Source organism: Nocardia sp. NPDC051756 (genome assembly GCF_040681495.1).
Lineage (GTDB): Bacteria > Actinomycetota > Actinomycetes > Mycobacteriales > Mycobacteriaceae > Nocardia.
In genome coordinates this window covers 344,285-401,955 of record NZ_JBFAYV010000006.1, presented here as the reverse complement: position 1 = coordinate 401,955, position 57,671 = coordinate 344,285, and the positions used below count along the sequence as shown (strand labels likewise).

The following is a 57,671-nucleotide window of genomic DNA, read 5'->3' as shown; positions in this document are numbered from 1 at the left end:
CGTCGAAGAGCTGTTCCCGGCGCTGAGTTGTGGTGCGGCGGTGGTGCTTCGGGACGAGGACATGATCAGTCGTCCCGATCTGTTCCTCGACCGGTGTGCGGCGCTCGAGGTGAGCGTGCTCGACCTGCCGACGGCCTACTGGCATGAGTTGGTCGCCGCGCTCGATCATGGCGAGGCCACGTTGCCCGCGACGGTTCGGCTGACCATCATCGGTGGCGAGGCGGCGCGGCCCGATGCGGTGCGCCGGTGGCAGGCCGTCGTCGGGACCGGGACGTGGCTGTTCAACACGTACGGCCCGACGGAAACCACGGTCGTCGCGACCGTCGCGGACCTGACCCGATGGGTCGGCGACGCGGTGCCGATCGGGACGCCGTTGGACGGGGTGACCTGTCGGGTGGTCGATGCCGACGGCGAACCGGCTTCGGTCGGTGAACTGCTGATCGGTGGGCGCATGGTCACCGACGGGTATCTGGATCGGCCCGAGCTGACCGCCGCACGCTTCCAGCCGGGACCCGAGGGGACCGAATACCGGACCGGTGATCGCGTTCGCTGGAACGACGGTCAGCTGGAATACCTCGGCAGGCTCGATGATCAGGTGAAGATTCGCGGATTCCGGGTCGAGCCGGGCGATATCGAGGCGGCGCTGCTGGAGGTCCCGGGGATCTCCGATGCCGTCGTCGCGGTCGTTGAGCGGGCTGGCTTGTCCGTGCTGATCGGCCATGTCGTGACCGACGGCGACGTCGACTTGGAGGCGACACGTCTGGCACTGCGTGCAACATTGCCCGCGTACCTGATACCCGCCGATCTCGTTCGGCACGTTCGGTTTCCGCTGACACCGCAGGGCAAGATCGACCGTGCCGCACTGGTATCGACGGTGGCGCACAGCACTGCTTCGTGGACGGGCACGGCCGATCAGACGGAGATCGCCGCGCTGTGGGAGTCGCTGCTCGGGGTTCCGGTCGGCGGTCCGGACGACGACTTCCTCACTCTCGGTGGCGATTCGCTCAGCGCCGTGCGGCTGTGCACTGCGCTCCGTCATGAGCATGGTGTAGAGCTCACGCTGCGTGAGTTGTACGCGGACCCAACGGTTGCGGCTGTGGCGGCCCGGCTGGCTCAGCGCGTCACCACGGGCGCGGCCCCAGCCACCACCTTGCCGGAAAACGTGCCACTGCCGTTGAATCCGCTGCAACGCGACTTCTGGGTCGCCGAGCAGGTGTGCGCCGAGCTGCCCGCGCACACGCTCGGTATCCGGTATCGCTGGCACGAGCGCATCGACCCGACCGCCCTCGCCCGCGCGCTGGCCGAACTCGCCCGCCGCCATCCGATGCTCAGATCCCGCTTCCCCGATGATGGTTCGGAACCGAGCATGGTGATCGATCCGGACGGGACCATCCCGCTGATCGAGTCCGCGCCGGACACCATCGATCTGCGGCACGGGCCGATCGCGCGAGCGTTCCTGGTGCGAGAGGACGAGGTGGTGCTCGTCGTGCACCACCTCGCGTTCGACGGTTGGTCGGCGGGCATCGTCGGTGCCGAACTCGCACAGCTGTATCGAACCCCCACCGGTGGTGACTCGCTGCCCGCACCGCTGCCGGACTTGGCCGCCCGCGCTGCCGCGGCGAAGTCCGATCCGTTGTTGACCGCCTATTGGCAGGCACGTTTCGACGACGCGGACCTCGACGTGGAACTACCTGCCGACCGTCCGCGTCCGACGGCTCGATCCTTCGCTGCGGCACGGGTTTCCACCGGCGTCGACCCAGATCTGCTCGATCGGTTGCGGACCTATGCGCAGAGCCGGCGAGCAACCCTCTTCATGGCACTGCTGGCAAGTTTGCAGACAGTGCTGTCCCGCTACACGCGCCGAACCGATCTCACCATCCTGTCCCCGGTCGCCTGCCGCACCGCGCACGGTTCGGAGTCCGTGGTCGGCCCGCTGCTGAACATCTTGCCGATGCGCGGCAACGTCTCCGGCGATCCGACGTTCGCCGAACTCCTCGACCGAGTCCGCGACGCGGTACTGCTCGACCTCGACCATCAAGACCTGGCCTTGCCGGATCTGGTTGATGCCCTTGCCCGTCCGGGCAGCGGGAACCGGAATCGGCTCAGCCCGGTCATGCTGACCGTGCACAACACCCCGGAGCCCGGCGACCACACCGTCAGATACGCGGGCGAACTGGCACCCGCGGCCACGATGGTGGATCTCGCTGTCGGGCTGGATTTCCCGGTCGACGGCGCGGTGCTGAGCATCGACTACGCGACCGAGCTCTTCGACGCCGCACGGATCGAGGCCATGCTCGGTCACCTGCTGACGGTGCTGACCGCCGCCATCACCGAGCCGCTCACCCCGGTGACTCGACTGCCGATGCTCACCGCAGTCGAGCGGCAGCGGATCGTGCACGAGTGGAACGACAGCGCGCGGCCCCAGATCGCGGCGACAACCATTCACGAGCTGTTCGAGCGTTGCGCCGCAACGACTCCGGACGCTCCGGCGCTCGCCTTCCGCGGCGACACGATCAGCTACGGCGAGCTGAACCAGCGGGCCAACCGGCTCGCCCGGCGACTGCGCGCCGAGGGTGTCGCGCCGCGCGAGCGGGTGGCGATCTGTCTCGATCGCGGTTTCGATCTGTTCACCGCGATGTGGGCGGTGCTCAAAGCCGGTGCGGCGTATGTGCCGCTCGATCCGGCGTATCCGCGGGACCGGCTCGACTACATGCTCGCCGACTGCGGCGCGCAGCTCGTCCTCGACGCCGACTATCTGGTCGGCGAAACCCCCTCTGACAGTTCCGATCTCCCGTCGCACAACACTCCGGACGATCCGGCCTACCTGATCTACACCTCCGGCTCCACCGGCAAACCCAAAGGCGTCGTGGTGAATCACGGCAACCTGGTGCATGCGGTCGGGATGTGGCGGCACGCCTACGAGCTGCGTCCGGAGTGGACGTATCAGCAGGCGGCGAGCTTCTCGTTCGACATGTTCGTCGGTGAGACGCTGCGCGCGTTGACCACCGGCGGACGGCTGGTGATCGTGCCGCGGGAGACGCTGCTCGATCCGGCCGATCTGTACGAGTTGATGCGGTCCGAAGGCGTGCAGTGCACCGAACTGGTGCCTGCCGTCCTGCGCACGCTGCTCACCCATGTCGAGCAGAGCGAGCAGCGGCTGGATTTCGTGCGCGTGCTGATCGGCGGCGGTGACGAGTGGCGGGTCCGGGAGTACGAATTGGCCCGGCGCTTGGTCGGGCCGGCGAACTCGGTGGTCAACGCGTACGGCGTCACCGAGGTCAGCGTCGACAATGTGTGGTTCGACGGGTCGGTGGAGCACCTGCCCGGCAATGCTCCGCTGCCGATCGGGATCCCGTTCGCGAACAACCGGGTCTACGTCCTCGACGAGTATCGCCAGCCGGTGCCCGCGGGCATCGTGGGCGAGCTGTATCTCGGTGGCGACGGCGTGACGCCGGGCTATCACGAGCGACCCGAACTGACCGCTGAGCGGTTCGTCACCGATCCGTTCGTGCCGGGTGCGCGGATGTATCGCACCGGCGATGCCGCGCGCCGGCGACTCGACGGGCTGGTCGATTTCCTCGGCCGGCTCGACGGGCAGGTGAAGGTCAACGGCTACCGGGTCGAGATAGGCGAGATCGAGGCGGCGCTCGGCGCATTGCCCGAGGTGGTCGCGTGTGCGGTCAGCCTGCACGCGCCGGCTTCCGGGTTGGCCCGGCTGATCGGTTACGTCGTCACCCGCGACGGTGCCGACGCCGACGAGGCCGCGATTCGCGAGGCCCTCGCCGCCGAACTGCCGACGCACATGGTGCCCGCCCGGCTGCTCACCCTGGACGCGCTGCCGCTGACGCCGAACGCGAAACTCGATCGTCCCCGGCTACCGGCGCCGCCCGAGGACCTCGGGTCGAACACCGGCCCCGCGCCGCGCACTCCGACCGAGAAGCACATCGCGGCCGCATGGCGCGAAGTGCTCGGCGTCGGCGAATTCGGTATCGACGATACGTTTTTCGCGCTCGGCGGTGACTCGTTCGCGGCGCTGAAGGTGATCCGGCGGATCGAGCCGACGCCGGCGTTGACCGAGCTGTATCAGTATCCGACCGTTCGACGGCTGGCCGCGTTGCTCGACGAGCGGTCCCCCGGTGTGGTCGCCGAACGTCGAATGTTGCACCGGCTCACCGAGTCCGACGCCACTGCCGACGGAATCACGGTCGTCGCGGTGCCCTACTCCGGCGGTAGCGCCGTTGCCTATCAGCCTCTGGCAGAGGCGCTTCCGGCGCACTGGGCGCTGTACGCGGTGGAGCTGCCCGGCCACGATCGCACCCGGCCGGACGAGGAGCTGCTGCCCGGCGCGGTGGTCGCCGAGCTGATCCTGGCCGAGCTGCCGGCGATCACCGGGCCGATTCTGTTGTACGGGCACTGTCTCGGCGTCGCGGCCACCGTCGAACTGGCTCGGCAGGCGGAGGCCGCCGGTATCGACCTGGTGGGTGTGGCGCTCGGTGCGGGATTCCCCACCGCGCGACTACCCGGACGGTTCTTCGACTGGTTCTACCGCCTGGTCCCGACCGACCGTTTCACCTCCGACCGCGAGTACCTGACGTATCTGCGTGGTCGCGGCGGTTTCGTCGATATCGATGACGCGGAGCAGCAGGCGTTCGTGCTGCGCAATGTCCGGCATGACGCCCGTGATGCCGAGGAGTACTTCACCGCCGCCTACACCGATCCGCAAACCCCGTTGCGCACACCGGTGCTGGCGGTCGTCGGCGCGAAAGACCGGGTCACCGAACACTATGCGGAACGTCATCACGAATGGCGGCACTTCAGCGACGGCCTGCTCGATCTAGCCGTGCTGCCGCGGGCCGGGCACTTCTTCGTGAAGAGCCATGCCAAGCCCCTGGCCGAGGCACTGGTCGAGTTCGCCGAGCTGGACGCCGAACCCGTTGAGCCGGAGGCAGTTCCGGATGCCGGTCCCCCGCCGAGCCTGTCCCGGTTCGCGCTGGTCGCGCTCGGTCAGTTCATCTCGATGGTCGGCAGCGGGCTCAGCGCGCTGGTACTCAGCATCTGGGTGTTCCAGCAGACCGGGTCGATCACCGACTTCGCGGTCGTCAACGCGATCGGGCTGCTGCCGGGCATTCTGGTCAGCCCGATCGCCGGCGCCGCCGCCGACCGCTGGGACCGCCGCCGGGTGATGCTGATCAGCGACGGTGCGGCCGCGCTGGCCATGAGCGTGCTTGCGGCGCTGGTGTTTACCGGTGGGCTTCAGCTATGGCAGATCTATCTGGCCGTCACGGTGACCTCGATCGCCGGGGCGTTCCAGCGGCCCGCCTATCTCGCCGCCGTCGCCCAACTCGTGCCCAAACGCTATCTCGGGCACGCGAACGGCATCAGCCAGCTCGGTGTCGGTGTGGGCCTGGTGTTCGCGCCGATGCTCGGGGCCGGGCTGATCGGGTTGATCGGCATCGCCGGCGTGATCCTGCTGGACACGCTGACTTTCACCGTCGGCGTGGTCACCCTGTTGCTGGTCCGGTTCCCGAATCTGATGTTCCACCGCCGGGAGGAGACGTTCCGCAGCGAGATCGTCAACGGCTGGCGCTACATCACCCGCCGTCCCGGAATGAAAGCCGCACTGCGCTTTTTCGTCATCGACCACGCGTTCTACACCCTCGGCTTCGCGGTGATCACCCCGATGCTGCTCATCGAACAATCGCCGACCGTGCTCGGAATCGCCTTGGGCGCCGGCGGATTCGGTGGGCTCGCGGGCAGCCTCGCGATGGGCCTGTGGGGCGGCACCGTCCGGCGCACCAACGGGCTGATCATCTTCATGGGCATCGGCAGCCTCGGCATGACCGTCGTCGGGCTGGGCAGCTCCCCGGCCTTCGTCATCGCGGGCATGTTCCTGCTGACCTTCGGCGAATCGCTGGCCGAGGGGCATTGGATCGCCGTGGTGCAGACCAAGGTCGGATTCGAACTCCAGGGCCGGGTGCTGTCCATCTTCATCACCGTGATGATGCTGACCATGCCGCTGGGCTATCTGCTGGTCGGCCCGCTCGCCGAACGCCACGTCCGACCGCTGCTGGAGCCCGGCGGGCCGCTCGCCTCGACCGTCGGGCACCTGATCGGCGTCGGTCCCGGCCGCGGGCTCGCGCTGCTCGTCGTCGCCAGCGGCCTGCTGCAACTCGCGTGGGCGGTGCGCGGCTGGCTCGACACCCGGCTGCGCCTGCTCGAAGACCACCTCCCCGACGCCCTCCCGCCCGCCGAGATCGACTCGCGGGACGACCTGCAACGCCTTGCCGACGCTCAACTTCTCCGCTGAAAGGCCGACCGTGCCCGCCTCACCCCTGACCTCCGCGCCGACCGACGCGTATGCCACGCCGCTCATCGACGCCGGTGCGCTCGTGCCAGGAACTCGGATCCTGATCAAGGACGAAACCCGTTACGCCTCCGGCAGTCACAAGGAGCCGGCCGCCCGCGCGGTCGTCGCCCGGGCGCGGGCCGAGGGGTATCAGCGGGTCGTCATCGCGACGTGCGGCAACTACGGCCGCGCCATGGCCATGGCGTGTGCCGCGGCCGAGATCGCCTGCACCGTCGTGCTGCCCACCGGGTGGAGCGACGGCGGCGCGTTCATGCGGGAGGCCGGCGCCGACGTGCATCTCGTCCCCGGTACCTACGAGGACGCCGTCGACGAATCCCGAACGCTCGCCCAGACCGCGGGTTCCATCGATGGGAATGTCGACGGCCCGTTCGTGGACGCGGTGTTCGACGGGCACGGTGTGGTCGTGCACGCCCTGCACGCCGCGCTGACGGAACCGCCTGCCGCGCTGTGGATTCCGGTCGGCAACGGCACCACCATCATCGCGGTGCACCGGCAGCTGCGCGCCCTCGGCTGGTCGGTGCCGATCAACGGCGTCGGTTCCGCCGCCAACAATCCCGTCGTCACCAGCTGGCCCGGCGAATATCAGATGCTGCCGGCCGACGGTGTCGTCACCACCGATCACAATCAGCCACTGGTGAATTGGCACGCGCTGCAAGGACCCGAGGCGATGGCGGCGGTGGCCGAGACCGGCGGCGCGGTGTTCGGCGCCGACGACGCCGAACTGCTGGCGGCGCGCGACCTGCTCGCCGAACACGGTGCCCAGCCGACGCCGTCCGGCGCGGTCGCCCTGGCCGGACTGCTCGGTCACGCCCGGAATACCACCCTCACCGGAACCCACGTAGTCCTGCTCAGCGGCCGCTGACCCGAGTCGAGAAGATCCAGATGAACCACCCTGCTCCGGGGCTACTGTTCGCCCGTGCCCGGACCACCGTCGCCGACGAGCGCGTCTTCCTCGGCAAACTCGCTGTGCTCGCCGTACTCACCACGCTCGGCGTCGTGCTCGCGCTGCGACCGGAACCGGTCGCGCTGGTCATCGGGGTGCTGCTGCTGGCGGCCATGTACACCCACGCGGTCGAACTACAGCATCAAGCGTTGCACCACTCCGCTTTTCGGACCGCATGGCCGCACCGGCTGGTCGGCATACCGCTCGGCCTGCCGCTGCTCGTCGTCTACACCAACTACCGCGTCCGGCACTTGCAGCACCACCGCTACCTCGGAACACACAGCGACACAGAGTTCTTCGGCTTCGATACCCGCAAACAACTGACCGTCGGCCTCCTGCTGCGCGGCATGTTCGACTATGCCCGGCTGGTAGTCGTTGTCCGCGACGTACTGCGCGCGGCAACCGGCCGCTGGCAGTACGAACACGGCGACATCAGCGCCACCATGCGCCGCCGAACCATCACCGAACATCTGATCCTCGGCGCCCTACTCCTCCTGGCCTCAGTCCTCGCGGTGAGCGGATACCACGACCTCGTCCTCCGACTCTGGTTGCTGCCCTTGCTCTTCGCCGTCCCGATGCACTTCCTCGTCGAACTTCCCGAACACATCCTCTGCGACCCCGACACCACCGACGTCCTGCGCAACACCCGCTCCATCCGCGGCAGCCGCCTGACCACCTGGTTCACCAACGGCAACAACCTGCACATCGAACACCACGCGGCAATGTCGGTGCCGCTCAACCAATTACCCGCCCGCCACGACGAAGTCCGCGAACGCGCGACCCACGTCGAACGCACCTACTTCGACTTCTACCGCACCCTCTGGCGAGCGGTCCGGCTCCCGCCTACGCCCGTCGGTTGATCCGCACCGTGACCGATGCGGCGCCGTTGCCTTCCACCGTGACCACCCGGGCGCCGGGTGCGGAGGTGACGGTGCCGCCGTCGACGCGGATGTCGTAGCCGTTCGGGTAGTGCAGGTCGGAGACGTAGATCTCGGTCGGGGCGGACAGGGCTCGTGGGGTATAGGTGTAGCTGAAATCGCCGGTGGCGGAATCGAAGACGAGACGGCCGGGGGTGCCCGCGGTGGCGCGGGGGTAGGTGCGGACGAGGTCGCGGCCGATGTCGCCGAGGAACGGGTCGGGTTTGGGGCCGCTCGGGGCGAAGCTGGACGCGTAATGCCAGTACTGCCAGCCGATGAAGCGTTCGTCGGCGCGGACCAGGGTGTTGCGCAGCACCGTGGCGTCGCCGTCGCCGAATTCGGTGACCAGCGTGGGAATTCCGGTTCGCCGGACGAACGCGTCGACATTGCCCCAGGTCTTGTCCTGCTGCACGGGGCACACTCCGCGCAGCTGTTCGGGCAAGCCGAGGTAGATGGCCAGCTGACTGGGGATGCAGTAGTCGTGTGGCGCGAAGACGATGTCGGGCGAGGTGATCGGCGGGTTCTTGCCGAGGTTGGTCGGCATGGTCTCGTTCCAGGTCACGTTGGGCTCCCAGAAGACCGGCAGGGTGGTGTTGCGGGCCCGCACCGCGTCCGTCAGCTTCTGCATGGCCGCTTGATATTTGGCGTCGAAGCCGGGGCAGCCGTTCGGGAAGCAGGTGTGGAAGGCCGAGCCGGGCCACGGTTCGTTCATCAGCTCGATCCCGAGCACGCCGGCGCGTCCGTTCGTCTTGGCGGCCAGCGCGCCCAAGGCCTGACCTAGATAGTCGAGCACCCCATTGCTGTTGTCCCACACTTCGTCCCAGCCGCGGTTCATGCTCGGCATCAGGTAGTACAGCGGGAAGCCGGGATTCGGTTCCCACACCGCCGGGCGAGCGCGCAACGACCACTCCGGAAAACCGTTGCCGCCCCAGATCTTCGACAATCCGTCCTGATGGTTGTCGAGCAGGGTGTAGATGCCCTGCGCCGCAAGCGTATCGATCACCGTGCCGATGCGATCGAGATAGGCGGTGTCGATGACGCCACGCGTGGGCATCAATCCGTCGAAACTCACGCCGAGCCGCACGGTGTTGAACCCGTGCTTCGCGAGCAACGCCGCGTCCGCGGCGGTCAGCGTGAATCCATCGCCGGGTTCCACGTACGGCGCCTGCTTGTCGACGTTGTTCACCCCGTGCAGCAATACCTTGCGGCCGACCGCGTCGACCAGATAGCTCCCCTCGGCCTGCACCCGGCTCGGCGAGGCGGCGGGAGCGGACTGCGCGGGCGCCGGCAGCGACACCACCGCCGAACATCCGATCGCCAGCACGGCCGCGCCGACCACCCCGCGCGTCCGCACCGCGGCCATCGTTCTCGCTAGGACTGTGCGCATCGGCATCTCCGCTCGTGTGACCAACAGGCCTAATGGTCACACGTCCAGTTCAACCGATCACGGCCGCGCCCGTCCGGGGATCCCCAGTTGTCAGGCCGACGATTGCAGGAAAAATGCTGTGCGGGCGTCTGATTCGTATAGCAAACGAAGGATTGATTCGCGCAGTCCGTCGATGTCGTCCTGAAAGATATCGAGATAGCCGGCCGGCCACTCGACGAATCGAAATGTGCCGCGGGTTGCCCGGTCGTCGGCCTTGAAGAACATCTCGGCGGCGAGCAGTTGCGGAACCAACTCATTCCCGATGCTGAACGCAATGTATCCGGGCCGCATCCTGGCGATGTACACATGCGCCCGGCCCGCGTGCGGCGCGGCCGGAAAATGATTCTGGACGGCCTGATTCAGCTCATCCGGTTCGGTGGCGGTCATGAACACGACCGACGCGGCCACGCCCGATCGAGTCGCCGGTTTGCCGAACCAGCCCAACAGGACTGCATTGAGCTTCAGGTAGACGGTGCGCAGCGGGCGCGTTCCGATCAAGTGATTCAACCTTTTGACTGAAGAGCCTTGCTGAAAACAGCGTTTCACGGGCGATGGATCTGCGGATATCGGTCGAACAACGGACATTTGACCTGGCCTTCGGCTCCGAGGCAGCGCCCCCCGCCACGTGGCGTGCTGCCGATTCGGTCCTGCGCATCGAAACCCGCGCGGTCGGCGAACCGAAATCAGGACGAACATACCGTGAATAACGATGGGACACGCCGGATCGCACGATTTCCCGGCGTGATTTACCAGAAGTTTGCCCTTGTGCTTATTGACAAACTCATGGGATGTTTGTTTGCCTTGCTGCACAATCGCTTCGGACCGCACTCGGGTGACGGCATGCATGCGCGACCACCTGCGGGTCAGGACGACTCGCGGAACAAAGATAGGACAAGATGCCAGCCCTGAGAAAGCGGTCCCGGCCGTCGGCACACGCCGATCCAGGGAGTAGCGGAGCCCGCTCGATACGCCTGGATGAATCGGCGTGCCACGAGGTTGCCCGCCGGGATCCGTTGTCCGCCGACGCATTGTTGGCGAACCTGCCCGCGATGAACGCGGCCGCCGACGTAAGCGAACTCGCCAAAGGTCTTCGGCAATTGGTGTGGCGGGCGCGCCGGGTAGAACTGCTGCAAGTCGCCGACCGGTTGGCGGCCATGCGCGATGTCGGAATGCTGCTCTCCTCGTTGCAGCGCCACGGCGTGGAACCGCTCGACGCCGTGCCCGAGACCACCGACGCGCTGCTGGCCTGGGGACTCTCGGTGGACATGGTCCCGCGCGACACCGCGCTGCACTACGGCCTCTGGAATCCACAGGACAAGCGGCAGCGGATGTTCCTCGGCGACCGGCAGGAGCACGTGCTGATCGATGCCGTCCGGGTCGGCACGCTGCTGATCGACGAGATGGCTCCGACGCTCGCCGGCTTGGCCGAACTGCATCCGGGCGACGGCGCGTTCGGCGAGATCTGCCACAAAGCGGCCGACCAGCTGGGAACGCTGCCGGAGGTGATGGACGCCGTCTATCGCAATGTGGATCCGGTCGAGTTCTATGCCGCCCGGTTGCGCCCGTTCATGGCGGACGTGACCGTGGCCGATCGCCAGTACTACGGACCCGCGCCCGTGCACGTCCCGCTCTATCTGATCGATCGCCTGGTGTGGTCCGCCGATCACCCCGACGCCGACCTGCGGTACTTCCACAACGACCTGGTGCGCTACGGCCTCCCCCAGTGGCGAAAACTGTTCGAACGCACCGAGGGCGCCACCTCCCTGGTCACCCGCCTCGGGTACGAATTCGACCGCCCCGCCCCGCCGGCGACGAGAGTCGCCTACGCGATGGACGGCGTGATCCGAATCATGAACGCGCTGGTCACATTCCGCGGCAAGCACAACCTCATGGCCGGCGGCGCGTACACCGACGCCTCCCGATTCCCCACGGGCACAGCGGGAGTCAGCCCCGGTCTGCTGGATCACGTGCTCACCCTCACCCGCGATTGCGCCCGGCACGCACGGTCCCGCCGCACCGGCGCCAGGTCCTGAGTTCTCAGTCGGCGTCCTGCTCGGCGGCCCATCGCTCGTGCTCCTGCTCGGCCCAGGTCTTCGTGACCTTCCCGGTGAGCATGCCGCGCATGGCTTCCGCGTCGCGCAGCGCGTACATGATGTGGCCGACGACGAGCAGGCCGAAGGCCAGCGCGAACCAGTCGTGCATCAGGGTCGCGCCGGTGCGCCAGGCGAGGCGGGTCCAGTCCGGGAAGAACATGATGACGCCGGTGCCGAGGAGCACGAGGATCGATCCGGTGCTCAGTGCCGCGTTGAGTTTCTGTCCGGCGTTGAACTTTCCGACGCCGTCACCGGACAGGCGGCGGCCCTTGTCGCGCAACCACAGCCAGTCGGATCGGGTGAAACGGTTCAGCCGGGACAGATCGACACGATAGGCGCGCGAGAGCAAGCCGGCGACGATCGGCACCGGTAATGCGAAACCGCAATAGACGTGGACGATTTCGACGATCTGACGGTTGCCGACGAGCACCGCGAGCGGCCCGAGATAGAGGATAGCCGCGGTGAGGACGCAGATCAGGACGAGCACACCGGTCAGCCAATGCACCCAGCGTTCGGCGCGGGTGAACCGGTGCAGGTCGCGGTCAGCCGGTCGGGTCATCGTCACGCCCGTTCGATCGGCCGACCCATCCGTCGATCGAGTAACCCCGGCGCTCCCAGTAACCGGGCACGACGTCCTTGGTCAGCTCGATACCGCCCAGCCACTTGATGCTCTTGTACCCGTACATCGGCGCGACATAGAGCCGGACCGGTCCCCCGTGATCGTGGGTGACCGGGCCGTCGAGCATCTCCAGCGCGACGAGCACGTCGGTCCGCCGCGCCTGCTCGAGCGTGAGGCTCTCCGAATACGTGCCGTCGAAGGAGGTGAAGCGCACGGCTCGCGCGGTCCTGCGCACGCCGGCGTCGCCCAGCAGGTCGGCCAGACGCACACCGCGCCAACGCACTTCGGGCACCCGCCACCCGGTGACGCACTGGAAGTCGCGCACCAGTTCCTGCTGCGGCATCGCCCGCAAGTCGCCGAGGGTGTGGCTGCGGGGCGCGTCGACCAGGCCGGTGATGTCGAGCCGATAGTCGCTCGCGTCGCGCTTCGGGACGCTGCTGGTGACGGAGTAGAAGCGAAAGGTGTTGCCCAGCGGCAAGAGTCCGACCAATCCGGTCGGATCACGGTTGCCGAGCGGCCCGAGCACCGCCGACAACCCCCGCTGAATCGACGCGCCGCCGAGCACACCCGCGGCACCGGCAGCGAGCAACCCCAGCACTACACGCCGCCCGACCGGCGCGCCCAAGCGCTCCGGATCGGCACTCTCGTCATCGGGCACGTCTCCACTATCCACCGAATTCGCTGGTGGAGCGTTATCGAATCGGCAGTCGTCGGCTTGCGGTTGACGTTCACCGAAGAGTGAGTGTACAGTCACTCACATGACAAAGCGCGGAGCGACACTCTCCACCTCGGAGGTTCGGCGGGACGCGGTTGTCGATGCGGCGATCACCGAATTCGCCCGCACCGGCTACCACGGCACGCCGATCAACAACGTGGCGGCGAAGGCGGAAATCTCCCCTGCCTACGTCTTCAAGCTGTTTCCCGGCAAGATCGCCCTGTTCGTGGCGGCGATCGACCGTTGCTTCGAGCTTGTCGAGCAGGCACTTTCGGCCGGCTCACCACACACCGAGGACGCGAGCCCGGACGAGATCCTCTACGCCATGGGCGGCGCGTACGCCCACCTCATCGCGGACAAGAGCCTGCTCATGTTGCAGGTGCACGCCCAGTCGGCCGCGGACATCCCGGAGATCGCGGACGCGATGCGCCGGGGCCTCGCCAAGGTGACCGACTTCGCCAAGACCCGGTCCGGCGCCGAGGACAGCGCGGTGCAGCGGTTCATGGCCTACGGCCAGCTGTGCCACCTGATCGTCACCCTGCAACTCGACCAACAGGACGGCGACTGGGCCGCGGTGCTCACCGACGGCATGCGCCACCCCGACGCCCACTAGACAAACCGAGCCCTACTTCGGGGCGCTTTTTCAGCCCACAGAGTGACTGACCAGTCACACACTAGGAGTCATCATGATCACCACGAAGCCCGTCACCGCAGTCGAGATCGTCCTCCCCGGCCTGGTCGAGCCGTCCGGCTTGCAGGTCACCGAGCGTCAGCTTCCGTCCCCGGGCGCCGACCAGGTCGTGGTCCAGGTGGACGCGTCCGGCGTCTCCTTCGCCGAGCAGCAGATGCGCCGCGGCAAGTACTACGACCAGCCGGCGTTCCCCTTCGTGCCGGGCTACGACCTGGTCGGCACGGTCATCGCGACCGGATCGTCGGTGGACGCGGCGCTGATCGGCCGACGAGTCGCCGCGCTCACCAAGATCGGCGGCTGGGCCAGCCACGTCGTGCTCGACGCCGCGGACCTCGTCCCGGTACCGGCGGCGCTCGACGCGGCCGAGGCGGAAACCTTTGTGGTGAACGGCATTACGGCCTGGCAGATGCTGTACCGCACGGCGAAGGTCAAGCGCGGCCAGACCATCCTGGTGCACGGCGCCAACGGCGGGGTCGGCTCGACCCTGGTCCAACTGGCCCGCGCCGCGGGCATCCGGGTGATCGGCACGGCGTCGGCCCGGCACGCGGCGGCGGTCGAGGCGCTGGGCGCCACCCCGGTCGACTACCGCGGCGATGTGGTGGCCCAGGTTCGGGCGCTGGCGCCGCAGGGCGTCGACGCGGTGTTCGATCACGTCGGCGGCCCCGGCATCGTCGATTCGTTCGGCCTGCTCGCCCCGCACGGCACGCTGGTCGCCTACGGGACGGCCTCGACCAAGGACGAGGAGGGCAACTCGCGGCTGCCCGTGCTGAAGCTGTTCGCCCAGCTGATGGCGTGGAACGCGCTGCCAAACAAGCGCAATGCGCACTTCTACAACCTGTGGGCCGGCAAGCGCAATCCGACCAAGTTCCGCAACCTCGTCCACGAAGACCTCAGCGCGGTCTTCGACCTCGCCGCCGAGGGCACGCTGCGCGCACAGGTGGCGGCCCGAATTCCGTTGAGCCAGGCGGCGAAGGCGCTCGAGCTCGCCGAATCGCGCACGGTCACCGGCAAAGTCGTCATCGTGCCGGACGCCTGATTCGAAACATCGCGTGACGGGTTATGCGGCCGGGCGGGTTTCCACTCGCCCGGCCGCACCCGTTTACCCCTTTCCCCAGTCGCTCGCCAGTCGAGTTGATCAGCGGGATGGGGTTCTACTTAGGCATGACTTCGACATTTCGAAGCGCGGCACAATTCGCCGGCACCGCCGTGATTGCCTTGGCGACAGCCTTTTTCGTCGCCCTGCCCAGTTCCGTCGCGCAGCCGGTCGTCCCGGCCGGCGTCCCGGATCTCAATGCCCCGGAGGAGCTGGCGCGCAACATCGCCGTGCCGTGGGGCCTGAGCTTCCTGCCGGGTGGTTCCGCGCTGGTCGCGCAGCGCAATACCGGGGTGATCACGCGGATCACGCCGGGCTCGGCACCGACCCAGGCCTATCGGGTCCCTAGCGTGGTGGCGCGCGGCGAGGGCGGACTGCTCGGCATCGCGGTGTCCCCGAAATACGCCGAAAATGGTTATGTCTACGCCTATTTCAGCAGCAGTACCGATAATCGCATCGTGCGCTTCCGCCTGGACGGTCAGCCGCAGGTGATCTTCCAAGGCATCGCGAAGAACACCATTCACAATGGCGGCCGAATCGCCTTCGGCCCGGACGGCATGCTCTATGTCGGCACCGGCGACGCCGGGCAATCGAGCCGGGCGCAGGACGCGGCGAGTCCGAACGGCAAGATTCTCCGCCTGGACCCCGACGGCAAACCGGCGCCCGGCAACCCGACGCCGAATTCACCGGTCTACAGCCTCGGTCACCGCAATGTGCAGGGTCTGGCCTGGGATGCGACGGGACGGCTCTACGCGACCGAGTTCGGCCAGGACACCTACGACGAGATCAACCTGATCCAGCCGAAGCGCAACTACGGCTGGCCGGTCGTCGAAGGCAAGGGCGACACCCAGGGCGGCCGCTACACCAATCCGCTGATCACCTGGGCGACCAGCGAGGCCTCGCCCTCGGGCCTCGCGATCACCGCGAACACGTTGTACGTCGCGGCCTTACGCGGCGAGCGTCTCTGGACGATTCCGCAGCTGGCCGACGGCACGCTCGGCAAGCCCGTGGCGCAGCTGCGTGACCGCTACGGCCGGCTGCGCACCCCGCAGGTGGCGCCGGACGGCTCGCTGTGGCTCACCACCTCCAACACCGACGGCCGCGGCGATGTCCGCACCGGCGACGACCGGATCATCCGCTTCCCCGCCCGTTGAGCTCAGCACTCGACGACGGCCACCGCCAGGCCGCCGCGCGAGGTCTCCTTGTACTTGTCGAGCATGTCGGCCCCGGTCGCGCGCATGGTCTGGATGACCTGATCCAGCGACACGTGATGCATGCCGTCGCCGCGTATTGCCATGCGGGCCGCGGTGATCGCCTTCACCGCGGCGATGCCGTTGCGCTCGATGCACGGGATCTGCACGAGCCCGCCGATCGGGTCGCAGGTCAGGCCGAGGTTGTGTTCCATGCCGATCTCGGCGGCGTTCTCGATCTGCGCGGGCGTACCGCCGAGCACGGCCGCCAGTCCGGCCGCGGCCATAGCGCAGGCCGAACCGACCTCGCCCTGGCAGCCGACCTCGGCGCCGGAGATCGACGCGTTCTCCTTCATCAGCTGACCGATCGCGCCCGCGGTGAGCAGGAATTCGACCACGCTGTCCTCGTCGGCGCCGCCGATGAATCGCTGAATGTAGTGCAGCACAGCGGGAATGATGCCCGCCGCGCCGTTGGTCGGCGCGGTGACGACCCGGCCGCCCGCGGCGTTCTCCTCGTTCACCGCCATCGCGTACAGGGTGACCCACTCCATCGCGCGCAGCGGGTCGTTGTCCTCGGCCTCGGTGCCGAGGCGCTCGAACAGGGTCGCCGCGCGTCGCCGCACCCGGAGCGAACCCGGCAGCACTCCCCCGGTCGACATCCCGCGGTCGACGCAGCCCTGCATCACCTTCCAGATGTCGAGCAGGTCCGTCCGTACCTGATCCGCGCTGCGCCAAGACATTTCGTTGGCCAGCACGACCGCGCTGATCGACTTGCCGGTGGCCGCGGTGATCGAGAGCAGCTCGTCGGCCGAGCGGAACGGATGCGCGACAGAGACCGGAGCCTCGACGGTCCGTCCGTCGATCTCGTCCTCGTCGAGCACGAAACCGCCACCCACCGAGAAGTACTGGCGTTCGAGCAGCACCGCTCCCGCCTCGTCGTACGCGCCGAACAGCATCCCGTTTGTGTGAAAGGCCAAGCGGGTCAACCCGAGCAGTTCGACATCGCGGTCGACGGCGAACTCGATCGACTGCACGCCACCGAGATACAACCGCCCCGTCGCACGCGCCGTGGCGACGGTGGCGACCATCGTGTCCGGGTCGATGCTCTCCGGCTGCGCGCCGGCTAACCCCGCCAAGATCGCCTCGACGCTGCCGTGCCCGCGCCCGGTCGCGCCGAGCGAACCGTAGAGCTGAACGCGCAGCGCGGATGTCCGGTGCAGCACGTCGGCGTCCTTGAGCCGCTCGACGAACGCCGCCGCGGCCCGCATCGGCCCGACGGTATGCGAACTCGACGGCCCGATACCGACCCGGAACAGGTCGAATACGCTGATCGTCACGCCGGGTTCCGCAACCCGAGGTACAGCGGGAACCGCTCCGCCAGCGCGTCCACCCGCGCGGTCAGCGACGCCGTGGGCGCACCACCACTCAGCGCCGTCGCGATGATGTCGGCGACCTCGGTGAACGCCGCGGCATCGAAACCGCGCGCGGCCAGGGCCGGCGTGCCGATCCGCAGTCCGGAACTGATCATCGGCGGTCGCGGGTCGAACGGAATCGCGTTGCGGTTCACCGTGATTCCCAGGGTTTGCAGGAGATCCTCGGCCTGTTTGCCGTCCAGTTCGGCATCGCGCAGGTCCACGAGCACCAGGTGCACGTCGGTGCCGCCGCTGACCACCCCGATGCCCGCCGCCCGGCAGTCCTCGGCCAGCAGGCGCTCGGCGAGGATGCGCGCACCCGCGAGGGTCCGCTCCTGCCGGTCCCGGAAGGCCGGCTCGGCCGCCATCTTGAACGCGACCGCCTTCGCCGCGATCACATGCTCGAGCGGTCCGCCCTGCTGGCCGGGGAACACCGCCGAGTCCAGCTTCTTGCCCAGATCCGCTGTGGCGAGGATGAATCCGCCGCGCGGCCCGCCGAGCGTCTTGTGCGTGGTCGAGGTGACGACGTGCGCGTGCGGCACCGGCGACGGATGCAGACCCGCCGCGACGAGTCCGGCGAAATGCGCCATGTCGACCATCAGGTAAGCGCCGACCTCGTCGGCGATGCGCCGGAATTCGGCGAAGTCGAGGTGCCGCGGATAGGCCGACCAGCCCGCCACGATCAGCTTCGGCTGATGCTCGTGCGCGAGCCGCTCCACCTCGGCCAGGTCGACCAGCTGATCCTCGGCCCGAACATGGTATGCCGCAACGTTGTACAGCCGGCCGGAGAAGTTGATCTTCATGCCGTGGGTCAGGTGACCACCGTGGTCGAGTGCCAGGCCGAGGATGCCGTCGCCGGGACGCAGCAGCGCGTGCATGACCGCCGCGTTCGCCTGCGCACCCGAATGCGGTTGCACGTTCACGTATTCCGCGCCGAACAGCGAACGCAGCCGCTCGATGGCGAGAGATTCGATCTGGTCGACGTACTCGCACCCGCCGTAGTAGCGGCGGCCCGGATAGCCTTCGGCGTACTTGTTGGTGAGCACCGTGCCCTGGGCCTGCATCACCGCGACCGGCGCGTAGTTCTCCGAGGCGATCATTTCCAGCCCGCGCTGCTGGCGGCTGGTCTCCTGGTCGACCAGTGCGGCGACGACCGGATCGAATTCGCGCAGCGAAACATCGAGTTCGGTGCGCAGGGCGGAGGCAGGATCAGCCATGGGGAGCCTTTCGCGGATGCGTGGGGGTGGCTCCTCCCGCTCTGTCCTATGGCCTGAGAGATTCACGCGGTGTGCGTTTGCCCCGTCGGCGAGTGCGTGGTGCACTACTTTTCAGAGTTGCCTTATGCGTAGCGGTACTGGGCCTGAGAGATTCCCGGGAGGTGTTGCTCCTTCGGCTCTCCATCGAACGGATGGAGATCTCCCGCTGCGTGTGCGGCGATATTCAGTTGGTGGATACCGACATATGTTGCATATAGCGCAACAACCGCGCGATATGCAACATAGTATTATCGTCGGCCGCGCGGCTTGTCAATGACGAACCGCACCCGGTTCGATCAGCCGAAGTAGCCGAGCCGGTGACTGATGTCCGCAGCACTCGCGATGGCCAGCGCGGCCGTCGGCGCGAACCGATCCGGAGCGAGCCGGTAGGCCGGTCCCGAAACGCTCAGCGCCGCAACGATAACCCCGTTGCTGTCGAAGACGGGGGCGGCGACGGCATTCAGCCCGATCTCCAGTTCCTCACGCACACTTGCCCATCCGTTCTCCCGCACCTCCACCAGCTGGGCGGCGAGGTCGGCGACCTTGGTCAGCGTGTTCCCGGTGAAGGACTCCAGCTTCGGCCCGACCTGCTTGCGCAGCGCCGCCGGTTCGAGACCGGACAGCAGCACCTTGCCGCTCGACGTGGCGTGCGCCGGACAGCTCTGCCCGACCCAGGAGCGCAGCGCGATCGACCCCGTGCCGGCCGCCTCCACGATATTGATGATCCGATTACCGTCCAGCACAGCGATATTCGTGGTCTCGCCGGTTTCGGCGGCGAGCGCGTTGCACGCGCCCTGGCTCTGCCCGACCAGATCGACCTGCGCACTGGTGGACCCGGCCAGCCGGACGATGGAGAAGCCGAGCCGGTACTTGCCGCGATCGGAGAGCTGCTCGACGTAACCGCGCGATTCCAGCACGGCGATCAGCCGGGAAACGGTAGATTTGTGCACACCGAGTTCGGCGGCGATCTCGGTGACACCCGCCTGGCCCAGCTTGGCGATGATCTCCAGCACGAGCAGTGCGCGGTCGACCGACTGCACCGCAGCGGCCCGGCCCGGGTCCTCACCATCCTGTTTCGCCATGACGCCGTCATTCTAAGCCGAGGGCATCGCGATTCCGCGGACGCGTCGCTGCACGGCCGCGATCTCGCGCAGCGCGTCGTTGAGCAAACTCCGGTTCAACGGCGACAACTCGGACATCACCACCACGTCCCCGGGGCGATGGCCTGCGGACAGTTGCTCGACCTGATGCACCATCCGCATGCGCTGCAACATGACGAACACCTCGGTCAGCACCGCGGCATCGCGATCGGCTATCACCCCGGCCGTCGCCGCGGCCGCCAGTCGCACCGGCGTCGCCGCGGCGGTCACGCCGGCCGCCAGCCCACCCCAGCGGGCGAGGTTGACGATCGGGACCAGCGCGTGACTCTTCAAGTCGAAGGTGCCGCCACGCCGGGACAGGACGTCTCGCAGGGACCGCGCCCGGACCCGTCCGGACAACGCGTCGAGCAGCTGGAGGCGCAAGGCATTCGGATAGTCGGCGCGCATCCGGCCGAACGCGGCGGGCACCGCGTGCAGCCCCGGATCGCCCCACACCACCCGCCCGTCGATCAGCAGCGACGACATGACCAGCCCGCGATCGACGAGCGGATCGTCCAACCAGCGGGCCGCTGCCTTCGTCCACTCCGACCGGGACCGCGCGAATTTCGGCTTCGCGGCGATCGCGCCGTTGCTGTCCGCGGGCAGCCCGCAGGCGTCCAGGATGGCGTGCGTGCGCTCGGCGATCGCGCGCAGTTGCCCACTGGCCGTGGACAATTCATCCGCCCAGGACAGCGCGCTGTCCACATCCGAGGACGGCATCGCCTCGCGCCGCGCGATGCTGCCCAGGGTCAGCCAGGCGAACCCGCCGTTCGGTGCGTCGTCGGCTTCGGCGATCGCGAGCTCGAGCGCCTTTCGCACCACCGAGTCGATGACGACGGAGAGGATGCCGCTCGTCGCGGACGCCTTGGTGCCGTTGCGGAACAGATCGACTGTGGTGCTGGGGATTTCGCGCGCGGCCTCTTGCAGTTGGGGCGCATCGGTAGCAGCGCCGATCGCGCGCCGCAGGGTGAAGCTCTGCCGTGCGGAGGCGGCGAGCAGGTCCGAGTCTTCGAGGACGCCGAGTACCTCGCCTCGCCGCGCGACCACCGGCAGATGCCGGAGCCCGCTCTCCAGCATCTCCATCAGCACGGTCTCGGCGGACAGGTCGGCGCTGACCCGCCGGGCCGGGGCGCTCATCACCCGCGCGATCGGCAGGTCGACCGGCAGCCCGGCAGCCACCACCTTGGCCCGCAGATCCTGATCGGTGAAGATGCCGAAATCCCCGTCCGGCAACCGGATCAGCACCGCCGAGACGTGCTGCTCGGTCATCCGGATCACCGCATCCCGGACGCTGGTATCCGGGGTGACGAAAATCGGTTCCGCCGAGACGAGTTCGCTCGCCGGACGCGTGCCGAGCACCTGCGCCATCGGGGTTCGGTTGCCGGACACCGTCTTCCACGCCGACGACGCCAGGAACGCCAGCCCGTCCGGCTGCGCGAACTGCGCGCGCACATGCTCGCCCGGCAACCGGATCAGCAGGCTGGTTTCGGTGGCCAGCGCGACGAATTCGGCGCTGCCGCCGGTGAGCAGCGGCACGTAGCCGAAGATCCCGCCGGCCTCGACGGTGTCGATCGTGCGGCTCTCGTCCGACAGCGACGAGGCCGCGGCATCGGGACCATTGCGCCGCAGGATCACCCGGCCCGTCCAGACCATCCAGATGTCGTCGGGCACCTGCGCCGAGTAGTCGCTGATCAGCGCGCCCGCCGCGAACTCGTGCAGCGACGACGCCGCGGCCAGCTCATCGAGATCGGTGGCCGTCATCGACTGGAACGGTGCGTGCCCGCCGAGGAATGCGGCTAGTTCGCCCTCCGCAGACATGTCCGGCTCACGTGGTCCGGACGAGATCCGCGCACTTCTCCGCCATGGCCATGACAGTAATGTTCGGGTTCACCGCGGGCAATTTCGGCATCGCCGACGCGTCGACCACCCGCAGCCGCGACACCCCCTTGACCCGCAGCTCCGGATCGAGCACCGCCAGCGGATCGTCCACCGCGCCCATCCTGGCCGTCGCGGCCGGGTGATACACCGTGTTGTGGGTGGCGCGGATGTAGCTCAGCAGCTCGTCGTCGGTCGTCGCGTCCGGTCCGGGCGCGAGTTCGGCGGCGATCCACTCGCGCAGCGGGGACTGCTCGGCGATCTTGCGGGCCAGCCGGACGCCGGCCAGCATCACCCGTTCGTCGTGGCCGTCCGCATCGGTGAAGTACCGGGGGTCGACCTTCGGCCGGTCGCGGAAGTCGCGGCTGCGCAACCGGATCGTGCCGCGCGAACGGCCCTGCGTGACATTGGGGGTCAGGCAGAAGCCGTTGTCGGTGGTCGGGTAGCCGCGGCGCAGCGTGTTCATGTCGAACGGCACGCTGCCGTAGTGCATCATCACGTCCGGCACCCGCAGCGTCTCGTCGAGGGTGGCGAAGATGCCGATCTCCCACCACTGCGTCGAGGTCGCGACCATCGGCCGGGCGGCGTCCCAGAACACCAGACCTTCGACGTGGTCGTCCAGGTTCGCGCCCACGCCGGGCGAGTCGACCAGCACCGGGATGCCGATCTCACGCAGGTGGTCGGCGGGCCCGATTCCGGACAGCATCAACAACTTCGGCGTATCGATGGCGCCGGCCGTGACGATCACCTCGCGTCGCGCCGAGACGGTGTCGTAGCCGATGCCGTCGGGACGTAGGTATCGCACGCCGGTCGCGACGCGCGCGTCGTCGAACAGGATCTCACTGACCCAGCAGTCGGTGCGCACCTCGAGATTCGGGCGTGAATCCAGCACCGGGTGCAGGTACGCGTGCGATGTCGACATGCGCGTGCCGTCTTCGGCGGCGTTGATCTGGAACCAGCCCGCGCCGTTGCGCACGGTGGCGCCGCGGTTGAACTGCACCGTCGGCAGCCCGACCGCCGCGGCCGCCGCGAGTACCGCGGTGCCGCACGGGTCGTCCGGCGGCACGTCGCGCAGCCGGACCGGGCCGCTGCGGCTGTGCTGGTCGCCGGGTGCGTCGTTGTTCTCCAGGCGGGTGACATACGGCAGCACGTCGGCCGCGCCCCAGCCCTTCGCCCCGAGCGCGGCCCACTCGTCGAGATTCTCCGCGGGCGGCCAGAACGCGATACACGAGTTGTGCGAGGAACATCCGCCGAGGACCTTCGCGCGGGCATGGCGCAGAAAGCTGTTCCCGCGTTCCTGCGGCTCGACCGGATAGTCCCAGTCGTACCCGGAATCGAGCAGATGCATCCACTGCGTGAGTTCGAGGACGGCGCGATCGCCGACGTCGGACGGGCCCGCCTCCAGCAGGCACACGGTTATGTCCGGATCCTCGCTGAGCCGGGCGGCGAGCACGCACCCGGCGGTCCCGCCACCCGCGATCACGTAGTCGAACACGGCGTCAGACATTGCGTACCTCCGCTGCGTGTGAAGCCAGGGTGCCGATTCGCTTGCGGCCCTTGAGGATGTACCAGAGCAGGCCGGCGCCGAGGATCGCGCCGATGTAGACGAACGCACCCCAGGTGTTGTACCACGGTGTGCCATAAACGGATTCGCGCGGCCAGGCCAGGTTCAAGGCCATCCCGACGCCCCACACCACGGCGATGATATTGACGATCATCCCCCAGCGACCCATGGTGAAATACCCGCCCGCGGCAAGCTCTTTCGGCGGCCACTGCCCGCGCAGCCGCTTCTTCAGCATCGGCCCGGTCACCATCAGGTAGGCCAGGTAGATCATGATGATCGCGATCGAGGTGAGCACCGTGAAGATCTTCGGCTGACCGATGTTGATCACCAGGATGAGCGCGGCGAGCACGCCGATGAGAATGGCCGGAATGACCGGCGTCTGAGTCTTCGGATGCACCCGGGCGAGCTTCTCGCCGAACGGCAGGGCGTTGTCCCTGGCCATGGCGAAGGTGAGCCGGATGGCGGCGGTGTGCACGGCGAGCGAACACACGGTCACCGCGATCACGATGCAGCACAGGAAGATCGTGCCGAGCGGGCCCCACATCACCTGTTCGACAATGTATTGCAGGCCGCCGCTGGAGCTGCCGATCTGCGGGTCGTCGAGGTCGGGAGCCGCCATCACCGCGAAGGCGAGGATCGCGCCGCCGATGACGAAGGACGCGAGCACGGCACGCAAGATGGCCTTGGGCGCGGTGCGCCGCGGCTCGACGGTCTCCTCACCGAGCGAACTGGCGGTGTCGAAGCCGTACATCACATAGCCGGAGGCCAGCGAGGCCACCAGGAACGCGCCGAGGTAACCGCCGGACTCCCCCGCGCCGTACCCGTGCGTCGAGAAGAACACCTGCGGACCGCGAGTCGCGTTGGCCGCCAAGATGATCGCGATCAACACCGCCGCGATGATCTCGATGAAGACGCCGGCGCTGTTGATCATCGACATCAGCCGGACGCCGAGCGCGTTGATCGTGGTGGTGAAGATGATCATGATCGTGCCGAGCACCACCGCGTTGGTGGCGTAGTCGTGCTCACCGCTGCCGTCCCCGATGATCTGGAAACCGCTCCACAACCGGGGCAGATTCAGCTGGAGCGCGAGCACCACGGCGGCCAGCGTCACGATCGACGCGGTCAGCATCAACCAGCCCGACGACCAGCCGACGATTCTGCTGCCGAGCTGTTTGGACCAGTTGTAGACCGACCCGGCAACCGGATAGCGCGCGGCGAGCTCCATGAAGCACAGTGCGACAGCCAGCTGTCCGACGAAAACGATCGGCCACGACCACAGATACGCGGGACCCGCGCTGCCGAAACCGAAATAGAACAGCTGAAACGTGCCGGTGAGGATCGAGATATAGCTGACCCCCGCCGCGAAGCTGGCGAATTTCCCGATACTTCGGTCCAGGGATTCCTTATAGCCGAAATCCTCCATTCCGCTGTCATCGGACACACCGTGCTCTTGGACCACCATTGCTTACCATGCCTTCCGCGGGCGGCCGTACGGGCTGTCCGGCCGAGATTTGTTGCTTACGATCAGACGCCCTTGAACCACTCCGCCGGCTTTGGTGCCGTGTTGTGCCAAATGTGTTTGATTTCCTGGTACTCGGCCAAGCCGGTCGGGCCGAGTTCACGTCCGTTGCCGGACTTCTTGAACCCGCCCCATTCCGCACCGGCGGTGTAATAGCCGAAGTCGTTGAGCCACACCGTGCCGTGCCGCAGCGCCCGCACCACCCGCTCTCCGCGCGCCGCATCCGAGGTGCGCACGCCAGCGGCGAGGCCGTATTCGGTGTCGTTGCCGAGCCGGATCGCCTCGGCCTCGGTGGTGAATCGCTCGACCGTGAGGATCGGGCCGAACGTCTCCTCCTGCACGATGCGCATCGATCGATCGCACCGATCGAAGATCGTCGGCAGGTAGTAGCTGCCGTCCTGCAATGCGGGGTCGGTCGGTCGCGCACCGCCGGTCACCAGCTTTGCGCCCTCCGAAATACCCAGCGCGACATAGGCTTCCACCTTGGCGCGATGTTCGACGGAGACCATCGGACCGGTTTCGCTGGCCGGGTCCAGGCCGGGACCGACCCGGATCCGCTCGGCCCGGCTCGCCAGTTCCGCGACGAAGTCCTCGGCGATGGATTCCTCGACGATCAGCCGGGTGCCCGCCGAGCAGACCTGCCCGGAATGCAGGAACACGCCGGTCAGGACGTGGTCGACGGCGCTTTCCCAGTCGGCGTCGGCGAACACGATATGCGGGTTCTTGCCGCCGAGTTCCACCGCCACCTTGGTGACGTGTTCGGCGGCGACCTTGCTGATCGTCCGGCCGGTCGCCAGGCCGCCGGTGAACGAGATGAAGTCGACGTCGGGGTTGTCGGTCAGCGCCGTGCCGAGCACCGCGCCGCTGCCCTGGACCAGGTTCAACACGCCGGCCGGTACGCCCGCCTCCTCGGCGAGCCGGGCGAATTCGATGGTGGTGAGCGGGGTGACCTCGCTCGGCTTGAGCACCATGGTGCAGCCGGCGGCCAGCGCGGGCGCGACCTTCCACGACATCTGCAACAACGGGTAGTTCCACGGCGCGATGAGCACGCACACGCCGATCGGCTCGCGGATCACCCGGCTGATCACCGCCGGGTCGCCCACGTCGATCAGCCGGTCGGCCTGCACCGCGACGGCGTTCGCGTAGTAGCGGAACACCGAGATGACATCGTCGATGTCGATCTCGCTCTCCACCAACGTCTTTCCGGTGTCCGCCGTCTCCAGCCGGGCCAGCCGGTCCTTGTCCCTGGCCAGCAGGTCGGCGATCCGCAGCAGCAGCGCGGACCGGTCGGCGACCGGGGTCGCGGCCCAACTGCCCTCGTCGAAGGTGCTGCGGGCGACCGCGACGGCGTCGCGCGCGTCGTCCGGCGTCGCCTCGTCCACGGTGGCCACCACGGTGCCGGTCGCCGGGTCGATGATCTGCCGCACGCCGCCGTCCGCGGCATGCGTCCATCGGCCGCCGATGAGCAGATCCGGATCACCATTCATTGCACGTCACCTCACGTCACCGATCCGACAGGACAACCACTCGTGGAACTCCGCGATGTGATGCTCGGCGGGCACCAACACCCCGCCCTTACGGTAGGCGCGCGACGACATTGCGGGTTGCGTTCGCTCACATGCCGCGAAATCCTGTTCGTTCACCCGATGGAACAATTCGACGGAGCGGGACACGTCGCGTCCCGCGGCAACCACATCCTTGGTATACAACCAATCACACTCGACGATAGTTCGGTCCGCCGACATGGGGAACATCCGGTGGAAAATGATGTGGTCCGGGACCAGATTGACGAAAACGGTCGGCCGGACGGTGATGGCGAAGTAACGACGGTCCTGTTCCGGGGTAACCCCGGGCAACCGTTCGAAACCCGGCGAGCCGTCGACGGTGAATCCGGCGATATCGGCGCCGAATTCCGCGCCGTGGCCGACGAACACCTGGGCGGCGAGTCCCTCGGCGAATTCGGGCAGCACCTCGGTGAGTTCGGGATGGATGGTCGCGCAGTGGTAGCACTCCATGAAGTTCTCCACGATGAGCTTCCAGTTGGCCGCGACGTCGTAGACCACCCGGCGGCCCACCGCGAGCGTGTCGATCTCGTAGGCGTCGATGGCGGCCGGGTCGCCGAGGCGCTCGGTCACCGCGCCCATCACCTCGTGTTCGAACGACGGAGGCTCGTCGGCCAGGCAGACCCAGGCGTAGCCGAGCCATTCGCGCAGGGCGACCGGGATCAGGCCGTAGGCGACGCGATCGATGTCCGCGCCGGTGGCGTCCTTCAGCGCGGCCATGTTCGGCGCGGCGATCAGTTTGCCGTCCAGGCCGTAGGTCCAGGCGTGGTAGGGGCATTGCAGGTTGCGGCGGACCTGGCCCTGGTCCTCGGTGCACAGCATCGCGCCGCGGTGGCGGCAGATGTTCAGGAACGCGCGGAGCGCACCGTCGCGGCCGCGCACGATCAGGGCGCTTTCGCGGCCCACCTGTACTCGTTTGAATTGTCCCGCGTGGGCGAGGTCGCCGGTTCGGATGGCGCAGAACCACATTCGTTCGAAGAGCTGTTCCTGCTCGGCCGCGAAGATGGTGTCGTCGACGTACCACTTGCCACCGAGGGTGGGGATCAGGGCCGGTGTGGTCACCGGCAAATCCGCCGTTGGCCCACCCGTCTCCCGACCGCCACCCCCCATGGAATCGCTATGCGATGCTATTTTCACTGGTCACCAGCCTCTGCGGGTCGAATAGCGCGATCGGGTGCTTGGTGGCGGCGTCGATGACCAGATCCGCCAGGATCTCGCCGACCACCGGGACGAACTTGAAGCCGTGGCCGGAGAAGCCGCAGGCGATGGTGATGCGGTCGCCGCCGGGATGACGGGCGATGACGAAGTGCTCGTCGGGCGTGGTGGAGTACATGCAGGTGGCCGTGTGCACGCACGGACCGGCCACGGCCGGGACCAGGGCGGCGGCGCGGTCGCGCATCGCGTCGATCTCGTCCGGGTGGACGACGCGATCGATGGTTTCCGGTGTGCACACGGTGCCCTTGCGGAAGAACGCGGTCTTGACCCCACCCGTCGGCCCGTCGATGGCGGGGAAGCCGTAGATCTGCATGCCGGAGTCGTCCTCGGCGATGTAGATCGGCTGGTCCTCGAAGGGCGCGGTGCCGCCGATCGGATCGAACCAGTACAGCACGTGACGTTCGATGGTAATCGGAATGCCGAACTCCGCCAGCAACTTCGGCGCCCAGGCGCCGGGGCAGATCAGCAGCTGATCCGCGTGATAGGTCGCCCTGCCGGTGGTCACGGTGACGCCGGAATCGGTTTCGGCCCAGCTGATCACCTCTTCGCCGAACGACAGGGTCGCGCCGGCCCGCAGGGCCAGGTCGATGTGCGCCTGCACGGTCAGCTCGGGGCGGGCGAATCCGCCGTTGGACTCGTAGATTCCGATGTCGCCGGCCGCCGGGGTGAAGTTCGGGAAGCGCCGCTTGATCTCGGCGGCGTCCAGCAGCTCGTGCGGCAGTGACCATTCCCGGCTCGCCCGCAGGCTGCCCGCGACCGTCAGGCTGTCCGGCGGGCCCAGGTACAGGCCGCCGGTGAGCCGGATGACCTCGCGGTCGGAGTCGGCGGCCAGCTTCGCCCAGAGTTCGTAGGAACGCAGCAGGAGCGGAACGTAGGCCGGGTCTTCGAAATAGGACTGCCGGACGATGCGCGAACCGCCGTGGCTCGAGCCGCGATTGTGCGCGGGAGTGAACTTCTCCAGTCCGAGCACCCGCTGGCCGCGGGCCGCGAGGTGATAGGCGGCGGCACTGCCCATGCCGCCGACGCCGATCACGATGACGTCGTAGACCGTTGTCGCCGTGGCCATTTCGCTACCTCCTGATCCTGGACATCTCGGGATCGACCACCGGCTCGGCGTGCACCGTCGCGATGTAGCGCCGACCGAGGTATTCGACCTCGACCGCATCGCCGACGACAACCGAGGCGGGCAGCCACGCGTAGGCGATGCTGCGGCCGATGGTGGCGGAATAGCCTGCGCTGGTGACATATCCGCCCAGCAGGCCGTAGACGTAGACCGGTTCCTTGCCGAGGACGACCGCCGTCGGACTCTCGAAGACGATGCTGCGCAGGATCTTCGCCGGTGGGTCCGCCTGCTCCAGCGCGGTCTTGCCGATGAAGTCGGGCTTGGCCAGCCGGACCGCGAAGTCGAGGCCTGCGGCGGCGGGCTGGTGTTCCGCGGTCATGTCGGTTCCCCAACTGCGGTAGCCCTTTTCGATACGCAGACTGTTGAACGCGATCCGGCCTGCCGCGATGACCTCGTGCGCTCGGCCCGCCGCCCACAGCAGATCCCAGAGCGCGTTGCCGTATTCGGCGGTCGCGTAGATCTCCCACCCGAGTTCGCCGACGTAGGAGACGCGCATCATGGTGACCGGGATGGCGCCGAGATGGGTTTGCCGCGCACGGAAGTACTTGAACGACTGATGCGACAGATCGTCGGAACACAAGGGCTGCACCAGGTCCCGCGCGTTCGGTCCCCAGACACCGATGCAGCAGGTGCCGCCGGTGATGTCGCGCAGCGTCACCGAGCCGTCGCCGGGCAGGTGCCGGGTGAACCAGTCGAAGTCCATCGGGCCGTTCACGCCGACCTGGAAGCGTTGCGGTTCGAGCCGGGCGACGGTGACATCGCTACGGATACCGCCGGTTTCGTCGAGGACGAGTGCGTAGGTGACCGAGCCGACGGTCTTGTCCAGATTGTTCGTGGTGAGTCGTTGCAGGAGTTCGAGCGCGCCGGGACCGGATACCTCGTAGCGGGTCAGCGGGGTCATGTCGAACATCGCGACCCGTTCGCGGGTCCAGCGCGCCTCGGCGATCGAGATGGGCGACCAGAAATTGCCGGACCATTCGTCGCGGTCCGGGAACGGCACCCCTTCGTCGCGAAGGCGTTGTGCCAGTTCCGCATTGGCTTCATACCAAGCGGGCCGTTCCCACCCGCCGCCTTCGAAGAAGAACGCACCCATTTCCTGTTGGCGCGCATAGAACGGACTGGTGCGCAGGCCGCGCAAGGCCGTTCGATACTGGTGCGGGTGGATGATGTCGTAGACCTCGACGAAGGCCTGCGAACTCGTCTGCATGATGAATTCCCCGCTGCGCGCGACGTCTTCGAATCGATAGAGATCGCACTCGTGCACGTCGGTACTCGGCGCGCCGTCGATGATCCATTCCGCGGTCGCTTTGGCCACGCCGGCCGAATGGGTGACCCACACGGCCTCGGCGACCCAGAAGCCGGCGAGGTCGCGGTGCTCACCCATGATCGAGAAGCCGTCGGGGGTGAACGAGAAGATCCCGTTGAATCCCTCTTCCGGCTTCGAATCACCGAGCGCGGGAAGCAGTTCCATGGATTCACGCCAGGCCGGGGCGAAGTCGGTATCAGTGAAGGGCAGCATCGAGGGCATCGCCTCGCCCGCGGTGGCCGCGGACAGGGTGGACATGTCCACCGGCATCGGCTGATGGCCGTAGTAGCCGATGCCGAGACGGTCGCCGTGCACGCGGTAGTAGAGGTCCTGATCCTGATGCCGCAGGATCGGCAGGCGCGCGGCGTCGCGCGGGCTGTCCGCCAGGGCGGCCAACGGCCCCGACTTCGCATATTGGTGCGCCATCGGCACCAGCGGCAGGACCAGTCCGGTCTGCTTCGCCAGCTCCGCGCCCCAGAAGCCGGCCGCGCAGACGACGATGTCCGCGGCGATGACGCCCTCGGCGGTCTGCACACCGGTCACCCGGCCGCCGCTTTCGGCGATCCCGAGGACTTCCTGATCGGGCAGGAAGCGCGCGCCGCGACCGATCGCCGCCCGAGCCTGCGCCTCCACCGCGCGCACCGCGTTCGCCAAACCGTCTGCCGGAGTGTGGAATCCGCCGATGACCTGGCTGGCGTCGAGTAGCGGATACATGGCCGCGCATTCGGACGCATCCAACAGACGCCCCTCGATCCCCCAGGACTGCGCCCAGCCGAACTTGCGGTGCAGATCCCGCCACCGTTGCGGCGTGGTCGCCACCTCCAGCCCGCCGACCGCGTCGAACGCCGGACCGGCCGGATGGCTGAGCGCGCCGAACTTCTCGGTGGTGTAGCGCGCGAACTCGGTCATGGTCTTGGACGGGTTGGTCTGGAACACCAAACCTGGTGCGTGCGAAGTGGATCCGCCGGTGGTGAACAGCGGCCCCCGGTCGAGCACGGTGATGTCGGCCCAACCGCGGGCGGTCATTTCGTCGGCCAGCGATGCCCCGACGATCCCGGCTCCGATGATGACGACTTTCGGGTGAGCCAAAGGGTGCCTCCGTTGTTGCTAGTAGCGCAACGAATTCGTATTACGCAACAAATAGTCCGCCTGTCACGGCACGCTGTCAACCGTTGGAAACCAGTTGTTTACCGGGGAATTCAGGGGGTTGACGGCGCCTCCGGGCTGTCGCACACTGTTGCGTATCGCGATATCTGTTGCGCTCTAAGCAACTCATGGAGGGTCTATGGAATCCCTTGCGAAGCACACGGCGACCTCCGGCACGGAACTGTTCGTCGCACGCCTCGAGGACCTGCCGGTCGGCGAAGTCGCCACCGTGCGGACCGGCGGCGGGCAGCCGATCTCGGTGTTCCACACCGACGAGGGTTTGTTCGCGATCGACGACACGTGCACCCACCAGGATGCGTCATTGGCCGACGGCTGGGTGGAGAACTGCACAGTCGAATGTCCGTTGCACGAGTCATGTTTCGACTTGCGCACCGGCCGGGTCTCCGGTCCGCCGGCCAAGGTCGCGGTGCGCACGTACCCGGTGCGGGTGCTCGACGGCGACATCGTGGTTACGGCGGAGCCGTCATGAGCGTGGTGGTCGTCGGCGCGTCGCTCGCCGGGTTCTCGCTCGTCCGGGATCTTCGCGAACGCGGCTACGGCGGTGAAGTGACGGTGGTCGGCGAGGAAGTTCACCCGCCTTACGATCGGCCACCGCTGTCGAAGGAATTCCTGCACGGCGATGTCGATATCACCTTGGGCGACGACCTGGGCGCACGCTGGCTGCTCGGACGTCGCGCTCTCGGAATCGCCACTACCGCAATGGGTCCCGGTGTCACGCTCGACGACGGCACAGTCGTCGCCGGCCGGTCGCTGGTGCTCGCCACCGGTGCCCGTGCCCGCACGCTGCCCGTCGCCCGAGGACTCGGCGGCGTCCATACTCTGCGCACGATCGACGATGCGCGGGCGATCCGGGCCGCGTTGCGCACCGCGCGCAACATCGTCATCATCGGCGCCGGCCTCATCGGTGCCGAAATCGCCTCGACCGCAGTCACGCTCGGCGCGCAGGTGTCCATTGTCGAACTGGCGACCGATCCCCTGTCCGGCGTCTTCGGCCCGCAACTCGGGGCGCTGTGCGCGGATCTGCACGCGGCCAACGGCGTTCAGTTGCGGACCGGCGTCGCGGTGACCGAATTCCTCGGCGACGAACGCGTCAACGCGGTGCGCCTCACCGACGGCAGCCTGCTCCCCGCCGACGCCGTGATCATCGGCATCGGCGCGATCCCCAACACCGAGTGGGCGCAGGACTCGCCGCTGCACATCGACAACGGCTTCGTCACCGATTCCTGCTGCCGCACAGCCGTTCCCGATATCTACGCGATCGGCGACTGCGCACGCGCCTACCAGGACTCCCTGGGCACCCACCACCGCAGCGAGCACTGGTCGAACGCGACCGCCCAAGCCCGCATCGCCGCGGCTGCCATCGTCGGCGAACCACCCGCGAACATCCCGAACACCTATTTCTGGTCCCGCCAGTACGGCCGAATGATCCAGTTCGCCGGCCACCGCCGGCCCGACGACGCTGTGCGTTTCATCGACGGCGACCCGTCGACCCCGTCGTGCACCGCACTCTACGAACGCGCAGGCGAGCCGGTGGCCGTGTTCGCCATCGACAACGCACGCCTGTTCACCCGCTACCGCAAGCAGATCGAGCGGCGGCCCGCGGCCATCGCAACCCTGTAGGAGGATTCGTGTCCGAAACCGTGCGCGGCGTCATCGCCCGTCGCCAAGGAACGCCGGTCGAGCTGGTCGACGTGGTCATCCCCGACCCCGGGCCGCACGATGTGGTCGTGCGCGTGCAGTCGTGCGGGGTGTGCCACACCGACCTGCACTATCGCGAGGGCGGCATCAACGACGAGTTCCCGTTCCTGCTCGGGCACGAGGCCGCCGGGATCGTGGAGACGGTCGGCCCGGCCGTAACTCATGTGACCGCAGGCGATTTCGTCGTGTTGAACTGGCGCGCGGTGTGTGGCGAATGCCGGGCGTGCCGCCGCGGCCGTCCCTGGTACTGCTTCGACACCAGCAATGCCAGCCGGCGGATGACCCTCGCCGACGGCACCGAGTTGACGCCCGCCTTGGGTATCGGCGCCTTCGCGGACAAGACCCTCGTGCACGAAAAGCAGTGCACCAAGGTCGATCCCGAGGCCGACCCCGCCATCGCCGGACTGCTCGGCTGCGGCGTCATGGCGGGCATCGGGGCGGCGATGAACACCGGCAACGTGTCTCGCGGCGACAGCGTGGCCGTGATCGGCTGCGGTGGTGTCGGCGACGCCGCGATCACCGGCGCTCTCCTCGCCGGCGCCAAGACCATCATCGCCGTCGACCGCGATGCCCGAAAGCTGGCGTGGGCCAGCGAATTCGGCGCCACCCACCGGATCGACGCGAGCACCGAGGATGTGGTCGAGCGGATCCAGGATCTCACCGACGGCTTCGGCGCCGATGTCGTCATCGATGCGGTCGGTCGCCCCGAGACCTGGAAGCAGGCCTTCTACGGGCGCGATCTGGCCGGGACCGTGGTGCTGGTCGGCGTACCGACGCCGGAGATGACCCTGGACCTGCCGCTGATCGAGCTGTTCTCCCGCGGCGGCGCACTGAAATCGTCCTGGTACGGCGATTGCCTGCCCGAGCGCGACTTCCCGATGCTGATCGACCTCTACCGGCAGGGCCGACTCCCCCTGGAACGCTTTGTCACCGAACGCATCTCACTCGACGAGGTCGAGAAGGCGTTCACTGCCATGCAGCACGGTGACGTGCTGCGCTCGGTCGTGGTCTGGTGAGACGCTAAGGCGTTGGCAGCAGGCCGTTCACTATGGCCGCCAACCCCTTCCGGTGAATATCGCGCGACGTCGCCTCGACCCACTTGTCGCCGATCGCCGCGAGCGTGGGCAGTTCGGTCCGATCGAGCTGATCGATGCCCGCTTCGGTCGACGACGTCGCCGCCAGCCGGGCTCGTCGGCGATCCCGGCTCGCCCGGACGAGTAGATCGCCGACGATGAAGTACCAGATGGCGCGGTACACATCGACGGCCTCTTCGACGGTGCACCCGTAGTCGACGGCCGCGGCGATGATCATCTCGACCATCCCCATGGCCGCGGGCACGACCACCGGGTCGGAGGCCAGCACCTCGATGATCCAGAGGCGCTCGGCGAGGCCCTCGTACAGCGTGCACGCGACCTCCAGCAGCCGCTCGCGCGGGTCGTCGGGGAATTCCCGCTGCGGGATGTGTTGCGCGTGCGACTCCAGCAGGAGCAGCAGCAACTCGTCCTTGTCCCGCACGTGGTGATACAGCGCCATCGGCGTGCTGCCCAGTTCCTTCGCCACTCGCCGCATCGACAGGCTGTCCGCGCCCTCGGTCCGCAGCACCTGGTCGGCGGCCGCGACGATGGCCTCCTGCGAGAGGCGCGGTGGTCGACCGACTTTTCCTGGGCGATCGGTTTGCCTGGGCATCGAGCCATCTTCCCTCATCCGGTCCTCCGGCCGGTCAAGCCATCCCTGCCCGAACTTTGTCCTGTCACAAAACAAACTTGTACCGAGTTCGACTAAAGCGTCCACAAGACTCGACAAAGTGCGATTAGATTCGCTCAGTTGGAGAGAAAGAAGCAGCTGATGCGGATCGCGGCCCGACCGGAAAACGCCCACCAGGCACGGCTTTTGCGGTTGCTGCGCGATCGGGGCCCGCAGTCGCGATCCGAACTGGGTCAGCCGATGGAGCTGTCGCGGTCCAAGCTGGCGGTGGAGCTCGATCGACTGGCCGAACTCGGACTGGTCGAGGCCGGCGGGCTCGCGGCGTCGAGTGGCGGCCGGCGATCGGCCATCGCCACGCTGGCATCGGGTCTGCGGTTCGCGGCCATCGACATCGGCGCCACCTCCATCGACGTCGCGGTGACCGACGGTGAACTGCGCGTACTCGGGCAACTGTCCGAACCGTGCGACATCCGGCAGGGTCCGGCCGCGGTGCTGGAACGCGCGCTGGATCTGCTCGGCAAGCTGCGCACCGATGAGCAGATGGCCGGGCGGCTGCACGGCGCGGGCGTCGGCGTGCCCGGCCCGGTGAGCTTCCGCGAGGGCATGCCCGTCGCGCCGCCGATCATGCCCGGCTGGCACCGCTTTCCGGTGCGCGAGGCGATCGCGCAGGAACTCGGCTGCCCGGTGCTGGTCGACAACGACGTGAACATCCTGGCCCTCGGCGAAATGCAGGCCGGCTCAGCACATTCGGTGGCGGACTTCCTCCTGGTCAAGGCAGGCACCGGGATCGGCTGCGGGATCGTCGTCGACGGCGGCATCTACCGCGGCGTCTCCGGCAGCGCGGGCGACATCGGCCACCTGCGGATCACCGACGACGGACCGGTCTGCGCCTGCGGCAACAGCGGTTGCCTGGAGGCGTACGCGGGCGGCGCGGCACTGGCCCGCGAAGCCACCGCCAGAGCCGGTCGCTCCCCCTTCCTCAGCGAACGCCTCGCTGCCGCAGGCACACTCACGGCGACCGACCTGGCCGACGCGGCCGCCGCCGGAGATCCGTTGGCCGTGGCGATGATTCGCGAGGCAGGCGCCCATCTCGGCACCGCCCTGGCCGGATTGGTCAGCTTCTTCAACCCCGGCCTCGTGGTGATCGCCGGTGGGCTGACCGGATTCGGCCATCCGCTGCTCGCCGAGATCCGCAGCGTCGTCTACCGCCGGTCGTCACCGCTGGCGACCGGCAACCTACCGATCGTGCTGTCCGAACTCGCCGAACTCGGCGGGGTGATCGGCGCGGCCCGCCTGATCAGCGACCACATCTTCAGCGTCGCCTGACGACACGGCTAGGAGCACCGGCCATGAACACCGTGCTGACCATGCGAGGCATCGTCAAGGACTTCCCCGGCGTGCGCGCACTCGATCAGGTCGACCTCGACGTCCGCGCCGGCGAGGTGCACTGCCTGCTCGGCCAGAACGGCGCGGGCAAGTCCACCTTGATCAAGGTGCTCGCCGGTGCGCACCAACCGGATTCGGGCGAACTGAGCTGGCTCGGAAAGCCGGTGCGGCTGGCCAATCCGCTGGCGGCGACCCGGCTCGGCATCGCGACGATCTATCAGGAATTGGACCTGTGCGACGGCCTCGACATCGCCGAGAACATCTTCCTCGGCCACGAGAAGTCCCGCGCCGGTTTCACCCGCCGCGGATCGACCGCGCGGGCCGCGACCGCGTTGCTCGAGCGCCTCGGCCACGGGGAGTTGCGGCCCGAGACGATCGTCGCCACGCTGCCCGCGGCCGCCAAACAGGTGGTCAGCATGGCCCGGGCGCTGTCGCACGACGCGCGGCTCATCGTGATGGACGAACCGTCGGCCGCGCTCGGAAATGACGAGGTGGCCAATCTGTTTCGCATCATCGATCAGTTGCGCGCGGAAGGTGTTGCCGTCGTGTACATCTCGCATCGGCTCGACGAGATCCGCACCATCGGCGACCGGATCACCGTGCTCAAGGACGGCCGCACCGTCGCCGCCGGGCTGCCCGCCCGCACCACCGGCACCGAGCAGGTCGTCTCGCTCATGACCGGCAACCAGGCCGAAGCGGTTCTGGCGCACCATGAGCCGCGCGCGGAGAACACCGCCGAGGTGCTCGAAGTAGCCGGGCTCGGTCTGGCCGGCCGGTTCCAGGACATCTCGTTGACTGTGCAGGCCGGCGAGATCGTCGGCCTCGCCGGGCTGGTCGGGGCGGGGCGATCCGAGGTGCTGGAGACGATCTACGGTGCGCGACGTGCCTCGGCGGGGCAGGTCCGCGTCGATGGTCGCCGGGTACGGCTCGGCAGTACCAGCGCCGCCGTCGCCGCCGGCATGGGTCTGGCGCCCGAGGAACGCAAGTTTCAAGGACTGTTTCTGCTGGAATCGTTGGGCCGCAACATCTCCGCCGCCTCGATGCCGCGCTACTCCCGGTTCGGCTGGTTCGATCGACGCAGAGCACGCGCCGATACCGGCAACGTGCTGGCCCGCGTCGGCATCCGCCCGGCCGACCCCGACTACCCCGTGCGCGGCCTGTCCGGCGGGAACCAGCAGAAGGCCGTCCTGGCCCGCTGGCTGCTGGAGGACTGCCGGGTGCTGCTGCTCGACGAACCGACCCGCGGCGTCGACGTCGGTGCCCGCGCCGAGGTGTACGCGCAGATCAGGGGTCTGGCTGAGCGCGGCGTGGCGGTGCTGATGGTCTCCAGCGACCTGCCGGAACTGCTCGGGCTGGCCGACCGGGTGCTCGTCCTGCGCGATGGCGAGATCATCCACACCGCGGCCGCGGCCGACCTCACCGAACCCGACATCATCGCGATGATCATGGAAGGGAGTGCGCTGTGAGCGAATCCGAGATACAGCGTGCCGGAACCGAACAGGGCGGTGACCCGATCCGCCGGACGACCGCGGTGCGCACGAAAGCGAAAACATCGGCGGCGGACGGTGATCCGCCGCCACGCCGCAAGACCGGAGGCAGCGAGCTACGCAAACACCTGACGCTGATCGTCGCGCTGCTCGCGCTGCTGATCGTCGGCGCGCTGACCAAGGGCGAGGACTTCCTCAGCGCCGGCAACATGATCACCATCCTGACCCTGGCCTCGGTGATCGGCGTGGTGACCGTCGGGATGACGTTCGTGATCATCGGCGGCGGCATCGACCTGTCCGTCGGCGCGATCATCGCGCTGGCGTCGGTCTGGTGCACCACCACCGCCACCCAGTCCTACGGCGTGGGCGGCATGGTGCTCAGCGCGCTGCTCGTCGGCCTGTGCTGCGGCCTGCTGAACGGGGCGCTCATCGCCTACGGCCGACTGGTGCCCTTCATCGTCACGCTCGCCATGATGGTCGCCGCGCGCGGGCTGGCCGAGCAGATCTCCGGGCGGCAATCCCAGCTCGTCACCACCGATCTGCTCGCCCTCGCGCAGAATCGGGTGCTCGGCATCCCGCTGCTGGTCTACCTGTTCGTCGTGGTGGTCGCGGTCGGCTGGATCGTGTTGGAGCGCAACACCTTCGGCCGGCGCAGCGCGGCCGTCGGCGGCAATCCCGAGGCGGCCCGGCTGGCGGGTATCGACGTGCGCCGCCACACGCTGCTCCTGTACGCGGTGTCGGGGCTGTGCTGCGGCATCGCCGCGATCATGCTCACCGCGCAGACCACCACCGGCACCAGCACCAACGGCCAGCTCTACGAGTTGGACGCGATCGCCGCGGTGGTCATCGGCGGAACGCTGCTCAGCGGCGGATTCGGCACGATCACCGGGTCGATCCTCGGGGTACTCGTGTTCACCGTGATCGAGGATCTGTTCATTCTCAACAACCTCGAGCAACCCATCCAGGCCATCGGCAAGGGCGCCATCATCGTGGCCGTCCTGCTGTTCCAGCGCTTCGGCCGCGCCCGCGCGGTCCCCACCCTCACCTGATATCACGCATCAAGGAACACCATGAGTAAGACAGTCTCCCTCCCTCGCCGCGGCATCCTCCTGTCCGGCCTCGCCGCCGGCGCGGGCGTGCTCGCCGCCGCCTGCACCTCCAACGACACCACGGCCGGTACCCAGGTCGCCGGTAGTACCGGGGACAACTCCGCCGCCGGACAGCAAGTGCGCGTCGGCTTTTCCGCGCCCGCCGCCGATCACGGCTGGACCGCGGCGATCACCCGCAACGCGCGGGCGCAGGCGGAGAAGTTCGGCGATCTGACCCTGAACGTCACCGAGGGCACCAACGACGTCAGCCGCCAGATCGAGCAGGTGCAGACGATGATCAACCAGAAGGCCGACGTGCTGGTGATCCTGCCGTTCGACGGCAACGCGCTCACCGAGATCGCGAAAAACGCGATGAACGCGGGCATTCCGGTGATCAACCTCGATCGCGTCTTCGCCTCCGCGCTGGCCTACCGGACCTGGATCGGTGGCGACAACTACGGAATGGGCGTCAACGCGGGCAATTTCATCGTCCGCAAGATGAAGGACGCCGGGATCGGCGATCCGGTGATCGTCGAGGTCGCCGGGATCGACAACCTCCAGCTCACCCAGGAACGCAGCCGTGGGTTCCACGATGCCGTCACCGCGGCCGGATTCCGCATCACCGCAAGGCAATCCACCGACTTCACCGCGGCTGGCGGTCAGCAGGTGGCCAGCCAGATGTTGCAGGCGACGAAGAAGATCGACGCGATGTGGAACCACGACGACGACCAGGGCATCGGTGTGCTGGCCGCGATCAAGCAGGCCAACCGATCCGGCGAGTTCGTCATGGTCGGCGGGGGCGGCTCGGCGCAGGCCATGAAGGAGATCCAGACCGGCAACTCGCCGCTGCAAGCCACCGTGCTCTACAGCCCGGCGATGGCGTCCTCGGCGGTCGCGCTGGCCCGGTTGCTCGGACAGCGCCGGGCGCTCGGCGATCTCGCCGAACACGATGTGCCCGCGAAGATCACGACCTTCTCGGCGGTGGTCACCAAGGACAACGCCGACCAGTACTTGGCGAACGGCTATTAACCCGATCGGAGTCCAATGACCTCGACAGACCGCCGCACCCTCGGCATCGGCATGGTCGGCCACGCCTTCATGGGGCGCGCTCATTCGCAGGCCTGGCGCAGTGTGGACGCGTTTTTCGATCTGCCGTGGCGGCCGGTGCCGGTGGTGCTCGCGGGCCGCGACATCGACCGGGCGACGGTCGCCGCCGGCCGGCTCGGCTGGGCGAGCGCCGTCGGTGAGTGGAAGCAGTTGCTCGATCGCGACGACGTCCATCTGATCGACATCTGCACGCCGGGCGACAGTCACGCCGAAATCGCTATCGCCGCACTGCAAGCGGGCAAGCACGTGCTGTGTGAGAAACCGCTGGCCAACACCGTGGCCGAGGCGGAGTCGATGGCCGCCGCGGCCGAGCAAGCCGCCCTGCGCGGGGTGCGGTCGATGGTGGGCTTCAGTTACCGGCGGGTGCCCGCGCTGGCGTTGGCGCGAAATCTGGTGGCGCAGGGGCGGATCGGCACCGTGCGGCATGTGCGGGCGCTGTATCTGCAGGATTGGCTTGCCGATCCGGATGCTCCGCTGAGCTGGCGGCTGGATCGGCGGCGGGCCGGGTCCGGGGCGCTCGGCGACATCGGCGCGCACATCATCGATGCCACGCAGTTCGTCACCGGGGAGTCGTTGACGGGGGTGTCGGCATTGCTGGACACGTTCGTCACCGAACGCCCGCTGCCGGACGGCGTGGGCAGCGGTCAGGTCACGGTCGATGATGCCGCCTTGTTCCTCGGCCGGCTCTCCGGCGGCGGACTCGCCTCCTTCGAGGCGACCAGGGTCGCCGCCGGGCGCAAGAACTCACTTCGCCTGGAGCTGAACGGAACCCACGGCAGCCTGGCCTTCGACCTCGAATCGATGAACGAGCTGTGGTTCCACGATCACACCGAGGATCCGGAGACCGCCGGTTTCCGCCGCATCCTGGTGACCGAACCGCAGCACCCCTACACCGAGGCCTGGTGGCCGCCCGGGCACGGGCTCGGCTACGACCACACCTTCACCAATCAGGTCGCCGACCTGGTGATCGCGGTCGCGGCGGGCAAAGATCCGAGTCCCAGCTTCGCCGACGGGCTCGCGGTGCAGCGGGTGCTGGCCGCGGTCGAGTCGAGCGCGGCCGACGACGGGCGCTGGACCGCTATCGCAGGAGGACAACCATGAGACCGATCACGCTGTTCACCGGGCAGTGGGCGGATCTACCGTTCGAAGAGGTATGCCGGCTGGCCGCCGAATGGGGCTATGACGGACTCGAGATCGCCTGTTCCGGCGATCATTTCGAGGTGGACAAGGCGCTCACCGATCCCGGCTACACGAAACGCAAGCAGGAGACGCTCGAACGCCACGGACTACAGGTGTTCGCGCTGTCGAACCACCTTGTCGGTCAGGCCGTCTGCGATCATCCGATCGACGAGCGGCACAAGGCGATTGTGCCGCAACGCATCTGGGGTGACGGCGAACCGGAAGGCGTGCGCCGGCGTGCCGCGGCCGAGATGGCCGATACCGCACGCGCGGCCGCCCAACTCGGCGTCGACACGATCGTCGGCTTCACCGGCTCGAGCATCTGGCACACCGTCGCGATGTTCCCGCCGGTCCCGGCGGCGGCCATCGAACGCGGCTACCAGGACTTCGCCGACCGCTGGCACCCGATCCTCGACGTGTTCGACGCCGAAGGCGTCCGCTTCGCCCACGAGGTACACCCCAGCGAGATCGCCTACGACTACTGGACCACCGTCCGCGCCCTCGCCGCCATCGACCACCGCCCCGCCTTCGGCTTGAACTGGGACCCTTCGCATTTCATCTGGCAGGACCTGGACCCGGTCACCTTCATCCTCGACTTCGCCGACCGCATCTACCACGTCGACTGCAAGGACACGAAGGTCCGCTGCGGCGACGGCCGCCGCGGCCGCCTCTCCTCCCACCTTCCCTGGGCCGACCTGCGCCGCGGCTGGGACTTCGTCTCCACCGGCCGCGGCGACGTCCCCTGGGAGGACTGCTTCCGCGCCCTCAACGCCATCCGCTACACCGGCCCCATCTCCATCGAGTGGGAGGACGCGGGCATGGACCGCCTGGCGGGCGCGCCGGAAGCCCTCACCTTCATCCGCGGCCTCAACACCATCACTCCACCGACCGCCTCCTTCGACGCAGCGTTCAGCACCGATCGGTGAGCGCTGTCGACGGTCCAATTCTGTTGGACGCCAACCGAATTCAATGCAGGAACGCCGCGCCGACCACAGTCGGCGCGGCGTGGCAAGCATGCGGCCCGCATAAGCATTAAGTACGCCAGGCCAATCGCCCCGCTATCCTGGAGTGACGGCGACTTTCGCCATTCCCGAATATGTACCTTCAGGAATAGCGGTCGCTTCGCACGATTCGAGCTTCACGCCTTTGACCGTGCCGGTGGCCTTGACCTCGTCCTTATCCTTGTCTGTGCTGTTCGAGTAAAGCTTCCCGGTGACCTCTACCTTGGCCGGCTTTCCGCCGGGCGGAACGGTCAAAGTGAATTTGGTATCGGAAGCCGACTCCGCGTCGTCATCTTTCGCATTGGCGGTTCCGGTGAACTCACAGCCGTCATCGGTCTCCTTGGCCGAGATCGACTTCGTCTTGGCCTCGGCCTTCGTCGCATTTTCGTCCTTCTTGCAACGCGAGTCCTGGCCGGACTTCACTTCCACGTCCGCCATGTCCACACTCAGGGTGTAGCCGCCGTTATCGCCCTTGGCCAACTTCACTTTTCCCTGCACACCCTCACAGGTGTACGGGCCGGTCTCGTCGGCCGCTGTCGAACTAGGGGCGGCGAGGATTCCGTAACCCAGTGCGGACACACTCAGAAGTCCCGTTGCCAACAGCACCCCCGCGCGGGCACCCTTGCGCCCACGACCCGGCCCGGTCATCGGTTGCACGTCTTCTCGATTGATCTCCACTGCAATCCTTCCATCGTTCATATCGCCAGACGGCAATGCGAAGCGGGACAAATCCCCAGAAATTGCCGTGACCCGGATAAAGCAGACGAACCGATCGCACCCGAGCGCTGCCATCCGGAATGACCGATACGTCGGGCTCCCGCAGGCAGTCCGCCGCTCTGGCGGATCAGTTCCGGTCGGCAGCAACCGATCCACAGCATCTTCGTTGCCGGCATGGATCGGGATGGGTCCGCGCAGGGCAACAACTTCTTCGCGAAGTTCATCGCCGGCCCGAGCCATCCATCTATCGCACGGCAACGAATGCGAAGTGGACGAGAGCGCGCCCCAGCCGAGCCGAGAACCGCTGGGGTGGGGGCGGATTCAGAACAGCGGAGGTCGCGGTCGGCATGTCATTCGGACTATTGGATAGATCGGTGCGCAAGACCTGGCAGGTCAAGGGCGGGAATATCCTGCCGCGGCTGGCGGTGACGATGGTTCGGCATCGGCGCCGGGTGTTCGCGGGATGGCTAATCGCAGTGACGGTCGGATTGCTCGGCCTCCCGCACCTGCTCAGTTCGCTCGCAGCTCCCACCATCGAAGTGTCCGGCTCCGAATCCCAGCAGGTGAGTCGTCTGCTGGCGGAACGCCTGCCGACGATCGGCAACGAACAGATGATCGCGGTGCTCCACTCGTCAGCGCATCGGACGACGGACCCGGAGTTCCGGAAAGCAGTCAGCGCCAGCATGTCTGCGCTCGGGGACGAGAAGGGCGTCTCCGGTGTGCTGCTGCTGCCCGTCGCGGGTGACCCCGACCGCCGCTACGTTTCAGCCGAGGTGCTCGAACCGTTCCGCCCCTTGCTTCATGACGAGCACGCGGCCTATCTCCTGGTCGGAGCGTCCGGGGACGATCGGCAGCGCCAGGAACGCGCTCCCTCGCTACAGACGGCGGCAGACCGGGCCGCCCAAGCCGTGTCAGACGGCACGATTCAAGCAGCAGTGCTCGGGATATCGGGCTTCGGTCACATCGTTCAGGAGGTAGCGATCACCGATCTCATGCGGATCGAGCTGATCGCCGTTCCGCTCGCGATCGCGGTGCTGTGGTGGGGTCTGCGCACGCCAGTGGCGGCGATGGTGCCGGTCGGCATCGCGGGCGTCTCGATTGCCGTCACCGCCGGCCTGTTCTCGCTGATGACGGGGTTCTTGACGATCGACGGCACGCTGTTGATCGGTATCAACGCAACCGGATTGGGCATCGGGATCGACTACGCCCTGTTCGTCATGAACAGATACCGCGAGGAGCTCGCGGCCGGAGCCGAACCGGAACATGCCGTCGCCACCGCGATGGCCACTACTGGACGCACGGTGTTGTATTCGGGGTTGATTCTCCTGCTGGCGGTGGTCAGCCTGTTCATGGTTCGCTGGCACATCTTTTCGCAGATCGCGATCGGCACGATGGTGGCGATCATTGTCGCCTCGCTGGCCTCGGTCACCTTGCTTGCTCCCGTTCTGGTGACGGTGACCGAACAGTTGGGGCAGCGGACGCGATGGATTCCACGCAAGGACACCGCGGTCGTGGCGCGCGGGCGACTGGCTCGCTGGACCGAGCATCTGATGCGCAATCCCTGGCCGTACGCGGTGGGCATCACAATCGCCCTGCTGTGCGCGGCGATCCCCGCCGCCGACATGTCGATCGGCATGGATATCGAACGGCGTGCCCTGGCCGACACCCCCTATCTCGCCGGCCTCACCATCGCAGAGCGCGAAGTGCCCGGCGGGTCCGGCATCGCGGCCGTCGTTGTACAACGACCCGCGGGCAACGCCGAAATGAGTATCCAGCCACTGGAGGACGCACTGCGCGCGGATCCCGACGTCGTCGCCTTGGCCCGGATCGATGACGGCGAAGGCCTGACTGCCCTGCTCCTCTTGCCGAAGCACCCCGTGTACTCACCGACGTTCGTAGAGTTGATGGAGCGAATCCACACCCGAATCGTCCCGGCGACAATCCCTTCCGGCGCCTCCGTGCTCGTCGGCGGACCCAGCGGCGTTGGTTATGACGTCTTGGTCGAGACCTCGATGAAGCTGTGGTGGGTAGTCGGTTGCGTGCTGATACTGCTGTTCGTCGCACTGGCCAGGGTACTCCGCAGCCTGCTCCTGCCGTTGAAGGCGATCGTCATGAGCCTGCTCGCCACCGGCGCGGCATACGGGTTGACCGTGCTGGCGTTTCAGCCCGGTGGACATGGACCACCGATCTGGCCGCAGGTGCCGCTGACCGTCTTCGTGCTGCTCTTCGCCCTGTCCACCGACTACGAGTTGTTCCTCGTGCGACGGATTCAGGAGGAATATCTGATCACCGGGAACAATCGACGTTCGGTCATCGTCGGCCTGCAGAGCACGGCCCGGCCGATATCGCTGGCCGCGGTGATCCTCGCGGTCGCGTACGGCAGCTTGGTGGTGTCGCGGATCAATTGTGTTCGGGAGTTCGGTTTCGCTATTGCGATCGCGCTGATCATCGATGCGACGCTCATCCGCCTCGTCCTGGTACCGGCACTGATGCAGATCATGGGGCGCTGGAACTGGTGGCTTCCGGGGTTCCGCCGAGTACTCGAATACCCAAGTCATGCATGAATATTCGTTCCGTCTCGGCCGAGAATTCCAGGCCGCCTCGACAAGGGAGCTCACCATGGTTTCTCGGCTGGACCTCGACCCGGCTCTTATGCCTCGGCATATAGCGTGCATACCCGACGGAAACGGGCGGTGGGCCCAGCGGCAAGGGCGAGTCCGGATCAACGGGCACAGCGTGGGCGCACGAGTGATCAGCGACGTTGTACTCGGTGCGGCCGACCTGGGCATCGAGTGGTTCACCATCTATGCGTTCTCGACCGAAAACTGGCAACGACCGGAGTCGGAGATCGCCTACCTCATGGGTTCGCTGGAACGGGCGATCTACCGGCGGATGGACGAGTTCATGCAACATAACGTGCGACTGCGCTGGATCGGAAGCCCGGACACGCGCATACCGTACAGCGTGCGCGAGGCGATCGATTACGCCCTCACGACGACCGCGAGCAACACCGGAATGACCTTCGCCATTGCGTTCAACTACGGCGGACGCACCGAAATCGTCGACGCGATCCGGAGGATGATCGAAGACGGTGTTGCCGGTTCGGACGTGAACGACACAATGATCAGCCGATACCTATACGCCCCCGACATGCCCGACCCGGACCTGCTCATACGCACATCCGGAGAAAGTCGGATCTCGAACTTCTTGCTCTGGCAGCTCGCCTACAGCGAACTGGTATTCAGCCCCGTACTGTGGCCGGAATTCACCGGAGATCATCTCGTGGACGCGATCCGCGAATATCAACGACGCAACCGACGCTTCGGCGGGCTCGACGCCGGTATGTCGCCCGGACACACACCGCCCACCTTGCGCGAGGGTTTCGACACCGAGCTGACGTATGCGCGGGCACCATCCATCTCGTTTTCTTGAGTACGGACAATCTGTTGGAGGAAATATGCCGGACACGGAGTACATGATCCCCCTCCTGCCCTTCGAAGCGAGATGCAATCCGCGATGGGAAGCCGCAGAAGCTCAGGTCCGAACTTGGTTGAACTTCCTGTATCCACATCGCTCGACAGCCGATGAGCACAGCTTTGCCGACAGCAGAACCGCAAAGCTCACCGGCTATTCCTTTCCGGATGCCGATCTCGATGATCTCGTCACCCTGACTGCCGCGACGGAGGCGCTTTTCGAGTGTGACGACCGGATCGCTTACGACGGACACTCTTCGATGGCGGACGCGCAGGGACATGCCTCTCGCCTGCAGTGCGTGCTCGAGACCGGGCAAGCAGACGTGTCGGACGGGCCCGATCTCATTGCGATGGCCGCTATCCTGCAACGGATCTACCCGAGACAATCGGAAAGCTGGAAGACCCGATTTCGCAAGCATATCTGGAGCAGCATCTTCGCCACAGCTGCCGAGTTCGAGAACCGATCCGAAGACCGAGTCCCCGGAGTTCGAGAGTACATCGCCATTCGCCGCGAAACCATCGGCGTCATTACCGCACTCGACCTGGCAGAATTTTCCGGCCACTACGAGCTGCCCGAAACGCTTTACCACAATCCACAGCTCAATCGATTGCGCCACAGCTGCATCGACACGGTCGCATGGATGAACGACATCTACTCGTACCACCGTGAGGAAGCGGCCGGAGAGATCAACCTGGTGCACGTCTTGCGGACCGAGAACGAGACCTCGCTCGTCCGGACCTTCGAGGCGATATACGGAATGATCGAGTCGCGGATCTCCTATTTTGTCGATGCCGAGCGAACATTGCGAACGAGCGATACCTACCACGCGATGGCAGAAACAGACCGTGCAGGTGTCGCCGCCTCGGTGGAAGCGATGAAGAATGCCATGGTCGGCGGCCGGCAGTGGCAGGCCGAAGTGTCCCGGTACGCCCTGACCCGAACTGGCGCGTGATACTCACGATCAACCGGTACGTGGTCGGGCGCAGGGCAAGTCGGCTGACCGTTCAGCCCGGCGTGATCTGTCCCCGACGCGACAGCAGAGACTGGCCCACGACGAGTGCGCCGAGGATGAGTACGGTGCTGCCGACCATCCGGAGGGCGAGGTCCGCGCCCGAGATGAACGCTGTGACAACGTCGTTGGTGCGATCAGGGGTGGCGGCGAGGGCTTGGGCCACGGTATGCGGGTCGTGGGTGGTCCGGATGTCCGTGGGCAGGGCGGCGATGAAACGGGCGGTGAGGATCGTGCTGATGACGGCGACGCCCAGGGCGCTGCCGAATTCGCGCGTGGTGGCCTGCAAGCCGGCGCCGACGCCGGCTTGGGCGTGCGGTAGCGAGCCGGATATCGCACCGGACAGGGTCGGAAGGGCCAGGGTCACACCGATTCCGGTGACGATGAGCCAGGCGGCGTACTGGACATAGGGCGTCTGCGCGTTGCTGGTGGACAGTCCGAGCAGTCCGCCGCCGACGAACCCGAAGGCCGAGGCGATGGTGGCGTCGATGCCGATGCGCTGGGACAGGCGGCCGACGTGGCGGGCGCCGAGGATGATCGGGATGGTCAGCGGGATGATGCCGAGGCCGGTGCGCAGGACGCTGAACCCCTTGCCGTACTGCAGGAACGACGCGTTGACGTAGAACAGCGCGAACATGCCGAAGAAGATCGCGGTCATGCCGAGGCAGGCGCTGCGCAGGCCGGGGACCTTGAACAGGCGCGGATCGAGCAGCGGGTGTTCGACTTTCAGCTCGACCACCGTCCACACCGCGAACAACACCGCGGCACACACGAACCCGCCGACGACGACCGGACTCCCCCAACCCGACTCCGGCCCTTGGACGATGCCGAGCAGCAACGCCACCGACGCCGCGACGAACAACACCGCGCCGGGCAGGTCGAGCGCGCGTTCGTGCCGCGGCGACACCGGCGCGATCCGCCCGACCAAGACCACCAGAACCAGCGAAATCGGCACGGCGGCAATGAACAACCACCGCCACGACCCGCCCGAGAGAATCGCGCCGCCACCGACATTGCCGACGACGCCGCCGATGCCGGTCATCGACGCCCAGGCCGCGATCGTCGCGGCCTTGCGTTCGGCCGGAACCGCATGCAGCAGCACCGCAAGCGTATTCGGCAGCACGGCGGCCGCACCCACCCCGGTGATCGCGCGACTGACCAGCAGCACAGCAACATTCGGCGCGACCGCCGACAGCAGCGCCCCCACCGCGAACAGGCCGAGACCGGCCAGGAGAACTCCCTTGCGCCCGAAGCGATCTCCCGCGGCACCGCCGGGGATCACCAGGCAGGCGAAGAAGATGACGTAGGTGTCGACGATCCATACGAGCGTCGACGCGGACGGGTGCAGTCCGCTCGCGGCGAGCATCGGTACCGCGAGATTGATCGCGGCGACCATCCCGACGACGACCACGACGCAGGCGCACATGACGGCCAGCAGGCCGCGTGGGGTGTCCGGCCGGGGTGGGCGCTCCGGCGAGGTCGGCGGACGGTCACGGGTCGAGACATTGAATGGCATGGTCACGACGTTATGAATTCGACGGATTCCGTGCCACGCAACTTCGACAATAGTGACTTGCGTAAGATGCAACTATGTCCGACCAGCTCGACCTGAACCTTCTTCGCGTGTTCGACGCGCTACTCCAAGACGGCAGCGTCACCGCGGCATCCGAGCGCCTGCACCTGTCCATCCCGGCGACCAGCCGGGCCTTGGGCCGATTGCGGCGCGCGATGCACGATCCGATCCTGGTCCGGGCCGGCCGCGGAATGGCGCCGACCCCATTCGCGCTGCGCACCGCCCCACGCGTGCGCTCACTGCTCGACGAAGCCTCGGCTCTGATCAGCGCCGACCGCGAGATCAGCATCGCCGAACTGAAGCGCACCTTCACGATTCGCATCAACGACGGCGTGGCCGTGACGCTTTCCGCGGCGGCTGCCGAAGCCACGGCCGCGGTCGCCCCCGGCGTGACGCTGCGGTTCGTCGCGGAAGGCAGCGAGAGCATCGAAGCGCTGCGCGACGGTTCGGTCGACCTCGACATCGGCGCCACCGACGTCACCACGCCCGACATCCGCGACGCGCTGCTCTACCGCGAACGCATCGTCGGCATAGTCCGCGCGGACAGCCCGCTGGGTAAACGCCGCCGCCCGACGTTGTCGCAGCTGTGCGAGTATCCGCATGTCTCGGCCTCCCGCCGCGGTCGCGCGCGCGGCCCGCTCGACGACGTGCTCGACGCCGCGGGCCTGCACCGTCGCGTCGCCGCCGTCGTGCCGACCTCCGCCGTCGCGGCGCTGCTGGTCTCCACGAGCAACTACGTCGGGCTGGCCCCGCAGCGCCTGGCCGAGCAGTACGGCGAGGCGCTCGGCATCCGCTGGTTCCCCATCGCCGGCCTGCCGGACATCGAGGTCCGGCTGCTCTGGCACGCCCGGCTCGACGCCGACCCGGCCCAGCGCTGGTTACGCGAGACGATTCGCGACGCGCTCAGCTAGTCGCGTCGGCGGGTTCGAGCTGTGACAGGTTGCCGAACACCGCGACCGCGACGGCCCCGCCGATGGCGAGCACGAAGCCCAGGCCCGCCAGCCACGCCATGCCTGGCCGCGAGGTGTCGCCGAGCACCAGCACTCCGACGATCCCCGGAATGACCGTCTCACCGACCACCAATGCCGCCGTCGCCCCGTTCACCGAACCCAGTTGCAGCGCAACGGTATGCAGGTAGAACCCGCCGATGCCGGCGATCGCGATCGTCCACGCGGCCGGGTCGGCGAGCAGGGTGGCCACGTTCAGCGGATCGATCCCCTGCACGATCCGCACCGCAATCGCCAACGCCCCGAACAACATTCCCGCCGCCAGCCCCGCGGCCACCGCACCCCGCGAACCCAGCCGGCGCACGACCAGCTGACTGCCGGCGAACAACACCACCGACGCGATCAGCACGCCCCAGTGCATCACCGGATTGTCGCTACCGCCGCCCTCATGCCCCGCGGCCGCGCCGAGCGCGGCCAGCGCGAGAATCACCGTGCAGATCGCCACCCAGTCGCGCGCATGCAACCGGATGCCGAGCACGAAGATCCCCAGCACCGCGGTGATGATCAGATTCGCGCTCATGATCGTTTGCGACAGAAACAGCGGAATCAACCGCGCCGACACCGCGTTCCCGGCGAACCCCACCACATCGAGCACGCTGCCGACGATGAACCACACGGTCAGCACCGCCGCGACCGTGGACGCCACCGTCGGCGCGCCGGTCTCGGTCAACTGCCCACCCACACCCTGCGCCGCCGCCGCGGCGGCCGACCGACGCGCCGCATACGCCTGCAAAACCGACGCCACCCCGTACCCGGCACACGCGAGGAACGCCGCCAACAGACCGATCAGCACGCGACTACCCCCATCAACACCGAACTCACCGTTTTAGTCACGACCGAAGATAACTCTCGCCGACGCCCGCGCCCCCGACCGGCACCGATCCGACGCCGAGCCAGTAGCGAACATCACCTCCGGCCGCGAGTTCGAGAATAAGTGGACGGATTGACCGCTTAAGTCGTAGTCTTCAGGCAGTTGGAAGTGGACATAATGTCCGCTTGATTCGGAGGTTTACGAGATGCCCACCACGGTCGGTACGACTCCCCTTGCCCGCGAACACTTTCCGGCCGCTCGCCGGTGGGCGTACCTCAATCACGCCGGGATCTGCCCGATGCCCCAGCCATCGGTGGACGCGCTGCATCGGCGCGCGACCGAGGTTTCGCTGGACGGCGAGTTCACCTATGCGGCGCACAGCGCCGAGATCGAACGGGTGCGCGCGTCCGCTGCCCGGCTCATGGGCGTGCCGACCAGCGATGTCGCGTTCGTCAAGAACACCACGACCGGCCTCGGAATGATCGCCAACGGCCTCGACTGGTCCCCCGGCGACCGGGTGGTCGTGCCGGATCTGGAGTTCCCGTCGACGCTCTACCCGTGGCTGGCGTTGGCGGATCGGGGCGTGATCGTCGACCGCGTGCAGCCTGAAGCCCCGAGCGGTCGACTGACCGTCGAGGCGTTCGTCGATCGAATCCAGGCCGGGCCGCCGCCGAAGCTGGTCGTCACCAGCTGGGTGCAGTTCGGTCGCGGCTGGCGCGTGGATCTCGCGGAGCTGGGCCGCGCGTGCCGCGAGGCCGGAGCCCTGTTGTGCGCGGACGTGATTCAAGGCCTCGGCGCGATCCCCGCCGAATTGGCCGACTGGGGCGTCGATTTCGCCATGGCCGACGGCCACAAGTGGCTGCTCGGCCCGGAAGGCAGCGGCATCCTGTATGTGCGCGGCTCCCGGCTGGAATTGCTGCGTCCGTTGGAACCCGGCTGGAACTCGGTCGCGCACCGCGAGGAATGGGACAACCTCGAGCTGGTATTCGACGACACCGCACGACGTTTGGAAGGCGGGATGCCGAACGTCACCGGCATCGCCGCACTCGGTTCATCGATCGATCTGTTGCTCGAGGCAGGCGTCCCGGCGATCTGGTCGCACATCGACCGCCTCTGCGATCGGATCTGCGCGGGGCTCACCTCGATCGGGGCGACCGTGCTGTCGGACCGCTCGGCCGAGGGCCGTTCCGGGATCGTCGCGGTACACCTCGACGGCCCGCCGATCCCCTTGCTCGCCAAGCAGTTACAGGCCGAGGGCATCGCGGTCTCCGCCCGCGCCGGCGGGCTGCGCGTCTCACCGCACGGCTACAACAACGACGCGGACATCGATCGGCTGATCGACACGGTGGCGACGCTGATCCACACCTGAAACCGCACAGCCGAGGACGCCGGGTGCCGCATACTCGTGACTATCGACCCGTAGGAGTCCCAATGGATCTCGCGGCACCCCTCTGCGTCATCGGCGCGGGCCAGAGCGGCATCCTGACCGCCGCGAAGCTGCGCGACCTCGGGTTCGAGAACATCGACGTGCTCGAGGCCGGCCCGCAACTCGGCGGTTACTGCCAGACCGTCGAGGTCGACGGCGACATCTTCGATTTCCAGTCACACCTGGTCATCCAGCAGTCCTTCGGCGCGGACATCGCGGGCACGGCCATCGACGAGTTGCTGCGCAATCATCCGGTGCCGACGAGAACCGAGACGCTCTACTTCGTCGGCCGGTCCGAGTCCGGAAAACCGCAGCCGGCCGTGCCGCCGCATTTCCTGCCGCTGTTCCAGAGCATGACCCCGGAGCAGGCGATCGATCAGCTGGTCGAGGCCTGGCACATCATCGAGCGGGCGATGCGGGACCGGCACGCTCCCGGGCAGAGTGGGTTGGCCTTCGATCACGTCCCCGGCGAGACCTGGGAGTCCTACCGGGCACGTCATGCGCCGCTGGTCGGCGAGGCGCTGCAAGGGCTGGCGATCTACGCCAACATGCGCAGGCCGCGGCAGCCTGCCGAGACCATCATCAATATCAACGCGAACATCTCCGGGCACGTCTCGCAGCTGGCCAAGCTGGTTCTTTCACTCTATTCGACCGAGAAACAGGCGCTGCTCGCCCGAATGCCGCAGTCGCTGATCGCGCAGCTGAGTTCCCAACGCCCGGTCAGCCTGAGCTTCCAGGGAGGTTTCGTCAGTTTCCTGCGCCGGATTGCCGAGGACCACCGGCTCACCGTCACGGTCGACAGCAAGGTCACCGGCATCGAACCCGTTCCGCCGCAAGGGGTTCGAGTCACCTACACCGTGAACGGAGACCACCGCAGCGCGCTCTACTCCCGCGTGGTAGTGACCGCGCGACCCGCACAGATCCGAGAGATGTTCCCCGCGGGTGACATTCACGAACTGTTCGCCGAACGGAACTGCCCGCGCGCCTGGACGCGCAGCTACCTCATCCGCGTGCGCGAGGAACTCATCACCTTCCCTCGACGCTCGGATTCCGTTGAGCCCCTGGGCTTCTGGGTGATCGACCCGTACGGCAGCTACACCGACACCGATCCCGAGCAAGCCATGCACCGGATCACCGCCGCCAACAAGCAGAATCCGGGACCGTACTGGGTCTGCTTCAGCAACTCCGACACCTCGATCTCCGACGCGCAGGCCTGGTCGCTGGCCAAGGAAGGCCTGTTCCTCTTCGACGACCCCGAACTGGTCGCCGAGACGATCGCCGAGTGGCCCGCCTACCCGAGCGCGGCCGCGGTCCGCGACGGCTGGTTCGACCGGGTGGCCGACCTCCAGGGCCGGCACGGCATCTACTTCGTCGGCGAGATCCTCTCCGGCCCGACCGCCGAGTGCATCAGCTCGTTCGTTCGCGATGTGATCCCGCACTGGTTCGAGACCGGGCCCACAACCTAAGGGCAAACTCTCAGTTACTGTTGATTACAGTCAGGTATCCGGAGCTTGCCGGCCGAAGGCGGTGGATCGGTGACCAACAGTCGAGCGATGGTTCGTGCCTGGTGGCGATACCGGGTCGATTACCGCTGGCTGATCGAGACGCTCGAATCCCACTCCGCGCTCGGGGCGTTGAAGTTCATGGTCGGCGCGGGCGGCATCGTCCTCGGCTTCATCACGATGATGGCCTTGATCTCGCATGCCGGACAGCCCGGACCGGCCGGGCACGCGCAGGCGGTGATCGTGATCGTGATGGCCGCGGTGTGGACCGTGCGCTGGTGGTCGTTGCCGTGGCCGAGCGAGCGCGAATCGCTGCTGTGGGTCGTCGCCGTCGACTTCGCCATCACCGCCAACAACGTGATGATCCAGGACCGGCTGCTGGGCGCGATGGGCTGCGTGCTGCTGGTGACGACCGGCGGCTACATCACGATCTTCCACGGGCCGCCGATCCTGGCGCTGCACGTGGGCTGGTCCGTGCTGTCGATCTTCATGCTGTCGGCGATGATGGTGCTCGGCGTGCCGAGCGGCAACGGGCACGGGAAGGGGGACGTCGCGCTCGGCCTGGTGGTCGTGCTGGTGGTGATCGCGGTGACCGGGGTGGTGCTGCCGATCGTGCAGTTCTGTAGCTGGCTGCTGCGGGTGGACGCGCTCTCGGATCCGCTGACCAAACTGCTGAACCGCCGCGGCCTCGATTCGCACCTGCCGCGATTCTTCGGGCCGCGCCGCCGCGATCGGGTCTACGTGGTGACCCTCGACCTGGACCGATTCAAGACGGTCAACGACACCTTCGGTCACTCGTTCGGCGACCGGGTCCTGGTCCAGACCGCCGAACAGCTGCGGGCAGCGGCACCGCCGGATGCCATCGTCGTGCGCACCGGCGGCGAGGAGTTCATGGTCATCGGCCGTCTGCACGGCGCGCAGGTCGCGGCCGTCGCGGAACGCCTGCGGCACGCGGTCGAAACGATGCCCGGCCTGCCGAGCACGATCACCGCCAGCGTCGGCGCGGCGGAATTCGAGCCCGGCCCGAATCGCGAACCGCACCCGACGATCACGCCGCGCCTGTTGTTCCGCAGGTCGGATTCGGCCATGTATCGCGCAAAGCAATTGGGCGGCAACAACGTTGTGATCGCCGACCCGGAGGATGCGATCCCGTCCTTGCACGATCTGCGCCACCTATCGTGAACGAGTGCCCCCGATCGTTGATCCGCCCGGACCACGAGAAAGGTCCGGTCCCAACCGGTTTCTGCTCTGGCTGGTGATCAGCCAGCCCCGGCGAGTCATGCTCGGGGCGACGCTGGGCAGCCTCTGGATGGTGGCGCTGACGGTGCCGCCCTATCTGCTCTCGCGCGCTATCGATGACGGTCTGGCGAAGAACGACATGGCGGCGCTCACCGGTTGGGTGGCGGCGTTGTTCGGCATCGGCGTGCTGAACGCGGCGCTGAGTATTGCCCGCCATCGGACCATGTCGAAAATCCGGATGGAGGCGTCGTTTCAGACCGTGTCGGCCACCGTCGAGCATTGTGTTCGGCTCGGGGCCGACCTGTCGCGCCGGATCACCGCGGGCGAGATCGTGGCGATCGGCGGCGGTGATGTTCAGGTGATCGCTCAATCGCTGACCGTGACGGGGCCTGGTATCGGCGCCGCGGTCGGATACATCGTCGTGGCGGTCGTGATGTTTTCCATTTCGCCGCTGCTCGCGGTGGTGGTGCTGGCGGGCGTGCCGGTCCTGGCGCTCACCGTCGGGCCGCTGCTGCACCGGATCGAGCGGACCGGGGCCGGTCACCGGGAGCAGCAGGGCACGCTGACCACCCGGCTGGTCGATGTGTTCAACGGTCTTCAGGTGCTGAACGGTCTCGGTGGCAAATCCGTGTATGCGGGTCGCTACCACCGTGATTCGCAGGCTCTCGTCACGCAGGGGTACCGGGTCGGAGTCGTGACGAGCTGGGTGGACGCGCTCGCCAGAGGGCTGCCGGCGGCGTTCCTCGCGGTGGTCATCTGGCTGGGCGCGCGGATGGCGGCCGAAGGTTCGATCAGCGTCGGCGGCTTGGTCGCGGTGTACGGGTACACCGCGGTGTTGGTCGTTCCGGTGTCGTTCTTCATCGAGGGTGCGGGAGACATTGCCCGGGCCCGGGTTGCGGCCCGTCGGGTCACGCGGTTGCTGTCGATCTCGCCCGAGAACTCCGCGGATTCCGGGGCGGTCGATGCTCCGGCCACCGCATCGATGCTGCGGGATCCTGCCTCAGGCGTCGAAGTGTCGCCCGGGTTGTCGACCGCGCTGGTCGGCGATCGCCCGGCCGAGACCGCGGCGGTCATCGATCGGCTCGGCGGGTTCACCAAATCGGACGTCACGTGGGGTGATGTTCGCCTCGACGTCGTCTACCCCGGCCAGCTCAGAAGTCGAATCCTGGTCGCGGACCACGATGCCTATCTGTTCACCGGGAGCGTCCGAGACGTCGTCGCCGGCCGGCACGAGCCCGACGAAGCTCGGATACGCGATGCGTTGCACGTTGCGGTGGCAGCGGACGTGGTCGACGCGCTGTCCGACGGTCTCGCCTCGACGATCAATCCACGCGGTCGCAATCTGTCCGGCGGGCAACGCCAACGGCTTCGGCTGGCTCGTGCGGTCTACGCGGATCCCGAGATACTGCTGGCGGTCGAACCGACCTCGGCCGTGGACGCGCATACCGAGGCCGCGATCGCTGTTCGGTTACATGCCGCGCGACAGGGCCGGACGACGGTTGTCACCACCACCTCTCCCCTCGTCCTCGACCACGTGGACACCGTGAGCTACCTCGTCGACGGCGTCGTCGCGGCTACCGGAACCCACCACGATCTGCTTCGGACCGAGCCCGGTTACCGCGCCCTCGTCGCGCGTGGCACCGACGAGGGAGAGCACTGATGACGACCCCGTTGCCGGTCGCCGATGCCGCGCAGATCCGTCGTGCGGCGGCGAACGAGATCCGCGCGGACAGAACGGCATTCATTGCAGTCCTGGTGCTCAATGCGCTCGCGGTCGCCGCTGGTCTGGCCAGTCCGTGGCTGCTCGGCAAGATCATCGATGCCGTCGGTAGATCACCGACACACACGGTGGTCGGCACCGTGGACCGATTGGCGCTGGCCATCCTCGTCTGCACGGTCGCGCAGATCGTGCTCACCCGGTACGCGCGATACGTCGGTTACCGGTTCGGTGCGCGGGCCGCGGCACGTATTCGCGAACGGTTCCTCGGTCGTGTCCTCGCGCTGCCCGCCGCGGTCGTCGAACGGGTCTCCGGCGGCGACCTGATCGCGCGGGGCACCACCGACGCGCCGACCATCGCGGCGATGCTCCGGACCGCCGCGCCGGATGTTTTCGTCGCCGCCCTCCAGGGGGCGTTCATCATCGGCGCGGTGCTGGTTCTGCACCCGGTGCTCGGTTTGTCGAGTCTCAGCTGCCTGCTCGTCGGCACCGTTGTCCTGCGCTGGTATTTGCGCAGGTCCCGGGCGGCGTATCTGACCGAGGCGGCCAGCGGCTCGCAGCTCGCCGAACTCATCGCGACCAGCGCGGCCGGGGCGCGGACGATCGAGGCGCTCGGACTGGCGCAACGACACAGTGCGACAACGACTTCCGCGGTCGCTACCGCCCGCAGTGCTCGACTGGCCACCCTGCGGCTGCGCACGGTACTGTTTCCGACTCTCGACGTTTCGTACGTGCTCCCGCTGGTCGCGGTGCTGCTGATCGGCGGCGTACTGCACAGCCGAGGAGCCGTCAGCCTCGGCACCATCGTCGCGGCAGCGCTGTATCTGCGGCAACTGGTCGACCCGCTGGACACGGTCATGCTGTGGGTGGACGGCGTGCAGACTGCCGTCGCGTCCTACGCGAGATTGGAAGGTCTCGCGTCCGCGCCGACCGCGAAGCCGGCCGCCTCGGCGGAGCCCGCGGACAACCGGATCCACCTCGCCGACGTGCGGTACGCGTATGACCGCGGCGACGTGCTGCACGGCGTCGACCTCGACATCCGGCCGGGTGAGCGACTCGCTGTCGTCGGCACCTCCGGAGCCGGAAAGTCCACGCTCGCCAGGCTTCTCGCGGGGGTCGATGCCCCGCGAACCGGCACGGTGCACCTAGGCGGTGTGCCGATTTCGGAGCTGGATCCGGATCGCCTGCGCCACCACGTTGTCCTGGTCACGCAGGAACAGCACGTATTCAACGACACCGTTCGCGGAAACCTGCTCATCGCCAGGCCCGAGGCCACCGAGGCCCAGTTGCGCGACGCCCTCGCCGCGGTGGGTGCGGATTGGGCCGCGGACCTGCCGAATGGTATCGACACGAC

At 67.5% G+C, this 57,671-nt stretch carries 43 protein-coding genes and 1 riboswitch (2 of these 44 running past the window's edge); of the genes, 25 read left to right on the top strand and 18 right to left on the bottom strand.

Translation table 11 applies throughout. The annotated features are described in order from the left end of the window. The 3 genes in view from AB0M22_RS27945 to AB0M22_RS27935 are tightly spaced (at most 20 nt apart) and all read left to right on the top strand, a layout consistent with a single transcriptional unit that may run on beyond the window. Positions 1–6,307: the 3' portion of an amino acid adenylation domain-containing protein gene (locus tag AB0M22_RS27945; RefSeq protein WP_364732863.1), read on the top strand. Its footprint begins 557 nt before the window's first position; the window shows 6,307 of its 6,864 coding nt (coding positions 558–6,864); its start codon lies beyond the left edge, outside the window; its stop codon occupies positions 6,305–6,307. Between the two features lie 10 nt (positions 6,308–6,317). After that, positions 6,318–7,229 carry a pyridoxal-phosphate dependent enzyme gene (locus AB0M22_RS27940; protein WP_364732861.1) on the top strand — a complete coding sequence of 304 codons (912 nt, stop codon included), beginning with the start codon at positions 6,318–6,320 and terminating at the stop codon, positions 7,227–7,229. A 20-nt stretch (positions 7,230–7,249) separates the two neighbouring features. Beyond that, positions 7,250–8,170, top strand: a complete 921-nt coding sequence (locus tag AB0M22_RS27935; RefSeq protein WP_364732858.1) for a fatty acid desaturase — start codon at positions 7,250–7,252, stop codon at positions 8,168–8,170. On the opposite strand, the gene AB0M22_RS27930 is transcribed toward AB0M22_RS27935, so the two are convergent. Beyond that, positions 8,154–9,614, bottom strand: coding sequence for a cellulase family glycosylhydrolase (locus AB0M22_RS27930; RefSeq protein ID WP_364732855.1), 1,461 nt, complete (start codon positions 9,612–9,614; stop codon positions 8,154–8,156). The two genes, AB0M22_RS27935 and AB0M22_RS27930, sit on opposite strands and share 17 nt — an antisense overlap. Positions 9,615–9,704: 90 nt before the next feature. After that, entirely contained in the window at positions 9,705–10,199 is a 495-nt protein-coding gene (locus AB0M22_RS27925) for a hypothetical protein (RefSeq protein WP_364732853.1), read from the bottom strand. Between the two features lie 350 nt (positions 10,200–10,549). Here AB0M22_RS27925 and AB0M22_RS27920 point away from each other — a divergent pair, with 350 nt between their 5' ends. Beyond that, a complete protein-coding gene (locus AB0M22_RS27920) occupies positions 10,550–11,686 on the top strand; it encodes a monodechloroaminopyrrolnitrin synthase PrnB family protein (RefSeq protein ID WP_364732850.1) in 1,137 nt (378 codons plus the stop codon). 4 nt (positions 11,687–11,690) lie between these two features. On the opposite strand, the gene AB0M22_RS27915 is transcribed toward AB0M22_RS27920, so the two are convergent. Next, the gene (locus tag AB0M22_RS27915) at positions 11,691–12,305 is read right to left on the bottom strand and encodes a cytochrome b/b6 domain-containing protein (protein WP_364732847.1); all 615 of its coding nucleotides are present in this window, start codon (positions 12,303–12,305) and stop codon (positions 11,691–11,693) included. Then, positions 12,289–13,023, bottom strand: a complete 735-nt coding sequence (locus AB0M22_RS27910; RefSeq protein ID WP_364732844.1) for a molybdopterin-dependent oxidoreductase — start codon at positions 13,021–13,023, stop codon at positions 12,289–12,291. The genes AB0M22_RS27915 and AB0M22_RS27910 overlap by 17 nt, the downstream gene beginning before the upstream one ends. 100 nt (positions 13,024–13,123) lie before the next feature. Between AB0M22_RS27910 and AB0M22_RS27905 the strand changes: the two genes are divergently transcribed. The 3 genes from AB0M22_RS27905 to AB0M22_RS27895 all read left to right on the top strand — a co-directional run bounded on the left by AB0M22_RS27905 (position 13,124) and on the right by AB0M22_RS27895 (position 16,018). Beyond that, on the top strand, positions 13,124–13,693 hold the full coding sequence (locus AB0M22_RS27905) for a TetR/AcrR family transcriptional regulator (protein WP_364732841.1): 570 nt from the start codon (positions 13,124–13,126) through the stop codon (positions 13,691–13,693). 73 nt (positions 13,694–13,766) lie between these two features. Next, positions 13,767–14,807, top strand: a complete 1,041-nt coding sequence (locus AB0M22_RS27900; RefSeq protein ID WP_364732838.1) for a medium chain dehydrogenase/reductase family protein — start codon at positions 13,767–13,769, stop codon at positions 14,805–14,807. Between the two features lie 125 nt (positions 14,808–14,932). Beyond that, on the top strand, positions 14,933–16,018 hold the full coding sequence (locus AB0M22_RS27895; RefSeq protein ID WP_364732835.1) for a PQQ-dependent sugar dehydrogenase: 1,086 nt from the start codon (positions 14,933–14,935) through the stop codon (positions 16,016–16,018). A gap of 2 nt (positions 16,019–16,020) precedes the next feature. On the opposite strand, the gene AB0M22_RS27890 is transcribed toward AB0M22_RS27895, so the two are convergent. The 10 genes from AB0M22_RS27890 to AB0M22_RS27845 form a co-directional block, all read right to left on the bottom strand. Continuing rightward, positions 16,021–17,391, bottom strand: coding sequence for an L-serine ammonia-lyase (locus AB0M22_RS27890; RefSeq protein WP_364732832.1), 1,371 nt, complete (start codon positions 17,389–17,391; stop codon positions 16,021–16,023). After that, positions 17,388–18,683, bottom strand: coding sequence for a serine hydroxymethyltransferase (gene glyA / locus AB0M22_RS27885; RefSeq protein ID WP_364732829.1), 1,296 nt, complete (start codon positions 18,681–18,683; stop codon positions 17,388–17,390). The genes AB0M22_RS27890 and glyA overlap by 4 nt, the downstream gene beginning before the upstream one ends. 31 nt (positions 18,684–18,714) lie before the next feature. Further along, positions 18,715–18,808: riboswitch (glycine riboswitch) on the bottom strand. A gap of 210 nt (positions 18,809–19,018) precedes the next feature. After that, positions 19,019–19,804 (bottom strand): IclR family transcriptional regulator, encoded by a 786-nt coding sequence (locus tag AB0M22_RS27880; protein WP_364732826.1) that lies wholly within the window; start codon positions 19,802–19,804, stop codon positions 19,019–19,021. A gap of 12 nt (positions 19,805–19,816) precedes the next feature. Next, a complete protein-coding gene (locus AB0M22_RS27875; RefSeq protein ID WP_364732823.1) occupies positions 19,817–21,679 on the bottom strand; it encodes a putative nucleotidyltransferase substrate binding domain-containing protein in 1,863 nt (620 codons plus the stop codon). A gap of 7 nt (positions 21,680–21,686) precedes the next feature. Continuing rightward, positions 21,687–23,243 (bottom strand): GMC oxidoreductase, encoded by a 1,557-nt coding sequence (locus AB0M22_RS27870; protein ID WP_364732820.1) that lies wholly within the window; start codon positions 23,241–23,243, stop codon positions 21,687–21,689. Continuing rightward, on the bottom strand, positions 23,236–24,723 hold the full coding sequence (locus tag AB0M22_RS27865) for an amino acid permease (RefSeq protein ID WP_364734015.1): 1,488 nt from the start codon (positions 24,721–24,723) through the stop codon (positions 23,236–23,238). The genes AB0M22_RS27870 and AB0M22_RS27865 overlap by 8 nt, the downstream gene beginning before the upstream one ends. A gap of 101 nt (positions 24,724–24,824) precedes the next feature. Further along, positions 24,825–26,306, bottom strand: a complete 1,482-nt coding sequence (locus tag AB0M22_RS27860) for an aldehyde dehydrogenase family protein (RefSeq protein WP_364732817.1) — start codon at positions 26,304–26,306, stop codon at positions 24,825–24,827. Positions 26,307–26,312: 6 nt separating this feature from the next. Beyond that, on the bottom strand, positions 26,313–27,491 hold the full coding sequence (locus AB0M22_RS27855) for an aromatic ring-hydroxylating dioxygenase subunit alpha (RefSeq protein WP_364732814.1): 1,179 nt from the start codon (positions 27,489–27,491) through the stop codon (positions 26,313–26,315). 7 nt (positions 27,492–27,498) lie between these two features. Beyond that, positions 27,499–28,662 carry an N-methyl-L-tryptophan oxidase gene (gene solA, locus AB0M22_RS27850; RefSeq protein WP_364732811.1) on the bottom strand — a complete coding sequence of 388 codons (1,164 nt, stop codon included), beginning with the start codon at positions 28,660–28,662 and terminating at the stop codon, positions 27,499–27,501. A 4-nt stretch (positions 28,663–28,666) separates the two neighbouring features. Next, on the bottom strand, positions 28,667–31,114 hold the full coding sequence (locus AB0M22_RS27845) for an FAD-dependent oxidoreductase (protein ID WP_364732808.1): 2,448 nt from the start codon (positions 31,112–31,114) through the stop codon (positions 28,667–28,669). A 196-nt stretch (positions 31,115–31,310) separates the two neighbouring features. Between AB0M22_RS27845 and AB0M22_RS27840 the strand changes: the two genes are divergently transcribed. From AB0M22_RS27840 to AB0M22_RS27830, 3 genes are read left to right on the top strand one after another with little or no spacing between them, the layout of a single operon-like run. Further along, positions 31,311–31,661 carry a bifunctional 3-phenylpropionate/cinnamic acid dioxygenase ferredoxin subunit gene (locus tag AB0M22_RS27840; RefSeq protein WP_364732805.1) on the top strand — a complete coding sequence of 117 codons (351 nt, stop codon included), beginning with the start codon at positions 31,311–31,313 and terminating at the stop codon, positions 31,659–31,661. Then, positions 31,658–32,812, top strand: coding sequence for an FAD-dependent oxidoreductase (locus AB0M22_RS27835; RefSeq protein WP_364732803.1), 1,155 nt, complete (start codon positions 31,658–31,660; stop codon positions 32,810–32,812). Before AB0M22_RS27840 ends, AB0M22_RS27835 begins: the two co-directional genes overlap by 4 nt. Positions 32,813–32,820: 8 nt before the next feature. Beyond that, a complete protein-coding gene (locus AB0M22_RS27830) occupies positions 32,821–33,906 on the top strand; it encodes an S-(hydroxymethyl)mycothiol dehydrogenase (RefSeq protein WP_364732800.1) in 1,086 nt (361 codons plus the stop codon). 4 nt (positions 33,907–33,910) lie between these two features. Here AB0M22_RS27830 and AB0M22_RS27825 read toward each other — a convergent pair whose 3' ends face one another. Beyond that, the gene (locus AB0M22_RS27825; RefSeq protein ID WP_364732798.1) at positions 33,911–34,576 is read right to left on the bottom strand and encodes a TetR/AcrR family transcriptional regulator; all 666 of its coding nucleotides are present in this window, start codon (positions 34,574–34,576) and stop codon (positions 33,911–33,913) included. 138 nt (positions 34,577–34,714) lie between these two features. Here AB0M22_RS27825 and AB0M22_RS27820 point away from each other — a divergent pair, with 138 nt between their 5' ends. Genes AB0M22_RS27820 through AB0M22_RS27795 form a run of 6 tightly spaced genes read left to right on the top strand, consistent with a single transcriptional unit; the run spans position 34,715 to position 41,767 of the window. Continuing rightward, complete coding sequence (locus AB0M22_RS27820) at positions 34,715–35,920, top strand: ROK family protein (protein ID WP_364732796.1); 1,206 nt, start codon at positions 34,715–34,717, stop codon at positions 35,918–35,920. Between the two features lie 23 nt (positions 35,921–35,943). Continuing rightward, complete coding sequence (locus AB0M22_RS27815; RefSeq protein WP_364732794.1) at positions 35,944–37,446, top strand: sugar ABC transporter ATP-binding protein; 1,503 nt, start codon at positions 35,944–35,946, stop codon at positions 37,444–37,446. Continuing rightward, the gene (locus AB0M22_RS27810) at positions 37,443–38,516 is read left to right on the top strand and encodes an ABC transporter permease (protein WP_364732791.1); all 1,074 of its coding nucleotides are present in this window, start codon (positions 37,443–37,445) and stop codon (positions 38,514–38,516) included. Before AB0M22_RS27815 ends, AB0M22_RS27810 begins: the two co-directional genes overlap by 4 nt. A 21-nt stretch (positions 38,517–38,537) precedes the next feature. After that, entirely contained in the window at positions 38,538–39,584 is a 1,047-nt protein-coding gene (locus tag AB0M22_RS27805) for a substrate-binding domain-containing protein (protein ID WP_364732788.1), read from the top strand. A gap of 15 nt (positions 39,585–39,599) precedes the next feature. Further along, on the top strand, positions 39,600–40,763 hold the full coding sequence (locus tag AB0M22_RS27800; protein ID WP_364732786.1) for a Gfo/Idh/MocA family oxidoreductase: 1,164 nt from the start codon (positions 39,600–39,602) through the stop codon (positions 40,761–40,763). Then, on the top strand, positions 40,760–41,767 hold the full coding sequence (locus AB0M22_RS27795; protein ID WP_364732783.1) for a sugar phosphate isomerase/epimerase family protein: 1,008 nt from the start codon (positions 40,760–40,762) through the stop codon (positions 41,765–41,767). The genes AB0M22_RS27800 and AB0M22_RS27795 overlap by 4 nt, the downstream gene beginning before the upstream one ends. A 132-nt stretch (positions 41,768–41,899) precedes the next feature. Here AB0M22_RS27795 and AB0M22_RS27790 read toward each other — a convergent pair whose 3' ends face one another. Beyond that, a complete protein-coding gene (locus tag AB0M22_RS27790; RefSeq protein ID WP_364732780.1) occupies positions 41,900–42,799 on the bottom strand; it encodes a hypothetical protein in 900 nt (299 codons plus the stop codon). 134 nt (positions 42,800–42,933) lie between these two features. On the opposite strand from AB0M22_RS27790, the gene AB0M22_RS27785 reads away from it, so the two are divergent. The 3 genes from AB0M22_RS27785 to AB0M22_RS27775 are packed head-to-tail and all read left to right on the top strand — an operon-like array spanning position 42,934 to position 46,985. Continuing rightward, the gene (locus AB0M22_RS27785; protein WP_364732777.1) at positions 42,934–45,123 is read left to right on the top strand and encodes an MMPL family transporter; all 2,190 of its coding nucleotides are present in this window, start codon (positions 42,934–42,936) and stop codon (positions 45,121–45,123) included. After that, positions 45,116–45,991: a polyprenyl diphosphate synthase gene (gene uppS / locus AB0M22_RS27780; RefSeq protein ID WP_364732774.1), complete on the top strand. Its 876-nt coding sequence runs from the start codon at positions 45,116–45,118 to the stop codon at positions 45,989–45,991. The genes AB0M22_RS27785 and uppS overlap by 8 nt, the downstream gene beginning before the upstream one ends. A gap of 25 nt (positions 45,992–46,016) precedes the next feature. After that, positions 46,017–46,985 carry a hypothetical protein gene (locus tag AB0M22_RS27775; RefSeq protein ID WP_364732771.1) on the top strand — a complete coding sequence of 323 codons (969 nt, stop codon included), beginning with the start codon at positions 46,017–46,019 and terminating at the stop codon, positions 46,983–46,985. A gap of 52 nt (positions 46,986–47,037) precedes the next feature. On the opposite strand, the gene AB0M22_RS27770 is transcribed toward AB0M22_RS27775, so the two are convergent. Further along, a complete protein-coding gene (locus tag AB0M22_RS27770) occupies positions 47,038–48,558 on the bottom strand; it encodes an MFS transporter (RefSeq protein ID WP_364732768.1) in 1,521 nt (506 codons plus the stop codon). Positions 48,559–48,632: 74 nt separating this feature from the next. On the opposite strand from AB0M22_RS27770, the gene AB0M22_RS27765 reads away from it, so the two are divergent. Then, positions 48,633–49,526, top strand: a complete 894-nt coding sequence (locus tag AB0M22_RS27765; protein ID WP_364732766.1) for a LysR family transcriptional regulator — start codon at positions 48,633–48,635, stop codon at positions 49,524–49,526. Here the strand turns inward: AB0M22_RS27765 and AB0M22_RS27760 are convergent. Continuing rightward, entirely contained in the window at positions 49,519–50,415 is an 897-nt protein-coding gene (locus AB0M22_RS27760) for a hypothetical protein (RefSeq protein ID WP_364732763.1), read from the bottom strand. The two genes, AB0M22_RS27765 and AB0M22_RS27760, sit on opposite strands and share 8 nt — an antisense overlap. A 223-nt stretch (positions 50,416–50,638) precedes the next feature. Here AB0M22_RS27760 and AB0M22_RS27755 point away from each other — a divergent pair, with 223 nt between their 5' ends. The 5 genes from AB0M22_RS27755 to AB0M22_RS27735 form a co-directional block, all read left to right on the top strand. Further along, the gene (locus AB0M22_RS27755) at positions 50,639–51,802 is read left to right on the top strand and encodes an aminotransferase class V-fold PLP-dependent enzyme (protein ID WP_364732760.1); all 1,164 of its coding nucleotides are present in this window, start codon (positions 50,639–50,641) and stop codon (positions 51,800–51,802) included. A 62-nt stretch (positions 51,803–51,864) separates the two neighbouring features. Beyond that, the gene (locus tag AB0M22_RS27750) at positions 51,865–53,325 is read left to right on the top strand and encodes an FAD-dependent oxidoreductase (RefSeq protein WP_364732757.1); all 1,461 of its coding nucleotides are present in this window, start codon (positions 51,865–51,867) and stop codon (positions 53,323–53,325) included. Positions 53,326–53,394: 69 nt separating this feature from the next. Next, a complete protein-coding gene (locus AB0M22_RS27745; protein WP_364732754.1) occupies positions 53,395–54,543 on the top strand; it encodes a GGDEF domain-containing protein in 1,149 nt (382 codons plus the stop codon). 4 nt (positions 54,544–54,547) lie between these two features. Then, a complete protein-coding gene (locus AB0M22_RS27740) occupies positions 54,548–56,260 on the top strand; it encodes an ABC transporter ATP-binding protein (protein ID WP_364732751.1) in 1,713 nt (570 codons plus the stop codon). Then, positions 56,260–57,671: the 5' portion of an ABC transporter ATP-binding protein gene (locus tag AB0M22_RS27735; RefSeq protein ID WP_364732749.1), read on the top strand. The gene runs 328 nt beyond the window's last position; only the first 1,412 of its 1,740 coding nucleotides appear in the window; it begins with the start codon at positions 56,260–56,262; its stop codon lies off the right edge, out of view. Before AB0M22_RS27740 ends, AB0M22_RS27735 begins: the two co-directional genes overlap by 1 nt.

What these genes read in the sequence shown, in the direction of transcription:
- AB0M22_RS27935 (WP_364732858.1), top strand. Translation starts at nt 7,250, where the DNA reads ATGAACCACCCTGCTCCGGGGCTACTGTTCGCCCGTGCCCGGACCACC.
- AB0M22_RS27930 (WP_364732855.1), bottom strand. Translation starts at nt 9,614, where the DNA reads ATGCGCACAGTCCTAGCGAGAACGATGGCCGCGGTGCGGACGCGCGGG.
- AB0M22_RS27920 (WP_364732850.1), top strand. Translation starts at nt 10,550, where the DNA reads ATGCCAGCCCTGAGAAAGCGGTCCCGGCCGTCGGCACACGCCGATCCA.
- AB0M22_RS27915 (WP_364732847.1), bottom strand. Translation starts at nt 12,305, where the DNA reads ATGACCCGACCGGCTGACCGCGACCTGCACCGGTTCACCCGCGCCGAA.
- AB0M22_RS27905 (WP_364732841.1), top strand. Translation starts at nt 13,124, where the DNA reads ATGACAAAGCGCGGAGCGACACTCTCCACCTCGGAGGTTCGGCGGGAC.
- AB0M22_RS27900 (WP_364732838.1), top strand. Translation starts at nt 13,767, where the DNA reads ATGATCACCACGAAGCCCGTCACCGCAGTCGAGATCGTCCTCCCCGGC.
- AB0M22_RS27895 (WP_364732835.1), top strand. Translation starts at nt 14,933, where the DNA reads ATGACTTCGACATTTCGAAGCGCGGCACAATTCGCCGGCACCGCCGTG.
- glyA (WP_364732829.1), bottom strand. Translation starts at nt 18,683, where the DNA reads ATGGCTGATCCTGCCTCCGCCCTGCGCACCGAACTCGATGTTTCGCTG.
- AB0M22_RS27880 (WP_364732826.1), bottom strand. Translation starts at nt 19,804, where the DNA reads ATGGCGAAACAGGATGGTGAGGACCCGGGCCGGGCCGCTGCGGTGCAG.
- AB0M22_RS27875 (WP_364732823.1), bottom strand. Translation starts at nt 21,679, where the DNA reads ATGTCTGCGGAGGGCGAACTAGCCGCATTCCTCGGCGGGCACGCACCG.
- AB0M22_RS27870 (WP_364732820.1), bottom strand. Translation starts at nt 23,243, where the DNA reads ATGTCTGACGCCGTGTTCGACTACGTGATCGCGGGTGGCGGGACCGCC.
- AB0M22_RS27865 (WP_364734015.1), bottom strand. Translation starts at nt 24,723, where the DNA reads ATGGAGGATTTCGGCTATAAGGAATCCCTGGACCGAAGTATCGGGAAA.
- AB0M22_RS27860 (WP_364732817.1), bottom strand. Translation starts at nt 26,306, where the DNA reads ATGAATGGTGATCCGGATCTGCTCATCGGCGGCCGATGGACGCATGCC.
- AB0M22_RS27855 (WP_364732814.1), bottom strand. Translation starts at nt 27,491, where the DNA reads ATGGGGGGTGGCGGTCGGGAGACGGGTGGGCCAACGGCGGATTTGCCG.
- solA (WP_364732811.1), bottom strand. Translation starts at nt 28,662, where the DNA reads ATGGCCACGGCGACAACGGTCTACGACGTCATCGTGATCGGCGTCGGC.
- AB0M22_RS27840 (WP_364732805.1), top strand. Translation starts at nt 31,311, where the DNA reads ATGGAATCCCTTGCGAAGCACACGGCGACCTCCGGCACGGAACTGTTC.
- AB0M22_RS27835 (WP_364732803.1), top strand. Translation starts at nt 31,658, where the DNA reads ATGAGCGTGGTGGTCGTCGGCGCGTCGCTCGCCGGGTTCTCGCTCGTC.
- AB0M22_RS27825 (WP_364732798.1), bottom strand. Translation starts at nt 34,576, where the DNA reads ATGCCCAGGCAAACCGATCGCCCAGGAAAAGTCGGTCGACCACCGCGC.
- AB0M22_RS27815 (WP_364732794.1), top strand. Translation starts at nt 35,944, where the DNA reads ATGAACACCGTGCTGACCATGCGAGGCATCGTCAAGGACTTCCCCGGC.
- AB0M22_RS27805 (WP_364732788.1), top strand. Translation starts at nt 38,538, where the DNA reads ATGAGTAAGACAGTCTCCCTCCCTCGCCGCGGCATCCTCCTGTCCGGC.
- AB0M22_RS27800 (WP_364732786.1), top strand. Translation starts at nt 39,600, where the DNA reads ATGACCTCGACAGACCGCCGCACCCTCGGCATCGGCATGGTCGGCCAC.
- AB0M22_RS27795 (WP_364732783.1), top strand. Translation starts at nt 40,760, where the DNA reads ATGAGACCGATCACGCTGTTCACCGGGCAGTGGGCGGATCTACCGTTC.
- AB0M22_RS27790 (WP_364732780.1), bottom strand. Translation starts at nt 42,799, where the DNA reads ATGGCTCGGGCCGGCGATGAACTTCGCGAAGAAGTTGTTGCCCTGCGC.
- uppS (WP_364732774.1), top strand. Translation starts at nt 45,116, where the DNA reads ATGCATGAATATTCGTTCCGTCTCGGCCGAGAATTCCAGGCCGCCTCG.
- AB0M22_RS27775 (WP_364732771.1), top strand. Translation starts at nt 46,017, where the DNA reads ATGCCGGACACGGAGTACATGATCCCCCTCCTGCCCTTCGAAGCGAGA.
- AB0M22_RS27770 (WP_364732768.1), bottom strand. Translation starts at nt 48,558, where the DNA reads ATGCCATTCAATGTCTCGACCCGTGACCGTCCGCCGACCTCGCCGGAG.
- AB0M22_RS27765 (WP_364732766.1), top strand. Translation starts at nt 48,633, where the DNA reads ATGTCCGACCAGCTCGACCTGAACCTTCTTCGCGTGTTCGACGCGCTA.
- AB0M22_RS27755 (WP_364732760.1), top strand. Translation starts at nt 50,639, where the DNA reads ATGCCCACCACGGTCGGTACGACTCCCCTTGCCCGCGAACACTTTCCG.
- AB0M22_RS27750 (WP_364732757.1), top strand. Translation starts at nt 51,865, where the DNA reads ATGGATCTCGCGGCACCCCTCTGCGTCATCGGCGCGGGCCAGAGCGGC.